This is a genomic window from Streptomyces sp. NPDC005722 (assembly GCF_040630935.1).
Classification (GTDB): Bacteria; Actinomycetota; Actinomycetes; order Streptomycetales; family Streptomycetaceae; genus Actinacidiphila.
Genome location: NZ_JBEXYN010000060.1, coordinates 1 through 42,092, shown reverse-complemented (window position 1 = coordinate 42,092; position 42,092 = coordinate 1). Strand labels below are relative to the sequence as shown.

37 protein-coding genes are annotated in these 42,092 nt (G+C 74.8%); 15 read left to right on the top strand and 22 right to left on the bottom strand.

What is annotated here, in order from left to right; all coding sequences use genetic code 11:
* Positions 1–24: 24 nt before the first annotated feature.
* From ABZ479_RS37815 to ABZ479_RS37780, 8 genes are all read right to left on the bottom strand, one after another.
* Positions 25–954, bottom strand: coding sequence for a DMT family protein (locus ABZ479_RS37815; RefSeq protein ID WP_500465798.1), 930 nt, complete (start codon positions 952–954; stop codon positions 25–27).
* A 293-nt stretch (positions 955–1,247) separates the two neighbouring features.
* The gene (locus ABZ479_RS37810; RefSeq protein ID WP_500465797.1) at positions 1,248–3,125 is read right to left on the bottom strand and encodes a complex I subunit 5 family protein; all 1,878 of its coding nucleotides are present in this window, start codon (positions 3,123–3,125) and stop codon (positions 1,248–1,250) included.
* Between the two features lie 11 nt (positions 3,126–3,136).
* The gene (locus ABZ479_RS37805) at positions 3,137–3,481 is read right to left on the bottom strand and encodes a sodium:proton antiporter (RefSeq protein ID WP_499600845.1); all 345 of its coding nucleotides are present in this window, start codon (positions 3,479–3,481) and stop codon (positions 3,137–3,139) included.
* Positions 3,478–4,206 (bottom strand): MnhB domain-containing protein, encoded by a 729-nt coding sequence (locus tag ABZ479_RS37800; RefSeq protein WP_500465796.1) that lies wholly within the window; start codon positions 4,204–4,206, stop codon positions 3,478–3,480. Before ABZ479_RS37800 ends, ABZ479_RS37805 begins: the two co-directional genes overlap by 4 nt.
* Positions 4,203–4,493, bottom strand: coding sequence for a Na(+)/H(+) antiporter subunit B (locus tag ABZ479_RS37795; RefSeq protein ID WP_500465795.1), 291 nt, complete (start codon positions 4,491–4,493; stop codon positions 4,203–4,205). The genes ABZ479_RS37800 and ABZ479_RS37795 overlap by 4 nt, the downstream gene beginning before the upstream one ends.
* Positions 4,490–4,792: a monovalent cation/H(+) antiporter subunit G gene (locus ABZ479_RS37790; RefSeq protein WP_500465794.1), complete on the bottom strand. Its 303-nt coding sequence runs from the start codon at positions 4,790–4,792 to the stop codon at positions 4,490–4,492. The genes ABZ479_RS37795 and ABZ479_RS37790 overlap by 4 nt, the downstream gene beginning before the upstream one ends.
* Entirely contained in the window at positions 4,789–5,067 is a 279-nt protein-coding gene (locus ABZ479_RS37785; RefSeq protein WP_499600841.1) for an MrpF/PhaF family protein, read from the bottom strand. The genes ABZ479_RS37790 and ABZ479_RS37785 overlap by 4 nt, the downstream gene beginning before the upstream one ends.
* The gene (locus ABZ479_RS37780; protein ID WP_500465793.1) at positions 5,064–5,528 is read right to left on the bottom strand and encodes a Na+/H+ antiporter subunit E; all 465 of its coding nucleotides are present in this window, start codon (positions 5,526–5,528) and stop codon (positions 5,064–5,066) included. The genes ABZ479_RS37785 and ABZ479_RS37780 overlap by 4 nt, the downstream gene beginning before the upstream one ends.
* Before the next feature lie 235 nt (positions 5,529–5,763).
* Here ABZ479_RS37780 and ABZ479_RS37775 point away from each other — a divergent pair, with 235 nt between their 5' ends.
* Positions 5,764–6,519, top strand: a complete 756-nt coding sequence (locus ABZ479_RS37775; protein ID WP_500465792.1) for a DUF4097 family beta strand repeat-containing protein — start codon at positions 5,764–5,766, stop codon at positions 6,517–6,519.
* Between the two features lie 51 nt (positions 6,520–6,570).
* Here the strand turns inward: ABZ479_RS37775 and ABZ479_RS37770 are convergent, their stop codons facing one another.
* From ABZ479_RS37770 to ABZ479_RS37755, 4 genes are all read right to left on the bottom strand, one after another.
* Positions 6,571–7,410 (bottom strand): carbohydrate ABC transporter permease, encoded by an 840-nt coding sequence (locus ABZ479_RS37770; RefSeq protein ID WP_500465791.1) that lies wholly within the window; start codon positions 7,408–7,410, stop codon positions 6,571–6,573.
* A complete protein-coding gene (locus tag ABZ479_RS37765; RefSeq protein ID WP_499600938.1) occupies positions 7,407–8,291 on the bottom strand; it encodes a carbohydrate ABC transporter permease in 885 nt (294 codons plus the stop codon). The genes ABZ479_RS37770 and ABZ479_RS37765 overlap by 4 nt, the downstream gene beginning before the upstream one ends.
* A gap of 142 nt (positions 8,292–8,433) precedes the next feature.
* Positions 8,434–9,708: an ABC transporter substrate-binding protein gene (locus ABZ479_RS37760; protein WP_500465790.1), complete on the bottom strand. Its 1,275-nt coding sequence runs from the start codon at positions 9,706–9,708 to the stop codon at positions 8,434–8,436.
* Positions 9,709–9,717: 9 nt separating this feature from the next.
* On the bottom strand, positions 9,718–10,770 hold the full coding sequence (locus ABZ479_RS37755; protein WP_500465789.1) for a carbohydrate kinase family protein: 1,053 nt from the start codon (positions 10,768–10,770) through the stop codon (positions 9,718–9,720).
* A gap of 197 nt (positions 10,771–10,967) precedes the next feature.
* Here ABZ479_RS37755 and ABZ479_RS37750 point away from each other — a divergent pair, with 197 nt between their 5' ends.
* From ABZ479_RS37750 to ABZ479_RS37730, 5 genes are all read left to right on the top strand, one after another.
* Positions 10,968–11,720: a DeoR/GlpR family DNA-binding transcription regulator gene (locus ABZ479_RS37750; RefSeq protein WP_499600835.1), complete on the top strand. Its 753-nt coding sequence runs from the start codon at positions 10,968–10,970 to the stop codon at positions 11,718–11,720.
* A complete protein-coding gene (locus tag ABZ479_RS37745) occupies positions 11,717–13,060 on the top strand; it encodes a 6-phospho-beta-glucosidase (RefSeq protein ID WP_500465788.1) in 1,344 nt (447 codons plus the stop codon). The genes ABZ479_RS37750 and ABZ479_RS37745 overlap by 4 nt, the downstream gene beginning before the upstream one ends.
* Before the next feature lie 14 nt (positions 13,061–13,074).
* Positions 13,075–16,194 (top strand): alpha-mannosidase, encoded by a 3,120-nt coding sequence (locus ABZ479_RS37740; protein ID WP_500465787.1) that lies wholly within the window; start codon positions 13,075–13,077, stop codon positions 16,192–16,194.
* Between the two features lie 281 nt (positions 16,195–16,475).
* Positions 16,476–19,472: a glycoside hydrolase family 2 TIM barrel-domain containing protein gene (locus ABZ479_RS37735; protein ID WP_500465786.1), complete on the top strand. Its 2,997-nt coding sequence runs from the start codon at positions 16,476–16,478 to the stop codon at positions 19,470–19,472.
* 133 nt (positions 19,473–19,605) lie between these two features.
* Entirely contained in the window at positions 19,606–20,892 is a 1,287-nt protein-coding gene (locus tag ABZ479_RS37730) for a glycoside hydrolase family 18 protein (RefSeq protein WP_500465785.1), read from the top strand.
* Between the two features lie 70 nt (positions 20,893–20,962).
* Here ABZ479_RS37730 and ABZ479_RS37725 read toward each other — a convergent pair whose 3' ends face one another.
* A complete protein-coding gene (locus ABZ479_RS37725; RefSeq protein WP_500465784.1) occupies positions 20,963–21,718 on the bottom strand; it encodes a CAP domain-containing protein in 756 nt (251 codons plus the stop codon).
* Between the two features lie 448 nt (positions 21,719–22,166).
* Here ABZ479_RS37725 and cobF point away from each other — a divergent pair, with 448 nt between their 5' ends.
* The 3 genes from cobF to ABZ479_RS37710 all read left to right on the top strand — a co-directional run bounded on the left by cobF (position 22,167) and on the right by ABZ479_RS37710 (position 24,920).
* On the top strand, positions 22,167–22,934 hold the full coding sequence (gene cobF, locus ABZ479_RS37720; RefSeq protein ID WP_500465783.1) for a precorrin-6A synthase (deacetylating): 768 nt from the start codon (positions 22,167–22,169) through the stop codon (positions 22,932–22,934).
* Positions 22,935–23,034: 100 nt separating this feature from the next.
* Positions 23,035–24,459, top strand: coding sequence for an MFS transporter (locus ABZ479_RS37715; protein WP_500465782.1), 1,425 nt, complete (start codon positions 23,035–23,037; stop codon positions 24,457–24,459).
* Positions 24,450–24,920, top strand: coding sequence for a hypothetical protein (locus ABZ479_RS37710; protein ID WP_500465781.1), 471 nt, complete (start codon positions 24,450–24,452; stop codon positions 24,918–24,920). The genes ABZ479_RS37715 and ABZ479_RS37710 overlap by 10 nt, the downstream gene beginning before the upstream one ends.
* Positions 24,921–25,093: 173 nt before the next feature.
* Here ABZ479_RS37710 and ABZ479_RS37705 read toward each other — a convergent pair whose 3' ends face one another.
* The gene (locus ABZ479_RS37705) at positions 25,094–26,095 is read right to left on the bottom strand and encodes a hypothetical protein (RefSeq protein ID WP_500465780.1); all 1,002 of its coding nucleotides are present in this window, start codon (positions 26,093–26,095) and stop codon (positions 25,094–25,096) included.
* A gap of 240 nt (positions 26,096–26,335) precedes the next feature.
* Here ABZ479_RS37705 and ABZ479_RS37700 point away from each other — a divergent pair, with 240 nt between their 5' ends.
* Both ABZ479_RS37700 and ABZ479_RS37695 read left to right on the top strand, forming a co-directional pair.
* Positions 26,336–28,069 (top strand): RNA ligase family protein, encoded by a 1,734-nt coding sequence (locus ABZ479_RS37700; protein WP_500465779.1) that lies wholly within the window; start codon positions 26,336–26,338, stop codon positions 28,067–28,069.
* Position 28,070: 1 nt separating this feature from the next.
* Positions 28,071–30,905 (top strand): poly(A) polymerase, encoded by a 2,835-nt coding sequence (locus ABZ479_RS37695; RefSeq protein WP_500465778.1) that lies wholly within the window; start codon positions 28,071–28,073, stop codon positions 30,903–30,905.
* A gap of 268 nt (positions 30,906–31,173) precedes the next feature.
* On the opposite strand, the gene ABZ479_RS37690 is transcribed toward ABZ479_RS37695, so the two are convergent.
* Positions 31,174–32,178 carry a methyltransferase gene (locus ABZ479_RS37690; RefSeq protein WP_500465777.1) on the bottom strand — a complete coding sequence of 335 codons (1,005 nt, stop codon included), beginning with the start codon at positions 32,176–32,178 and terminating at the stop codon, positions 31,174–31,176.
* Between the two features lie 173 nt (positions 32,179–32,351).
* Between ABZ479_RS37690 and ABZ479_RS37685 the strand changes: the two genes are divergently transcribed.
* A complete protein-coding gene (locus ABZ479_RS37685; RefSeq protein WP_500465776.1) occupies positions 32,352–33,671 on the top strand; it encodes an acyltransferase family protein in 1,320 nt (439 codons plus the stop codon).
* A gap of 32 nt (positions 33,672–33,703) precedes the next feature.
* Here the strand turns inward: ABZ479_RS37685 and ABZ479_RS37680 are convergent, their stop codons facing one another.
* Genes ABZ479_RS37680 through ABZ479_RS37660 form a run of 5 tightly spaced genes read right to left on the bottom strand, consistent with a single transcriptional unit; the run spans position 33,704 to position 37,460 of the window.
* The gene (locus tag ABZ479_RS37680; protein WP_500465775.1) at positions 33,704–34,090 is read right to left on the bottom strand and encodes a DUF4259 domain-containing protein; all 387 of its coding nucleotides are present in this window, start codon (positions 34,088–34,090) and stop codon (positions 33,704–33,706) included.
* On the bottom strand, positions 34,087–34,746 hold the full coding sequence (locus ABZ479_RS37675) for a response regulator (protein WP_500465774.1): 660 nt from the start codon (positions 34,744–34,746) through the stop codon (positions 34,087–34,089). The genes ABZ479_RS37680 and ABZ479_RS37675 overlap by 4 nt, the downstream gene beginning before the upstream one ends.
* A gap of 2 nt (positions 34,747–34,748) precedes the next feature.
* Complete coding sequence (locus ABZ479_RS37670) at positions 34,749–35,699, bottom strand: sensor histidine kinase (RefSeq protein WP_500465773.1); 951 nt, start codon at positions 35,697–35,699, stop codon at positions 34,749–34,751.
* A 53-nt stretch (positions 35,700–35,752) separates the two neighbouring features.
* A complete protein-coding gene (locus ABZ479_RS37665; RefSeq protein WP_500465772.1) occupies positions 35,753–36,970 on the bottom strand; it encodes a cation:proton antiporter in 1,218 nt (405 codons plus the stop codon).
* 4 nt (positions 36,971–36,974) lie between these two features.
* Complete coding sequence (locus tag ABZ479_RS37660) at positions 36,975–37,460, bottom strand: cation:proton antiporter regulatory subunit (RefSeq protein WP_499600814.1); 486 nt, start codon at positions 37,458–37,460, stop codon at positions 36,975–36,977.
* Positions 37,461–37,779: 319 nt separating this feature from the next.
* On the opposite strand from ABZ479_RS37660, the gene ABZ479_RS37655 reads away from it, so the two are divergent.
* A complete protein-coding gene (locus ABZ479_RS37655; RefSeq protein ID WP_500465771.1) occupies positions 37,780–38,541 on the top strand; it encodes a CAP domain-containing protein in 762 nt (253 codons plus the stop codon).
* Positions 38,542–38,580: 39 nt separating this feature from the next.
* On the opposite strand, the gene ABZ479_RS37650 is transcribed toward ABZ479_RS37655, so the two are convergent.
* Entirely contained in the window at positions 38,581–39,942 is a 1,362-nt protein-coding gene (locus ABZ479_RS37650; protein WP_500465770.1) for a sensor histidine kinase, read from the bottom strand.
* Entirely contained in the window at positions 39,939–40,649 is a 711-nt protein-coding gene (locus tag ABZ479_RS37645) for a response regulator transcription factor (protein WP_500465769.1), read from the bottom strand. Before ABZ479_RS37645 ends, ABZ479_RS37650 begins: the two co-directional genes overlap by 4 nt.
* A gap of 36 nt (positions 40,650–40,685) precedes the next feature.
* On the opposite strand from ABZ479_RS37645, the gene ABZ479_RS37640 reads away from it, so the two are divergent.
* Positions 40,686–41,267 (top strand): hypothetical protein, encoded by a 582-nt coding sequence (locus ABZ479_RS37640; RefSeq protein WP_500465768.1) that lies wholly within the window; start codon positions 40,686–40,688, stop codon positions 41,265–41,267.
* Between the two features lie 34 nt (positions 41,268–41,301).
* The gene (locus tag ABZ479_RS37635) at positions 41,302–41,916 is read left to right on the top strand and encodes a flavin reductase family protein (protein WP_499600795.1); all 615 of its coding nucleotides are present in this window, start codon (positions 41,302–41,304) and stop codon (positions 41,914–41,916) included.
* Positions 41,917–42,092 lie beyond the last annotated feature (176 nt).

Below are 42,092 nucleotides of genomic sequence, written 5' to 3'. Positions count from 1 at the left end.
TTTTTACTCCCCCCCCCACCCCCTTCATAAACCCCCACCCCCACACACTCTCACCCAACCCCCCTCTCTTCCGTTCTGCTCCGCCGGCGGGCCGCCCGCGGCCGACGCGGGCGGCACGTCCTGCTCCGCCTCCCCGAACCGGGCCAGGGCCAGCGCGCCCGCGATCGACAGCGCGAAGCCGAGCACGGCGAGCGGGGCCCGGTCGTGCCGCGTGGAGTCCCCCAGCCACACCACGCCGAAGAGCGCGGGCCACAGCGACTCGGTGATGACCATCGCCGCCGTCGCGGCGGTGACCGAGCCCGCGGCGAGGGCGTCGACGAGGAAGACGAAGCCGGTGACGCCCGAGATGACGACGGCGTACGTCGCCGGGTCCGCGAGCAGCTCGCCCGGCGCGAACCCGATCAGCATCCGCACCGCCACCGCCACGACGCCGAACGCCAGCCCCGCCACGGCGCCGAGCACCGCCGCCCGGCTCCGCTTCGCACGGCGCTCCACGACCCGCCCGGCGACCGCCAGGACCACGGCCGTGACGAGGATCGCCAACCGCAGCGGCGGGTCGCCCTCGCTCCCGCCGTCCCGGCCCGCGGAGACGGCCAGCACCGCGAGCCCGAGGCACACCGCCCCGACCGCCGTCCACTCCGCCGCGCGCAGCCGCACCTTCAGCAGCACCGCCGCCACGACCGCGGTGACCGCGAGGGAGGACGCCAGCGCCGCCTCGACCACGAACAGCGCGACGGACCGCAGCGCCACCAGCTCCGCCGCGAAACCCAGCGCGTCCATCCCGACACCCGCGACGAACGGCCAGCAGCGCAGCGCCCGCACCAGCGTCCGCGCCCCCGCGCACGGCGCCCCCGGCGCGGCCGCGGCGGCCCGGCGCGCGCCCATGGCCTGGAGCACCGTCGCGGTCCCCATCAGCACGGCGGCACACAGCGCGAACGCGATACCCGGTCCCATGCACGGACCGTAACCGCCCAGGACGGCCGCCCGGTACGACCGCCACGCGTCACATCCCCCGCACCGTGCCCGGCGGGCCGCTCCGCGGTGGCGTCGGCCCGTGCGGCCCCGGTGCCCCGCACGAGCGCCCGGCCCCGACGCAGAACGGCCCGTGGATCCCGGACGCCTCGACCCGCCTCTCCGTTGCACGCTCTGCCGGACCGCCGCCTTCGGTGGGCCTCGCGGCGGGTTCCTGGTGCCCCTCGGGTGCGCGGACGGGACGCTGGGGAGCGCGGTGGTGCGCGCGTGGCGTCTCAGCCGCCACCCGCCTGGGCGCCGAAGGCCACCAGCAGTACGGCGACGCCGACCGTCAGCCAGGCGACGGAGTCGCCGGGCAGTCCCGAGTGCAGCCGGCGCAGCGGCACCACGGCCGTACGGGTCACCGCGGAGGCGGCGGTGCGGGCGCGTCGCACCAGGGCGCCGGAGGCAGCCGGGCCCCACACGGCGGCCGCCGCCAAAGCGGCGGCGGCGGCCGTGGACAGCAGACCCAGCAGCACGCCCTCCGGTGTCCACCCGGCCTCGGGCGGGACCCCGGTGGACGCGGCCACCCGGGACGAACCGAGCGTCGCGGCCGCGTAGCCGGCGTGATCGGTGAACCCCGTCGCGGAACGGGCCAGGGAGGCGCCCACCGCGGGCACGAGGCCGACCGCGAGGCTGCCGAACAGCAGCAGCGCCGGGACGGCGACCATCATCACCGGCACGACCCGGCGCGGCCCGCGGATCTCCGGCTCCTCGCCCTCGCCGCTGGTCTCCGGCCCGCCGGGGTGGGCCGGGGGACGCGGCCCGGCACCGCGGAAGACGCGCAGCGCGGCACGCAGCACGGCGCCGCCGGTCACCGCAGAGGCCACGAGGTACACCGCGGTCAGCCACCCCAGCCAGTGCGCCGCCGCGTCCTCCGCCAGCGCCTTCCCCAGCCCCGTCCCGAACGGCGGCAGCCCCGCGAGCACCAGCCCGGCCAGCAGGAACAGCGCGCCGGGCAGCACCAGTTCGCGGGCCCTGCCGTGCAGCCCGCGCTCGTCGACCGAGCCGTACCGGTCCAGCAGCACCCCGCTCAGGCCGAACAGGGCGGCCTTGGCCCCGGCGTGCCCGGCGACGTACACGGCGGTTCCCGCCGTTCCCAGCGGGGTGAGCGTGGCGACGCCCACCAGGAACAGGCCCACGTGCGAGACGGTGGAGAAGGCCAGCAGCCGCTTGAGGTGCCGCTGCTGCCAGCACATCACCGCCCCCACCAGCGCCGTCAGCACCCCGAAGGCCGTCAGGGTGTCGCGCAGCGCGTGCGGCGGGATGCCGCCGGGTCCGGAGAACACCGCCCAGTAGACGCGGGTGACCCCGTAGACGCCCAGTTCGACCATCACGCCCGACAGCAGCATGCACACCGGGGTCGGCGCGACGGCGTGCGCGTCGGGCAGCCACAGGTGGAAGGGCACCATCGCGGCCTTCACCAGCAGTCCCGTCACGACCAGCACGAAACCGCACACCACCAGGGCGTCCGGCCCGTCGTGCCGGGCCAGTTCGCGGCCGATCGCGGCGAAGCCCAGCTCGCCCGTGCGCGCGTACAGCAGGCCGATGCCCATCAGGGAGGCGTACGCGCCGAGCGAGTTGACCAGGCCGAAGGTCAGCGCGCCCTGCAGCGGCCGGGGGTCCTCGATGCGGTAGCCGGTCAGGGCGTACGCGACCACGCCCATCAGCTCGAAGAAGACGAAGGCGTCGAAGAGGTCCCCGGTGAGGGCGAAGCCGCACATGCCCGCCTCGAAGAGCAGCAGCAGTGCGGGGAAGTTGCCCGCGTGGTCGCCGCCCGGCTCGGCGTAGTAGCGCCACGAGTAGACGACCACCGCCAGCACCAGGACCGCGGCGAGCAGCGCGATCCCGCCGCCCACCCGGTCCGCGGCGAGGACGACGCCGACGCCGTGGCCGCCCGGGGCCTGCGGCCGCCAGCCGCCGAGCCACGCCACGGACAGCCCGTCGCCCGCCCGCGCCCACAGCGCCGCCACGACCACCACCTCCGCCGCGGCGCAGGCCGTCGCCAGCAGGTCGCAGCCCAGCCGCGGCAGCCATCGGCCGCACACGGCCAGCAGGACCGCGCCGAGCAGCGGGACGGCGACGGCCAGCGGCAGCAGGGCGTCCGGCCCCACGGTCGGCGCCCTCAGCCCTTCAGCCCGGTGAGCGACTCCGGGTCCAGGGTGCCGTGCCGCTTGCGCAACTGGATGACCAGGCTGAGCAGCAGCGCGGTCACCACCGCGCCGACCACGACGTCGGTCAGGGTCAGCGCCTGCACGACCGGGTCGACGACCGGGGTGTGCACGGAGGCGTCGGAGAAGACGGGGGCGGTGCCGCCGCGCCGGTAGCCGACGGCCAGCAGCAGCACGTACGTCCCGGCCTGGGCGACGCTGAGGCAGCCCACGGCCTGGATGAGGTCACGGCTGGTCACCAGCCCGTACATGCCGGCCAGGAAGATCCAGCCGGCCACGAGGTAGGGCAGCACGCTCACTTGTCGGTCACCTCCACGGCCTGATCGAGGAAGGAGGCGAGCAGGACGACGACGCCCGAGCCCACCTCCACCCCGACGGCGGCGTTGATCAGCGGCACGAGCCCACCCGAGGCCAGGTCGCGGAAGGTCCCCAGCGGCAGCGTGTTGGCCAGGTACGCGCCGGCCACCGCCAGCCCCACCAGCCCCAGCGCGGTGAACGCCGCCGCCGCGAGGGCGTCCGTCACCTCCAGGGCGGCCAGCGGGCGCACCCGGCCCAGCACCCGGTAGTCGGCGGCCACGTACGCCAAGTGCAGGCCCGCGGCCAGCACCACCCCGCCCTGGAAGCCGCCGCCGGGGCTCAACTGGCCGTGCGCGACGACGTACCAGCCGGTCAGCAGCGCCACCGGCAGCAGCAGCGCGCCGAACAGCCGCGTGGCCGGCAGCACCGACCGCGGCGCCGGGCCGACCTTGCGCTCGTCGCGGGCCGGCCGCAGCAGCACGGTGGCCCCCAGGACCGCCGCGAACAGCACCGACTCCTCGCCGAGGGTGTCGAAGGCCCGCTGGTCGAAGTTGACCGAGGAGACCACGTTCGCCGTGTGCCGGGACAGGGCCGCGGAGACCGCCCGCTCGCCGTAGGGGTGGACGTCACCGCCGAACGGGGGCAGTTCGGCACAGGCCAGTGCCCAGCCCGCGAACAGCACCGCGGCGGCGACGGCGAACAGCCGGATCCGCGTGGCGCGCCTCACCGGCCGTCCCCGTGCGTCCGCCCGTTCTGTTCGCTCCGTGCCGCGGGCCCGCGGCGGACCCGGCGCACGGTGAGCAGGATGAGCAGCGGCGTCAGAACCGAGCCGACGGCCAGTTGCGACAGCGCCACGTCGGGGGCCTGGAACACGGTGAACAGCAGCGCGAGCGCCAGGCCCAGGAAGGCCAGGACGACGGACTGCCGCACCGGGTCGCGGGTCAGTACGGCCGCCGTGGCGGTGACCGCCACCAGCAGGAGCGCGATCACGGCCGGCGCATCGGTGCCCGTCACGTGGAGGGTTCCCTTCGCTCGTCCATGCGCACGGTCAGCCGCCCGAGCGCCATCGTGGTCACGGTGCCGCCGGCGGCCAGCAGCAGCCCGACGAACAGCAGCTTCAGGGCGGCCCGGCCCGGTCCCGTCTCCACCGCGAGGGCCAGCGCCACCAGTGGGGCGCCGAGCGCGCCGGCGGGGGAGAGGGCGTGCAGACGGCGGTAGGGGCCGGGCAGCAGGACCAGCGCCGCGGCGGACAGCAGGAGCACCGCGCAGCCCACGACCAGCAGGGCCAGCGCGATGACGTGACGTGCCGTCATGTCGCCGCACCGCCGCCCTCGTGCGGCTCCCCGGCCAGGAAGCGGGTGAAGACCAGGGTGCCCACCGGCCCCAGTACGGCGAGCACCAGCGCGAGATCGGTGTACGAGGAGCGCCCGAATCCCTGGGCCAGCAGCAGGAAGACGACCGCCACCAATGTCGTCGCCAGGCTCGTGCCGGCCAGCCGGACGTGCGCCGGCCCGCGCAGCGCCAGCCAGGCGCACGGGCCGAGCCCGGCGGCCATGAGCACGGTGGCCGCGATCAGCCAGGCGTTCATCCCCGTACCTCCTCGGCCCCCAGCGCGCGCTCCATCGCCGACGTCCCGGCGCCGAGCCGGTGCACCGTGACGACGCGTTCGCCGCTGTCGTCGACGTCCACCACGACCGTGCCCGGCGTCGCGGACAGCGCCGCCGTCGCCCATCCCGCGCCCACGCCCTCGGGCAGCCGCAGCGTGTGCAGTCGGCCGCGGTGGGCCCGCCCGCCGAAGGCGGCGACGGCCAGTTGCCAGGTCTCCGCGAGCACCGCGCCCGGCCAGGCGCGTACCGCACGCGCCGCGTGCCGCGCACCGCCCGGCGTCGCACCGGAGGCCGTCCGCACCGTGCGCGCGGCGATGCCGGCCAGCAGCGCGCCGACCGCGCCGACCGCGACCTCCAGCACCGTGACCGGCCCGATCAACACCACGTACAGGGCGAGCAGCACGAGCAGCCACCCCGTCACCTCGGCCGCCCTGCGCCGCATCCTGCCCTCCCGTTCCCGTCCGCCGCCCCGCCCGCCAGGTCTACCGGCCGCGGCGCCGGGGGCCCGCCCCGCGCGCCGCCCGCGTGGCCGCTGCCACCCGTTCGCCGCACCACGGTCGAAGCGCGTGTACCCGCGCATCGGCGGGCCAGTCACCCCGTCGGGGGATCGGGAATGCCCCCTTTGCGGCTATATGCTCCGCATGGGGTGATGGTTGACGACGTGCAAGGAGAAGACAGTGGTGAAGAGTTGGCGCGCGGTGGCGGTCGTCCTGGCACTCGCGGCGACGGGGTTCCTGGCGTCCTGCGACGCGGGCGGCGACGGGGCACCCGGTGCCGACGTCACCGGCTCCGCCGTCCCCTCGGGGAAGGGGTCGCCCGGCGCCGCGACCGACGGGTCCTCCCCGCGCTCCTACGAGATCTCCGGCGCGAAGGCGCTCGACGTGCGCAACGAGAACGGTTCCGTGCGGATCACCGTGGGCAGCGGGCCGATGTCGGTGACCGAGACCCTGGAGTACGGCGCCGTGAAGCCGGCCACCCGCCATCGGGTCGAGGGCGGCACCTTGAGGCTGACCGGCTCCGGGTGCGGGAACAGCCGGCCGTGCAAGGTCGACTACGTCGTCAGGGTGCCCGCCTCGACGCCCGTCAGCGTCAGGGTGCGCAACGGGCAGGTCGAGGCGGACGGCGTCACCGGCGCGGTCGACCTCGGCACCGGCAACGGCGGCGTCACCGGCACCGCCCTCGGCGCCCGCCGGGCCTCGCTGACGAGCGAGAACGGCACGGTGGAGGCGACCTTCGAGGCCGCGCCGGAGGAGGTCACCACCACGACCGGGAACGGCATGGTCACCGTCACCGTGCCCCCCGGAACCGCCTACGACGTGCGCGCCCGGACCGGCGTCGGGATGAGCGAGGTGAGCGTGCCGACCGATGCGTCGTCGGCGCGCAGGATCACCGCCACCACCGGGAACGGCATGGTCACGGTGCGGACGGGCTGACCGCCCGCCCGGGGCACCGCGGCGAACGGCGGTGCCCCGGGAGCCGTGCGGTCAACCGCGGACGGCCCCCTCGGTCGCGCCCGCGATGAAGCCCCGCGCGAAGAGCGCGAAGACCAGCACCAGGGGCGCCGAGGCGAGCAGCACGGCGGCCATCACGACGCTGTAGTCGGTGGAGCGGCCGACGTTCAGCTGGGCCAGGGCGACCTGGAGCGTGATGTGCTCGGGGTTGACCAGGGCGATCAGCGGCCAGACGTAGTCGTTCCAGGCGTTGACGAAGGCGTAGATGCCGAGGAACGCCAGAGCCGGGCGGATCATGGGCAGCACCACGTGCCAGTACTGGCGCAGGAAGCCGCAGCCGTCCATGCGGGCGGCGTCGAGGAGTTCGTCGGGAACGCCGCCGCTGATGTACTGCCGCAGCCAGAAGATGCCGAAGGCGTTGGCGAGCGCGGGCGGGATGAGCGCCTTGAGCGTGCCGAGCCAGCCCAGGTGCATCATGATCAGGTACTGCGGGATGATCGCCAGCTGCAGCGGCAGCATCATGAAGACGAGGAGCACCCCGAAGAGCCACCTGCGTCCGGGGAAGTCGAACTTGGCGAAGGCGAAGGCCGCGATCGAGTCGACGAAGAGCACGAGCAGGGTCGAGGCGCAGGCGACGGCCAGCGTGTTGAGCATCGAACCGAAGAAGTCGACGCTGTCGAGCACCGTGCGGACGTTGTCCAGCAGGTGAGGGCCGAAGGAGACCTTGGGCGGCGTCCGGTAGATGTCGCGCGTGGTGTTGGTCGCCATGACGATCGTCCAGTAGAACGGGAAGATCGAGACGAGGACCGCGGCGATCAGCACGAGGTGGGCGTAGAGCCCCTTGGGCCGCAGCGACCGTGCGGTACGCGTCATGACTTCCTCCCGCGCTGTACGAGGCGCCAGTTGACGGCGACGAGCACCAGGATGAGCACGAAGAACGCCCAGACGATGGCGGCGCCGTAGCCGAAGTCGTTGTTGGAGAACGCGGATTGGTAGAAGTAGAGCAGCGTGGTCAGGCCGGCCTGGCCGGGGCCGCCGAGATTGGCGTTGGCCGCGTTGCTGCCGAACAGCACCTGCGGTTCGGTGAAGCTCTGCAGACCGTTGACCGTCGAGATGACCACGGTGAAGAGGATGACCGGACGCAGGATCGGCACCGTGATGCGGAAGAAGGTCCGCACCGGCCCCGCCCCGTCGATCCTCGCCGCCTCGTAGACCTCGCCGGGGATGGCCTGCATCCCCGCCAGATAGATGATCATGTTGTAGCCGGTCCACTGCCAGGTCATCAGCAGCGCGATGACCAGCTTGATGGTCCACGGATTGCTCATCCACTGGACCTCGGGCAGGCCGGCCATGTGCAGGATCGCGTTGACCAGGCCGAAGTTGTTGCTGAAGACCGCGCCGAAGAAGATCGCGATGGCGACGATCGAGGTGACGTTCGGCAGGAAGAGCGCGATCCGGTAGAAGGACTTGAAGCGCCGCACGGAGTTGAGCAGCGTGGCCAGCACCAGCGCCCCGAAGAGCGTCGGCACCGTCGACAGCACCCAGATGGCCAGGGTGTTGCGGATCGACAGCCAGAAGACCGGGTCGTCCATCAGGAAGCGGAACTGCTGCAACCCGACGAACTGCATCTCGCCGATGCCGTCCCAGCGCTGGAAGGCCAGGTAGAGCGAGTAGAACACCGGCCAGAGCATGAACACGCCGAAGACCAGGTAGAACGGCGAGATCGCCAGGTACTGCGGCCAGAAGGAGAGCACCCCGCGCCGGGCGGCGCGCGGCGCCGGCGGCAGATGGTGCGCGGGCGCGGAACGGCGCGGACGGAAGCGCGGCCGCCCCGCCCCGCCGTCGGTGGTGCCCACCGCGACGGAGCCGGGGCCGGTGGTCGGAGGCGCCGCCATGTCAGCGCACGCCCTGCCGCTGCGCGATCTGCTTGGCCTGGTCCACCGCGTCCTTCCACGCGTCGTCCGGCTTCTTGCCCTTGGTCTCGATGTTGGTCAGCTCGGTCTTGAACGTGGCCATGACGGCCGCGTCCGCCGGGGCCTCGTACGCCGCCGGGATCGCCTTGGCGGCCGGCCCGAAGACGTCGATGGTCTTCTGCCCGCCGAAGTACGGGTCGCCGGAGGTCATCTGCGGCATGGCGTACGCGGCAGGGGCGGCCGGGAAGATCGCGGCGTCGGCGAAGCCGCGGGCGTCGTTGGCGGGGCTCAGCAGCCAGCTCACGACCTTGAAGGCCTGCTCGGGGTTGCGGCACTGGCGGGGCAGCGCCAGGAACGAGCCGCCGAGGTTGGAGGGGCCGCCCGGCATCGGGGCCACCCGCCACTTGCCCTTGGAGTCGGGGGCGGCGGAGGAGATGTCCAGGGCGTGCCAGGCGGCGCCGAGTTCGGTCGCCAGGGTGCCCTTGGCGATGGCCGCGTTCCAGCTGTTGTCGTTGATCTTGGCGTCGAGCCCCAGCTGGTACGGCCGGACGGCCAGGTCCCAGGCGGCACGGATGTGGTCCTGGTCGCCGACGAAGTGGTTGTCGGCGTCGATGAAGCGCTGCGTGCCCTGCCCGACGGCGATGTCGAAGACCGCGCTCGCGCTGTTGATCAGCGACGCCGACGGCACCGCCTTGTGCAGTTCCCGGCCCGCGTCGAACCAGTCGTCCCAGGTCTTGATCTGCGCCGCGACCTCGCCCGGCTCGGAGGGCAGCCCGGCCTGCTCGAAGAAGTCCGCGCGGTAGAACATCGCGGTGGGGCCGATGTCGATCGGGAAGCCGATCTGCCGGCCGTCCTCGCTCCGCGCCAGCTTGGTCTTCCACTCCAGGTACTGAGGAGCGATGTCCTTGAAGCCCAGCTCGTTCAGGTCCAGGAAGCGGTTGGCGTTGGGCAGGAAGGAGGCCATGTCCTCGCCCTTGATGCCGGTGATGTCGGGCACCGACTGGCCGCCGGTCAGCGTCGTGAGCAGCTTCTGCTTGAAGTCGCCGCCTATCTGCGCGGACTTCAGGGTCACCGCGGTGAAGTGCGCCTCGGCGTCCTTGACAACCTTGTCACTCAGCCCGCCGCCCCAGTACCAGAGCGTGAGGTTCTTGCCGTTCCTGGTGCCGCCCGCGCCGCCTCCGCCGCACGCGGCGGTGAGGCCGGCGGCCGCGGCGGTGAGCACGGTCGCCTGCAGGAATCGTCTGCGGGAAAGGTCCACGGGGTTCTCCTACTGCTCGGGCTGATCGGCGTGGTGCGGGCCCGCGGCGGTCGTCGCGGCGGCCGGCACGGCGTGGTCGAGGAAGGCGTACGCGGAGCGCAGTCCGTCGTCGCCGGGGGAGTCGCGCACGGCCCGCCACCAGCGGCCGACGGCGGCCAGGTCCGGTGCGGCGGCGGCGCCCCCGATCCGCCCGACGGACAGCGCGGCGACGAGGTTGGCGAAGCGCAGCCGGTCGGCGAGCGGCCGGCCGGCCAGGGTGGCGGCGACCAGCCCGGCACCGAAGACGTCGCCCGCGCCGGTGGTGTCGACGGCGTCCACCGCGAGGCCCGGCACCGACGCGGTCTCGCCCGTCGAGGAGTCCACCGCCAGGGCGCCCCCGGCGCCGTCGGTGACCACGGCGAGCGGCACCAGGTCGGCCAGCCGGGACAACGCCGCCCGCGGGGTGGTGGTGCGGGTGTAGGCCATCGCCTCGTCGGCGTTGGGCATGAAGGCGTGGCACAGGGCGAGCTGCTCCAGTACCGCCGGGCTCCAGCGCTCCGAGGGGTCCCAGCCGACGTCGGCGAAGACCAGGGTGCCCGCGGCGTGCGCGCGCCCCACCCACTCCAGCGGCTCGGCGCCGATGTGGGCGATCGCGGCCCGGCTGGGCGGCGGTTCGCCGATCATCGCGTCCGGGCCGAGCGGCGGCTCCTGGCCGTGGGTGACCAGCGCCCGGTCGCCGTCGTAGGCGAGGGAGACGGTCACCGGCGTCGGCCATCCGGCGAACCGGCGCGAGCGCGAGAGGTCGACGCCCTCGGCGACGGACAGCTCGTGCCACAGGTGCGTGCCGAGCAGGTCCTCGCCGAAGGCCGCGGACAGCGACGTACGCAGCCCCAGCCGGCTCAGCGCGACCGCGAAGTTGGCGATCCCGCCGGGGGAGGTGCCCATGTCCTTGGTCCACACCTCGGCGCCCGGGGTGGGTGCCGAGGGGAGCCCGGTGAAACCCAGGTCGAAGAAGAGCAGCCCTGACAGGAAGACATCGGCTGCCTCCTCCCGGGTGCTGCCGGCGTGTGTCGACCGCGGCATTGCGACCTACCTCTCCAGGGGCACCGGGGCGGAGAGCGCCCGGTGCTTCGTGTCCCCCCGGTCCAGGCCCGGACGGGGGGACGTCCTGGCCTGAAGTAGGCAAGAGCTTGCATGCTGTGCAGTGGTTTGACAAGGGTCAATCACAAATCTGCTCGACTTTGATTGACTTTGCAGAGAGCCCGGGTAGGGTTCGGGGCATGCTCCCCGACCGACGACATGAGCTGATCCTCCGCGCACTGCGGTCGGACGGCCCCACCTCGGTGACCGCGCTGGCCGAACGGATCGGCGCCAGCCAGGCCACGATCCGCCGCGACCTCATCCAGCTCGAGGACGAGGGCCTGCTGAAGCGCGTCTACGGCGGCGCGGTCCCGCTGACCGGCGAGGACGACCCGTTCCCCGACGTCGCCGCGGTCCGCGTCGAGGCCAAGGACGCCATCGCCGTACGCTGCGCCGAGACCATCCAGGACGGCGAGACCGTCCTGCTCGACATCGGGACGACCGCACTGCGGGTCGCCCGGCACCTGCGCGGCCGCTCGCTCACGGTGATCACCAGCAACCTCGCGGTCTACGAGGAGCTGCAGGACGAGAAGGACGTGCAGCTGGTGCTGCTCGGCGGGGTGGTGCGCCGCGAGTACCGCTCCCTGGTCGGCTTCCTCACCGAGGACAACCTGCGCCAGGTCCGGGCCGACCGGCTGGTGATGGGCACCAGCGGCATCCGTCCGGACGGGCAGATACTGGACACGACCGCCGTGGAGGTGCCCGTCAAACGGGCCATGATCGCGGCGAGCGACCAGGTGCTGCTCGTGGCGGACGCCGGGAAGTTCCCCGGCACCGGCATGGCCCGGGTGTGCGGGCCGGAGGACATCGACGTCGTGGTGACCAACGCCCCGGCGGACGCGACGACCCGGACCTCGCTGCGCGAGGCGGGGGTGGAGGTAGTCGAGGTATGAAGCTCACGATTCTCGGCGGTGGCGGCTTCCGCGTCCCGCTGGTCCACCGCGCCCTGCTGGAGGACCGCGCGGAGGGCCGGGTCACCCACGTCACCCTGCACGACCTCGACCCCGCACGGCTGGACGCCATCGTCCGGGTGCTGCGGCAGCAGGCGCAGGGATACCCCGACGCGCCCGAGGTCACCGTCACGACCGACCTCGACGACGCGGTCACCGGCGCCGACTTCGTGTTCTCCGCGATCCGCGTCGGCGGCCTCGCGGGGCGCGTCGTCGACGAGCGCGTCGCCCTCGACGAGGGCGTCCTCGGCCAGGAGACGGTCGGCGCCGGCGGCATCGCCTACGGACTGCGCACCGTCCCCGTCGCCGTCGACATCGCCCGCCGCATCGCGCGGCTCGCCCCCGACGCCTGGGTCATCAACTTCACCAACCCCGCCGGCCTGGTCACCGAAGCCATGTCCCACCACCTCGGCGACCGCGTCATCGGCATCTGCGACTCGCCGGTCGGCCTGGGCAGGCGAGTGGCGCGCGCCCTCGGCATCGACCCAGGCCGGGCCTGGTTCGACTACGCGGGGCTGAACCACCTCGGCTGGCTGCGGGCGGTCCGCGTGGACGGCGTCGACCTGCTCCCGCGGCTGCTGGCCGACGAGGCGGCGCTCACCTCCTTCGAGGAGGGCAAGCTCTTCGGTGCCGACTGGCTGCGCACCCTCGGCTCGGTGCCCAACGAGTACCTGAACTACTACTACTCCAACCGCGAGGCCGTCGCCGCAGCGCGCGACGCCGAGCACACCCGCGGCGCCTTCCTCCTGGAGCAGCAGCAGCGCTTCTACGAGAAGATGCGCGCCCCGGGCACGGAACCCTTCGCCGCCTGGGACGCCACCCGCCTGGAGCGCGAGACGACCTACGGCGCCGACGTCCGCGAGGCCGCGGGGGCCGGCGAACGCGACTCGTGCGACCTGGAGTCCGGCGGCTACGAGAAGGTCGCCCTCGCCCTGATGCGGGCCATCGCCCTCGACGAGCGCACCACGTTGATCCTCAACGTCCGCAATCGCCGCGCCCTCGAGCCGCTCGACTCCGAGGCCGTCGTCGAGGTGCCCTGCCACGTGGACGCCAACGGGGCCCGCCCGATCGTCGGCGACCCGCTGCCCGGCCACGCCGTCGGCCTGGTCACCGCCGTCAAGGCCGTCGAGCGCGACGTCATCACCGCCGCCACCACCGGCGACGGCGCCGCCGCACTGCGGGCCTTCGCGCTGCACCCGCTCGTCGACTCCGTCGCCGTCGCCCGGCGTCTGCTCGACGGATACCGCAAGCACGTACCCGACCTCGCCTACCTCCGGGACTGAGGGGACCAGCACCCATGCACGACGACCGCAAGCAGGTCGAGGCGCGCCTCGACCGCGTCCTGGAACAGCGCATCCGCCCCGCGGTGTACGGCGCGTCGGTACCGCTGACGCTCACCGCGTGGCACGTGGAGGGCGAACCGGTGCCGGTGGGCGAGGCACTCGCCGCCGAGTACGTGCCCTTCGCGACCGGCGACCGCTGGGGCAACCCCTGGTCGACCAGCTGGATACGCGCCCGGGGCACCGTCCCCGCCGAGTGGGCCGGCCGCCGCGTGGAGGCCGTCTTCGACCTCGGTTTCATCGGCGACTGGCCCGGCGGCCAGGCCGAGGCCCTGGTCCACGACGCCGCCGGCACCCCGGTCAAGGGCATCGAGCCGCGCAACCAGTACGTGCCCGTGGCGAACCCCGCGGCCGGCGGTGAACCGGTGGAACTGCTGCTGGAGGCCGCCGCCAACCCCGACGTCCTGGCCAAGGGCTTCCTGCCGACCCCGCTCGGCGACCGGCTCACCGCCCCCGCCGAGCCGCTGTACACGATGACCCGCGCCGACCTCGCCGTCCTCGACGAGGACGTGTGGCACCTCGTCCTCGACATCGAGGTCGCCGGCGAGCTGATGCGCGAACTGTCCACGGCCGAGCCGCGCCGCCACGAACTGCTGCGCGCCCTGGAGCGGATGCTCGACGCCCTCGACATCGCCGACGTCGCCGGCACCGCCGCCGCGGCCCGCGCCGAACTCGCCGGGGTGCTGTCCCGGCCCGCCCACGCCAGCGCCCACACGCTGTCCGCGGTCGGCCACGCCCACATCGACAGCGCGTGGCTGTGGCCGCTGCGCGAGACCAGGCGCAAGACCGCCCGTACCTTCTCCAACGTCACCGCGCTCGCGGCCGACTACCCGGAGCTGGTGTTCGCCTGCTCCCAGGCCCAGCAGTACGCCTGGGTCAAGGAGCGCAACCCCGAGGTGTACCGGCGCATGCAGGAGGCGGCGAAGGCCGGCAACTGGGTGCCGGTCGGCGGCATGTGGGTGGAGGCCGACGGCAACCTGCCGGGCGGCGAGGCGATGGCCCGCCAGCTGATCCACGGCAAGCGCTTCTTCGCCGAGGAGTTCGGCGTCGAGTGCCGGGGGGTGTGGCTGCCCGACTCCTTCGGCTACACCGGCGCCTACCCGCAGATCGCCCGGCTGGCCGGGATGGAGTGGTTCCTCACGCAGAAGATCTCGTGGAACCAGACGAACAAGATGCCGCACCACACCTTCTGGTGGGAGGGCATCGACGGCACCCGCATCTTCACGCACTTCCCGCCCGTCGACACCTACAACGCGGTGTTCTCCGGCGAGGAGATGGCCCACGCCGTCCGCAACTACGCCGACAAGGGCGGCGGTTCGCGCTCCCTGGTCCCCTTCGGCCACGGCGACGGCGGGGGCGGTCCCACCCGCGAGATGCTGGAGAAGGCCCGGCGGCTGCGCGACCTGGAGGGCTCGGCCAAGGTCGTCGTCCAGGACCCGGACACCTTCTTCCGCGAGGCCCGCGCGGAGTACGAGGACGCCCCGGTGTGGTCCGGCGAGCTCTACCTGGAGCTGCACCGCGCCACCTACACCAGCCAGGCCCGCACCAAGTCCGGCAACCGGCGCGGCGAGCACCTGCTGCGCGAGGCCGAGCTGTGGGCCGCCACGGCCGCGCTGCGCGACCCCTCGTACGCGTACCCGTACGAGGACCTCGACCGGCTGTGGAAGACGGTCCTGCTCCACCAGTTCCACGACATCCTGCCCGGCTCCTCCATCGCCTGGGTGCACCGCGAGGCAGAGGCGACCTACGCCCGCCTGAAGGAGGAGCTGGAGGCGATCACCGCGGGCGCCGCCGCGGTGGTGGCCGGCGACCCCGGCACCGGGCCGTCGGCGCCGTGGGTGCTCAACACCTCGCCGCGGCCCCGGGCGGAGGTCGTCGCCGTGCCGGCGGCGCCGGACGGAGCCGAGGGCCAGCCGCTCTCCGACGGCCGGGTGGCGGTCTTCGCCGAGCTGCCCGCCTCCGGGGCGGGGCCGGTCGTGGCGGCCGAGCCGGACGGGAGGGTGACCGTCACCGAACGCGTCCTGGACAACGGGCTGGTCCGCGTCGAACTCGACGACGACGGGCTGCTCACCTCGGTGTTCGACCTGAGAGCGGACCGCGAGGTGCTGGCCCCCGGCGAGCGCGGCAACCTGCTGCGGCTCCACACCGACCTGCCCAACCAGTGGGACGCCTGGGACATCGACCGCCACTACCGGCGGCAGTACACCGACCTGACGGCCGTGGACGCGATCACCGTCGTCGAGGAGGGCCCGCTCGTCGGCGCGATCCGCGTCGAGCGGTCCTTCGGCGGCTCCCGCCTCGCGCAGACCGTACGGCTGCGCGCGGGCAGCCCGCGGATCGACTTCGACACGGAGATCGACTGGCACGAGAGCGAGAAGATCCTCAAGGCGGCCTTCCCGCTGGACGTGCACGCCGACCGCAGCGCCGCCGAGATCCAGTTCGGGCACGTCTTCCGGCCCACCCACACCAACACCAGCTGGGACGCGGCCCGTTTCGAGGTCTTCTGCCACCGCTGGGCGCACGTCGCGGAGCCCGGGTACGGCGTGGCCGTGCTCAACGACTCGACCTACGGCCACGACGTGGGCCGCACCTCACGTGAGGACGGCGGCACCACCACGACGCTGCGGCTCAGCCTCGTCCGCGCGCCCCGCGTCCCCGACCCGCACGCCGACCAGGGCCCGCACCGCATGACGTACGCGCTGCTGCCCGGCGCGGCCGTCGAGGACGCCGTGGCGGGCGGCTACGAGCTCAACCTGCCGCTGCGGGTCACCGCCGGGGCCGCGGACGCCGGGCCGGCCGAGCCCCTGGTGACGCTCGACGGCACGCGGGCCGCGATCGAGGCGGTCAAGCTCGCCGACGACCGCTCCGGCGACGTCGTCGTCCGGCTGTACGAGTCCCTCGGCGGGCGCGCCGCGACGACCCTGCGGGCCTCGTTCCCCGTGGCGCGGGTGCAGGTCACGGACCTGCTGGAACGCCCGCTGGAGGGGGAGGAGGCGGAGCTCGGGCCCGACGGTGGGGTCCGGCTGGCCCTGCGGCCGTTCCAGATCCTCACCCTGCGTCTCACGCCGAGCGCGTAGCCGCCCCACCGCCCGGAGCGGTCCGGCCACCGGCTGCCCCACCGTTCCGGGCCGTCGGGGGCGGGCGCACCACGCCCGCCCCCCGACGACGCGCCGCCCGGCCGCCACCCCGTGCCGTCGCAGCGGACCCTTGTCCTCCCCGGCGCCGATCGCGCCGCACCGCGGGCCCCGACCCGCGGCCGCCGGGTCATCCCCGGCGACGCCGCCCCGGTCCTCGTCCCCACGGGCCCGCCGTCACCGCGCCCCCACCGCGAACCGACCGCTCCCGGGAGGGAACCCCCATGCAGGACCGCCGTCCCGCCGCAGCAGAGCCCGCCGTTCCGATCGACCCCTGGGACGCCCCCGAGCTGACCGGGTGGCGCCGGCTGCCCATGCACGCGGTCGTCCGCCCGGACGCCCCGCGCGTACCGCTGGACGGACGCTGGCGCTTCCAGTTGCTGCCCACCCCGCGCACCGCGCCGGCCGGCCGCTGGGCCGAGACGGACGTGCCCGGCTGCTGGACCGTCCAGGACTTCGAGGACATCCACGGTGTGCGGGACCTGCCGCACTACACCAACGTGACGATGCCGTTCCCCGACCTGCCGCCCTCACCGCCGGCCGGGCGCAACCCGACCGGGGTGTACGAGCGGGAGGCCGAGGTGCCCGCCGACTGGGCGGGGCGGCGCGTCGTGCTCCACGTCGGGGCTGCCGAGAGCGTGCTGATCGCGCACGTCAACGGCACCGCCGTCGGGGTGGGCAAGGACTCCCGCCTCGCCTCGGAGTTCGACGTCACGCACGCGCTCCGCCCGGGGGAGCGCAACACCGTGCGCCTGACCGTCGTCAAATGGTCCGACGCGACCTTCCTGGAGGACCAGGACCAGTGGTGGCACGGCGGCATCACCCGCTCCGTCCACCTCTACGCCACCGACCCCCTCCACCTGGCGGACGTGGGGATCACCGCCGTGCCCGGCGGCACCCTCGACGTCGCGGTCAAGGTCCGCAGCGGGGCGGGCGCGCTCCCGGCGGGATGGAGCGTCTCCGGACTGCTGTGCACCCCGGAGGGCATCCTGCGGCTCCCCGCCGACGAGGCCTTCGCGCGGGCCAACGTCGCGAGCGAGCGGGTCTCGGACTTCCTCGGCGAGGCCCGCATCCGGGCCACCGTGCCCGGTGTGCGCCCCTGGACCGCCGAGACCCCGCACCTGTACGACCTGACCGTGCGGCTGCACCGGGCGGACGGCGGCGTGGCCGACGAGTCGCGCCACCGCATCGGCTTCCGCAGCGTGGCGATCTCCGGGGCCGACCTGCTGGTCAACGGCGTCCGGGTCTACTTCCGCGGGGTCAACCGGCACGACTTCCACCCGCTGACCGGGCGTGTGGCCGACGCCGAGGAGATGCGGGCCGACCTGTGCCTGCTCAAGCGGTACGGCTTCAACGCGGTGCGCACCGCGCACTACCCGCCCGACCCCGCCCTGCTCCGCCTCGCCGACGAACTCGGCCTGTACGTCGTGGACGAGGCCGACATCGAGACCCACGACCACGCCCACGAACTGGCGGACGACCCCCGCTACCTGGGGGCGTTCACCGACCGGGTGGCCCGGATGGTGCTGCGGGACCGCAACCACCCCAGCGTGGTCGTCTGGTCGCTGGGCAACGAGAGCGACCACGGCGCCAACCACGACGCCGCCGCCGGCTGGCTGCGGCGCACCGACCCGACCCGGCCCGTGCAGTACGAGGGCGCGATCAAGGACGACTGGGAGCGGGAGCAGTCCGCGAGCGACATCATCTGCCCGATGTACGCCTCCATCGAGGAGATCACGGCCGGCCCGCACTCCAAGCCGCTCATCCTGTGCGAGTACTCGCACGCCATGGGCAACAGCAACGGTTCCCTGGCCGACTACTGGCGGGCCATCGAGTCCACCCCGGGCCTGCAGGGCGGCTTCGTCTGGGAGTTCCGGGACCACGGCATCCTCCAGCGGCTCACCGGGGAGCGGGCCGGTCTCCCGGCCGGGCCCGAGGCGCCCGCCGGCGCGTACGCGGACGGCATCGTCGCGCCTGGCTACCGCTGGGCGTACGGCGGCGACTTCGGGGACACGCCGAACGACGGCGCCTTCTGCGCCGACGGCCTCGTCCTGCCCGACCGGACGCCCAAGCCCGCGATGGCCGAGCACCGGGAGATCGCCGCCCCGCTGCGGCTGGAGCTCACCCCCGACCACCGCGGGGCGCGGATCACCAACCGGCAGCACTTCACGGGCCTCGCGTGGCTGAGCGCGCGGTGGCACATCGGTGACTCCGGCACCGCCCCCGTCCGGCTGCCGGACCTCGCGCCGGGGGAGAGCGCGGTGGTGCCGCTGCCCACCAGCCTGCTGCCGCACGGCGACTCGCACCTGACCCTGCGGGTCACGACGGCCGAGGACCTGCCCTGGGCGCCGCGCGGCACGCTGGTGTGCGCCCCGCAGGTGGTGCTCGACGAGGACCACCGGGACCTGCTCCCCCGGGCGGGCGCCGTGCTCGCCCCGGGCGGGGTGGTGGAACTCGACGAAGCCGGGCTGCTCCGGCACCCGTTGCTCACCGCGCCGCCCGTGCTGACGTTGTGGCGGGCGCCCACCGACAACGACGAGTGGGGTGGCATCGCCGCCCGCTGGCGCGCCTGGGGCCTGCACGCACCGCGACGCACCCTGGTGTCGGTGGGCAGGGAGGGCGCGAGCGTGGTGGTGCGCTCGGAGTACGCGTACGCCACGGACGGCGCGGGCGCCGTCGTTCACGAGCAGGTCCTGACGCCGCTGCTGAACGGCGGGCTGCTCGTCGACGAGACCGCCGTGCTGCCGGAGGCGCTGACCGACGTGCCGCGGGTCGGCACCGTCTTCGAGACCGTGGCGGGTCTGGACACCCTGGAATGGTTCGGCCGGGGGCCGGGCGAGACCTACCCCGACCGGTGCGCGGGCGCGACCAACGGGCTCCACCGGGCGGACGTGGACGCCCTGTTCACGCCGTACCTGCGACCGCAGGAGAGCGGTGGGCGGCACGGCGTGCGGCGCTTCGGCCTCACCGGGGCGGCGGCCGCGGCGGGGATCGCCGTCCACCTGGACGCCCCGCGCCAGGTGAGCGTCACCCGCTACCGCGCCGCGGAGCTCACGGCGGCCGCGCACCACGACGAACTCGTCCCGCGCGCCACGTGCGTGGTCCACGTGGACGCCGCCCACCGCGGGGTCGGCACCGCCTCCTGCGGGCCCGACACCCTGCCGGCGTACCGGGTCGGTCCGGGCACCCACCGCTGGTCCTGGACGCTGATGCCGATCTGACGGGCGCTCACCGGAACCTGAGGAGCGGGTACTTCCGCATTGGTGCAGACCATTGACCTCATTGGTCTAGTCCTTCTAGGGTGTCCCCGCACCCACGCGCGCTCACGACCGCTTCCTCACCAGAGGTGACTCCATGCCCGGACAGCACGGATCACGGTTCCGCAGAGCTCTGACCGGCCTCGTCGCCGCCGGCACGGCGCTGCTCACCGCGAGCCTCGTCACCGGCCCCGCCGCGGCCCAGCCGTTGCCCACGGCGGCGTCCCACGGCCATCAGGCCCCGCACTCCCCGCACGGCCAGGGGGCGACGTCGAAGGTCGTCGGCTACTTCATCGACTGGGGCGTCTACGACCGCAACTACCACGTCAAGAACATCGTCACCTCGGGCGCCGCCTCCCGGCTCACCCACATCAACTACGCCTTCGGCAACGTCACGGACGGCAAGTGCGCCGTCGGCGACGAGTGGGCGGACTACCAGAAGCCCTACGACGCGGCCGGCAGCGTCGACGGCGTCGCCGACAGCACCGCGGACGGCGCGCTGCACGGCAACTTCAACCAGCTGCGCAAGCTGAAGAAGAAGTACCCGCACATCAAGGTCCTCTGGAGCTTCGGGGGCTGGACCTGGTCGCCCGGCTTCACCCAGGCCGCCGCCGCCCCGGAGGCCTTCGCGGACTCCTGCTACGACCTCGTCGAGGACCCGCGCTGGGCCGACGTCTTCGACGGCATCGACATCGACTGGGAGTACCCCAACGCCTGCGGCATGTCCTGCGACACCAGCGGCCCGGGCGCGTACAAGGACCTGATGTCCGCGGTACGCCACCGCTTCGGCAAGAAGAACCTCGTCACCGCCGCCATCACCGCCGACGCCTCGGACGGGGGCAGGATCGACGCCGCCGACTACGCGGGCGCCGCGAAGTACGTCGACTGGTACAACCCCATGACCTACGACTACTTCGGCACCTGGGCCGCCACCGGCCCGACCGCCCCCCACTCGCCGCTCACCTCCTACCGCGGCATCCCGGCGAAGGACGCCAACGCGGCGGCGACCCTCCACAAGCTGCGCGGCCTCGGCATCCCGGCCCGCAAGCTCCTGCTCGGCCTCGGCTTCTACGGCCGCGGCTGGACCGGGGTGACGCGGACGGCGCCCGGCGGTGACGCCACCGGACCCGCCCCCGGCACCTGGGAGGCGGGCAGCGAGGACTACAAGGTGCTCAAGACCCGCTGCCCGGCCACGCACGTGGTCGCCGGCACGGCCTACGCCCGCTGCGGCGACGAGTGGTGGAGCTACGACACCCCGCTCACACTGCGCGGCAAGGCGGCCTGGGCGAAGTCCCAGGGCCTCGGCGGCGCCTTCTTCTGGGAGCTGAGCGGGGACACCGCCGACGGCGAGCTGATCAACGCGCTCGGCCGCGGCCTGCGCTGACCGCGCCGGCCGCACGTACGCCGGGAGGCCCGGCCGCCACGGGGGCGGCCGGGCCTCCCGGCGTACCGCTTCAGCGCGCGGCGCCGAAGTCCTGCGTCCAGTAGTTGCCGGGCTGCGCCAGCGCGATCCCCATCTCCTTGAAGGAACAGTCCAGTATGTTCCGCTTGTGGCCCGGGCTGGCCATCCAGGCGCTCATCACGCTGGAGGCGGAGGAGTAGCCGTAGGCCACGTTCTCGCCGTAGCGGCTCCAGTCGTAGCCCGTCGAGGAGATGCGGTCGGCGGGTGACGAGCCGTCGGAGCCGGTGTGGGACATGTTCCGGTGCGAGGCCATGTCCTTGCTGTGGTCCTGCGCGGCCTCGTTCAGCTTGGCGTTCACCTTCAGGGCCGTGCAGCCGGCTTTGGCGCGCTCCTGGTTCACCAGGTCGAACACGGTGGCCGAGGCTCCCGTCAGCGCGGCGCCCGAACCCGCGGCCGGAGCGCCCGGTGCGGAGGAGGGCGCCGAGGAGGGCGCCGACGACGGCGCGGAGGAGGGGGCAGAAGAGGGCGCCGACGGGGCGGCGGGAGCCGAGGACGGCATCCCGCTCCACGGACCGCCCTTGGTCCAGGTCCCGCCCACGGTCTGGCCGGCGGAGCCGTCGGCGGCCCCGTTCCAGGACCCGCCCCACGAGCCGTGGTTCCAGCGGCCCTGGGCCTGGGGCCCGTCCTGTCGCGGCCCCTGCTGGCCGCCGACGCAGGCCATGGCCACCGAGGGCACACCCACGGCGGCGACGGCGAGGGCGGCGACGGTGATCTTCCGGAAAGGCATCGTCCGGCGGTGCTTCGTCATTGCGTGACCTCACTCGAGGGTTCGGCGTGCGTGTTCACAACCCGCCTGAGCTGCCGTGACGGCTGGCGGGCCCGGCCATTGTGTGGACCGTCCCGAACATCGGGCAATGGAAGATCGGTACTACGCGGACTCGTAGCCACGACGGTTCTTGCGCAGGGCGCGTGGGCGTGCCGCGCCGCCGGACCCGTCGTCCGGATGAGACCTGATGGGCCCTCAGTTCGTATTCCCCGCCCCGGGAGCAGCCCATGACGCCGTACGGATCGGATACCGTCGCCCCCCTGTGCGAATAATGTCCCATTCCGTTCCGGATAGAGCTTATATGCCGAGAGAACGCCGGCTACTAAGTCGCACCGTAATCACCCCATCCGGCGTGAGGGACATCACAGGACCTCCCGGGAACAGTTGCCGCGGTGGCCGTCACCGGCGTACCGCAGGGCACAATCACCGCATGCGACACATCCTCGTCATCGGCATCGGCGCGGGCGATCCCGAACACCTCACCCTTCAGGCGGTCAAGGCGATCGGCCGTACGGACGTCTTCCTCGTCCTCGGGAAACCGGAGGAGCGCCAGGACCTGATCCGCCTGCGCCGGCGGATGCTCGACGAGCACGCCCGCCCCGGCCACCGCCTCGTCGAGGTGCCCGACGCCGAGCGCGACCGCACCGCACCCGGCTACGCCGAAGCCGTCGAGGACTGGCGCCGCCGCCGCGCCGACCTGGTGGCGGGCCTCCTCGACGCCCACCTCGGCCCCGGTGAGACGGGTGCCTTCCTGGTCTGGGGCGACCCCTCCCTCTACGACAGCGTGATCGCCGTCGTCGACGAGGTCCTCGCCCGCCGGCCCGGCACCTTCACCCACGAGGTCGTCCCCGGCATCAGCAGCGTCGCCGCCCTCGCGGCCCGCCACCGCCTCACCCTCACCCGGGTCGGCCGCCCCCTGCAGATCACCACCGGCCGCCGCCTCGCCGAGGGGTTCCCCGGGGACGCCGACGACGTGGTGGTCATGCTCGACGGCCGCGCGGCCTTCGCCGGGATCGATCCCGAGGGCCTGGACATCCACTACGGCGCCTACCTCGGCACCGAGGACGAGATCCTCATCTCCGGCCCGCTCGCCGAGACCGCGCAGCGCATCCTCAGCGCCCGCGCCGAGGCCCGGGAGCGCAAGGGCTGGATCATGGACACCTACCTGCTGCGCCGCCGTCCCGACGGGTCCGGCTGAGGCACGCGCGGTCCGCCCGGCCGGTCCCGTGAAGCGGATCTTCCACCCCTTACTGTGACATCCGGTACGGAACCCCTGCGTACGGGATGAGGTCGAGGACGTGCCCTTCGCGGAGGCCGCCGGTGGCGACGGGCCCGCGCCCGCCGCCGTGCCGGCCCCAGGCGCCCGGCCCTGGTCACGGGCGCCGCTGCTCGCGGTGTGCGCCGGCTACTTCATGGTCATCCTGGACGTCACCGTCATCAACGTCGCCGTGCCCGTGGTGGGCCGCGAACTGCACGCCTCCCTCACCGGGATCCAGTGGATCACCGACGGCTACACCATGGTGTTCGCCGGACTGCTGCTCACCGGCGGCGCGCTCGGCGACCGGCTCGGCAACCGCCGGGTCTTCTGCGCCGGTGTGACCGTGTTCACCGCTTCCTCCGCCGCGTGCGCGCTCGCGCCGGACGCCCCCGCCCTGGTCGTCGCGCGGCTGGCCGAGGGGCTCGGCGCGGCGCTGATCGTGCCCGGCTCCCTGGCGCTGCTCCAGCAGGCCTACCCCGCTCCCGCCGCGCGGTCGCGGGCCGTCGGGCTGTGGGGCGCGATGGCCGGCATCGCGGCGTCCGCGGGCCCGCTCCTCGGCGGGCTGCTCGTGTCCACGGTGGGCTGGCGGTGGGTCTTCCTCGTCAACCTGCCCGTCGGCGCCGTGTGCATGGCGCTGACCCTGCGGCACGTGGCGCCCTCGCCCCGCCGCGCCGACCGGGCCCTGGACTGGCCGGCGCAAGTCGCGGTCGTCGCCGCGGTCGCCCTGCTGACCGCCGTGCTCAACGAGGCCGGACGGCGCGGCTGGTCCGATCCGGCGGTCCTCGCCGGCGCCGGTCTGGCCCTCCTCGCCGTCGTGGCGTTCGCCCTGCGCGAGCGGCTGGCCCGCGCACCCGCGATCCCGCCGCGGATGCTGCGCTCCACGGCGGTCGGCGGCGGATCGCTGATCGGGCTCCTGTTCAACTTCGCCTTCTACGGCATGGTGTTCACCGCCAGCCTCGCTTTCCAGCACCAGCGCGGCTACAGCGCCCTCGGCACCGGCCTCGCCCTCTTCCCGGCCGTGGCGACGACCATGTTCGCCTCCGTCCTGTCCGGACGGCTGGCCCGCAGGACCGGGGACCGCCCGCTGGTCGTCACCGGGATGCTGCTGGGTGCCCTCGGACTGGCCGGCTGGGCCGCCGCGGGCACCGACCCCGCCTACCCGCTGCTGATCGCCCCCATGATGGCCGCGGGCTTCGGCACCTCCTTCGCGCTCACCGGCACGACCACCACCGTGATGGCGGCGGCACCCCCCGGGTACTCGGGCACCGCCTCCGCCCTCTTCAACACCGCCCGGCAGATCGGCAGCGCCGCGGGCGTGGCGCTCGGCGGCACCCTCCTGGCCACCGCCGCCGACTACGCCACGGGCCTGCGCCTCGCCATGGCCGCCGGCGCCCTCGCCTACCTGACCGCCGCCGCCCTCGCCCTGCGCTGCGTCCCACGGCCTAGGCTCTCCCGGTGCACCTGATCGACGGCGGCGCGACCGCCCCCGACGCGCCCGTCCTGCGCACCGGCGGAGTCCCGCTGGTGCCGGAGGGCTTCCCGTGGCCGCTGTGCCGGACCTGTGGCGGGGCGCTGCAGTTCCTCGCGCACCTGCCCTCCGGGGACGGTGCCGTCGCGGTCTTCCTCTGCCAGAACGACCCGGGCATGTGCGAGGACTGGGACCCCGCGGCCGTCACCGCGCTGCGCCCCGTCCCGGCCGGCGGTGGTGCTCCGGAGCGGGCGCTCGGGCGGCTGGGCGGCGAGCCGGGCTGGATCCAGGGTGACGAGACCCCGCACTGTCCCTCCTGCACCGCGACCATGACGTTCACGGCACAACTCGAGGAGGGGACCGACCACACGACCTCGGCGAACTTCGGTGGCGGGGGCCGCGGTTACGTCTTCACCTGCCGGCCCTGCGGAGAGGCCGCCTTCCTCTGGCAGTGCTGACGGCGGCTCCCCGCGGGGCGCGCCCGCGAGGGGGCCGGAACCCCGCCACGAACCGTGTGCGCCGACGACCGCTTCCGGAACGTCGTCGGCTCCGACGCGGCCGGAAAGCCCTCCGGGGGAGGGCGACACCGCAGGCCCGGGCGGGGTCGTGCCCGCACACCCTGCGGTGAGGCTCAGCCGTGCCGGCCGGGACGGCGCCGGCCCGGCAGCGCCGCGGGCGGCTGGGGCCCCAGCCGCGACCAGCTCCGGTCGTCGCCCCACACCGAGAGCGGATCCACGTAGGGACGCAGCAGTCCGGTGAGCACCGGGTCCCCGCGGCCCGCGAGTTCGTCCGAGGCCAGTTTCCGCGCGACCCCCGCGAGGAAGTCGGCGAGCTGGATCCTCGGGTCATGGCGCGACTCGGCCAACCGCAGCCCCGCCAGACGGCGGCCGGGGGGCAGCGACGCCCCGAGCCGCGCGATCCGTTCCTCGGTGAGCGTGTTCTGCCGGTCGTGGACGACCTGCACCGGCGCTCCGCCCTCGCCCCAACGCGCCACCGTGTGCTCCAGCGCGGGAAACAGCGGATCCAACGGTTCGGCCGCCCCCGGCTCCGCCGACAGCCGGGCCCGGAACGCCTCCGCCCGGGGCCTCGCCCGCCGCAGCACCGCGAGGACCCCGGACGGACCGCCGTCCCCGCCGGGTGCCGGACGCAACGCCTCCAGCGCCCGGTAGAAGGCGTCGACGGGCGCCTCCCCCTCCTCGTGGTTCCTCCTGCGCACCAGGTCGTTGCCGGCGCGGAGGAACGCCTGCCACGTCAACGGGTCCACGGTGCCCCGCCCTTCGCGGTACAGCACCGGCGCCGAGGCCGCCGCGGCCGGTCCCCCGGCCAGCACGTCGAGGACCGCCACGAGCACGAAGTACGCCTTGTCGACGAGATGCACGGACGCGTGACCGTGCAGAGGGCCCGCGGGTCCGAGCAGCCACTCCAGTACCGCGCGGTGCTTCTCCCGCAGCAGGTGGTTGGCCTTGTACTCCTCGGCGGGCGACCTGATCCGCTCCCGTATCTCCCGCAGCGCCCCGGCGGCGGCGTCGCCCGCGACGCACACACCCGCGTGGGCGAAGACATCCGTGTTCCCGCCGATCAGGTTCTCGCCGTCGGAGCCCGACTCGTCGCAGGCGACCTCCAGGAACGTCACGCGCCCATCATCGCCCCCGTCCCCCGCCGCCACCACGCATTTTGCGGCGCTCCCGACGCCCGCCGCGACGGCGGCCGTCCGCCGCCGCGCCCCGGGCCGCGGAGCCGGCACGCCCACACCGACCCTCCGTCCCACGGGACTTCCCGCACCCCGGTGGCGCGCCCGGTTAAGCGGTGGCCCGCGGATTCCCGCGCTCCTACAGTGAGCCCGCACCAGTACGTCACGGGGGAAACCGGCACCATGCGCACGCACTATCCACGCACACCGCACCTGCCCTGGTCGCCCGGGGCCTCGGCGGACGACCTGCGCGCCGGGGACCCCGGAGCGCTGCGGGGCCGCGAGGTCGTCGTCACCGAGAAGCTCGACGGCGAGAACACCACGCTCTACCGGGACGGCACCCACGCCAGGTCGCTCGACTCGGGCCACCATCCCTCCCGCGCCTGGGTCAAGGCGCTCCAGGGACGGATCGGCCCCTTCCTCCCGGCCGGACTCCGGGTGTGCGGGGAGAACCTGCACGCCCGCCACTCCGTCGCCTACGAGGACCTGGACAGCTGGTTCTACGGCTTCTCCGTCTGGGACGGCGACCGGTGCCTGGACTGGGACCGCACGGTGCGCTTCCTGCGGCGGCTGGGCATCCCGGTGCCGCCCGTGCTGTGGCGCGGCACCTACGACGAGGCCGCGCTGCGCGCGCTGCGGCTGGACACCGCACGCCGCGAGGGCTACGTCGTCCGCACCGTCGACGGCTTCCGGTACGGGGAGTTCGGCCGTCACGTCGCCAAGTGGGTGCGCGCCGGCCACGTGACGACCGGCACCCACTGGATGCACGCCGCCGTCGTCGAGAACGGGCTCGGCCCCGCCGCCCCGCTGTGGGCGGTGCGCTCCGGGGCGGCCCCCGACGCGGACGCGCTCTCCGCGGCCGTGGGCGTCGCCGTCACCGGCTCCGGGGCCGCCGACCGCGCCGCGGACGTCTGCGGCCGCCTCGACGCCCTCGGCCGCACCGGCGACGCCCGGCTGAGCGGGGTGCTGGCCGCCCTGCTGCACGCCACCCCGCGGGTCCGCCTCGCGGCCCGCCTGGCAGGGCCGCTCGGCATGCCGCAGGCCCGGCGCGTGGCCGACCTGGCCGGACTCCGCCCCGCCCTGCACCGCCCGTACCCCGACGAGGACCGCGCGGCCGGCCTCGCCCGCCTGGCGCTCGCCGCCGACCTGGGTGTGCTGCACGCCGTGGCGGCGGCCACGGCACCCGACGCCGAGGCCCGCGAGCAGGCCGAATGGTCGGCGCTGCACGCCGAGGAGGCCGGCCTGCTCGGCCCCGACCCGCTGCGCCCGCTGCGCCACGGGCTGCGCGAGGCCCTCGCCGGGCTGGACACCGAGGCCGCCGACCGCTGCTGGGCCGAGGCGCGCGCCGCGTACGCCGCCGGGCGGATCGCCGGCCCGGAGGAGGCCGTTGCCGCCACCTGGCGGTGGCGCTCCGCGGAGTTCCCCCGGCTGATCCACCTGACGGGACCCGCGGGCAGCGGCAAGAGCACCTTCGCCGGCACGCTGCCCGGCGGCACCGTCCGCATCGCCCTCGACGACCTGCGGCTCGCCCGCGGCTCCCGAGCCGACCAGCGCGCCAACGCCGACGTCCTGCGCGAAGGCCTGCGCCGGCTCGACACCGCCCTGGCCGGGCGTGCGACGGTGGTGTGGGACGCGACGTCCCTCAACCCGCACCAGCGCTCCCTGGTGCACGCGGTGGCCCGCCGCCGCGACGCCCTGGTCACGCACGTGGTGACCCCCGTCGACGAGGAGGAACTGGCCCGCCGCAACGCCGGCCGCGCCCACCCGGTGCCGCCGGTCGTACTGACCGCGCAGGCCCGCCGGTTCACCCCGCCCTACCCCGGCGAGGCCCACCGCACCTGGTACGTCGGCGCGGGCGGCACCGTCGAGGACATCGACGGCTCGCTCGGCGGCGCCGCGACCGGACAGGAGGCGTGACATGCGCACCAGCGAGGAGATCTACCACCGCGTGCGCTGGGACGCCCGGTTCGACCCGGCCCGGTTCGTGATCGGCGTGCACCAGCGCGGCGCCCCGCCCGCGCGCATCCCGCTGCCCGCGTTCGTGCCGGGCGGCGACATCCCCTGGCACCGCGTGCTGTTCGTCGAGGCGGACGGCGAACGCGTCTGGGACCGGGCCACCGGCACCGACCGCATCGACGCCACCGACGCCGGACGCGTCGGCGACCCGCGCCTGCTGCGCCCGCCGTTCTTCACGGCCCGCGTCCCGCACGCCTGGGACGACGGCGGCCGGACCTGGCGCCCCGCCGGGCGGCCGGCCCCCGGGCGGGCCGGGACGGCGGACGGCGGCCGGCTGCGCGTCCTGACCTGGAACACCCTGTGGGACCGGTACGACAGCCACCGCATCGACACCGTCCGCCGGCGTCCCCTGCTGCTGCGCGCGCTCGAGGAGGCGGACGCCGACGTCATCGCCCTCCAGGAGGTCGAGTCCGCGCTGCTGGACATGCTGCTGCGGACCGACTGGGTGCGCTCCCGCTACACCCTCGGCACCGACCCGGCCGGACGTGACACCGATGACGCCGGGGTGCTGCTGCTCAGCCGGCTGCCCGTACGGGAGGCTGCCCGGCACACCCTCGGCCCGCACAAGGCCGTCGCCGCGATCACCGTCGACACCTCCGCCGGACCGCTGGTGGTCGCGGCCACGCACCTCAGCAGCGACCACTCCGACGACGGCCCGGCCCGCAGGCAGGCCGAACTCGCGCGGCTCGCCGAGGGACTGGCCGGCGTCGAAGGCGCCCTGCTGCTGCTCGGCGACTTCAACGACGGAGGCGACGGGCCGGCGTTCGCCCTCGGCCTGCGCGACGCCTGGACCGAGGCGCACGGGCCGCACGACCGCACCCCCACCTTCGACCCGGCCGCCAATCCGCTTGCCGCGGTCTCCTCGCTCAGCGGCCGTGCCTCCCGGCTCGACCGGGTCCTGCTGCGTGCGGGGGGACCCCGCGTCACCGGCGCGGCCCTGCACGGCGACACCCCCACGGAGGACGGCCTGTTCGTCTCCGACCACTACGGCGTGCAGGTCACCCTCTCCCTCACCGCCGGGACCGAGGACGACACCGAGGACGTCCTGGACGTGCCGCCCACCGCCCGCACCGCCGTCTCCTGGCTGCCGCCGGACGAGCTGTGGCCCGCCCTCCAGGCCGTCCGCCGCGACCACGACCCGCAGATCCACCGCTGGCCGCCGCACGTCAACCTGCTCTTCGGCTACGTGCCCGAGGCCGCGTTCGAGCGCGCGGCACCCCTGCTGTCCCTGGCCGCGGCCGGCGTACCGCCCTTCACCGCACGCCTCGACGGGGTGCACACCTTCGGGCACCGCGAGGACGCCACCGTCTGGCTGGACCCGGCGGCCGGCGACGGCGCCTCCTGGACGGCGCTCCGGCACGCCCTCGCCCGCCGCTTCCCCCGCTGCCGGGGCCGCGCCGAGGGCTTCACCCCGCACCTGTCGCTCGGCCGCACCCGGGACCCGCTGCGGGTCGCGGCCGACTGCGCGGCCCGGCTGGGCGGGGCGACGGCACAGGTCGGCGAACTCGTCCTGCTCTCGCGGCGCGGCGACGAACCGATGCGGGTCCGTGCCTCCGTCGCCCTCGGCACGGGGGAACTGCGCTGGGTGCCCGACGCCGCCGAGGCGGATCCCGTCACACGCGAGGACGACCTCCCGCACGCCCGGGAGACCGCGCGGCGCGTGGCCGCCGCCCTGGACGACGGCGTGGTCCACCTCGCCGGCTCCCGTCGCATGGGCTGCGCGCTCCCCGGCGCCGACCTCGACCTCGTCGCGGCGCTGCCGGGCAGCGCCGACCTGGGCGCGGTCCGGGCCAGGGTCACGGCCGCGCTGCCGGAGGCCACCCGCGTGCGGAAGGTGACCGGAGCCCGCGTGCCGGGACTGCGCTTCCGCGTCGGCGCCCTCGACGTCGACCTGGTCGTCGTCGCCACCGGCGGCCTCGACCCCGCCGAGGCCGTGGACCGCCGCGCCGAACTGGGGGAGGCCGCCGCCGTCGCGCTGAGCGCCGTCAGCGACGCCGACGCCGTCCTCGAACTCGCCGGGGACCAGGGCCGCTTCGCGGGTCTCGCCCGAGAGGTGAAGGCCTGGGCCCGGGCACGCGGCCTGGACTCCGCGCCCTTCGGCGGCCTGCCCGGCCTGGCCTGGGCGCTGCTCGCCGCCCGCACCGTCCACGACGCCCCCAGCGCGGCAGGCACCGACCTGCTCCGGCACTTCTTCGCGACCTGGGCCGCCTGGGACTGGCGTCAACCGGTGGGCGCCGCCGTGGCACCGGGCCCGGCGGTCTCCATCGCCACCCCCACCGAGCCCGTCCGGCTGTGCAGCGCACAGGTCGGCCCGGACGGCCGCGACCTGCTCGTCCAGGAGCTCTACCGCGCCTGGGAGTCGCTGGAGTCCGCGGCCGGTACGGGAGCCGGCCCGCTGTCCGTTCCGGCCGGCCCGCCGCCGCACCGCCGCCACGCGGCCTGGGCGGTGCTGGCGGTGCACGGGGCGACGGAGGAGGAGTTCGAGGACACCCTCGGCAGGGTCCGGGGGCGTGTCAGGGCGCTGCTCACCGCGCTGGAGGACGCCGGCACCGGCGGCGTCCACGCCTGGCCCCGCCCGTTCCGCACCACGCCCCGTTCCGCCCACTACGCCGTCGGCCTCGGCCCCGTTCCGCCCGACGCGGCCGGCCTCGCCCGGATCGCCGCGGCGTGGACCCGCGGCCTCCCCGGCGTCGAGGTCACCCGTGCGGAGGGCGGCGCGGTGCCGACGCTGCGGTGAGGGACCGCGGGTCGGCGGCGTCGCGGCTGCCGGTGCCGATCTGACCATGACGCGTCGGGTCGCGGCGTGCGGGGCGCTGTTCGGCGCCGCACCGGCCGTGCGGTGCCGCCGGCACCGATGCCGGTCGGCGGCGCGCGACGGGCTCGGGCACCGCCCCGCGCCCTTGAGCCGGTCGTGCGGGCCCGGGGTGGCCGGGTGCGTGGCCAGGGCCTCGCGTTCCCTCCGCGACCCACTGGGCGCGCGGAACCGGCGGACGCCGTCGCGGGGTTCAGGCGGCCGTGAACTCGACGATGCCGATGTCCCCCGCCGTGCGGACCGACGAGACCCGCAGGCCCGCGTCCGCGCCGAGCGCGGTCAGCGCGGCCACCCCGCGTTCCCGGCCGCCGAAGTACACCAGCATGCGCAGGTCCATCGCGGTCACGGTCGACTCCCGGTCGGCGCCCACCTTCTCCACGACGAGGACCCGGCCGTGCTCCCCGGCGGCCTCGGCGCAGCGGCGCAGGACGGCCCGTGCCGCGTCGTCGTCCCAGTCGTGCAGGATCGCGCAGAGCAGGTAACCGCCGGCCCCCCTGGGCAGGGTCTCGAAGAAGCTGCCCGCGACCACGTCGCCGCGGTCGCCGAGCCCGGCCGCCGCCAGCGTCGCGCGGGCCGCGTCGGCCGTGGCGGGCTGGTCCAGCACGGTGCCGCGCAGCTCGGGGAAGGCGGTCAGCAGCGCCGCGAGCAGCGTCCCGTTGCCTCCGCCCACGTCGACGACGTGCCCGAGCGCGCCCCAGTCGTACGCCGGGACCAGCGCGGTCGCCCACGCCGCGACGTCCACCCCCATCTGCCGGTCGTAGGAGCGGGTCCGTTCCCCGTCCGCCGCCAGGTCCTCCCAGAACCCGCGGCCGTACTGCCGCGGGAAGGCGGCCGTGCCCGTGCGCACGCTGTGCGGCAGCTGGACGAAGGCCAGTTCGGCCCGGCCGAGGCCTCCTTCGGTGTCCAGCCACTCCCGCAGCCCGCCCGGATGGTCGGACCGCAGCTCCTCGCCGCGCGCCGTCAGCGCGTACCGCCCACCGCCGTCCCGGGTGACCACCCCGGCACCGGCCAGGTGCCGCAGCAGCCGGTCCAGCGCGCCCGAGTCGGCGCCGGTGTCCTGCGCCAGCTCGGTTGCCGTACGGGGACCGTCCGCCAGACGGTCCGCCACCTTGAGCGTCGCCGCCGTGCGCAGCGCCATCGGCGTCACCAGGTCCGCCAACCGCCACAGCGGAACGTCCCGTTGCTCCTCGCCCGTCACCAGCGACTCCCTCTCCTCGCGACCGGCCGAACGGCGGCCGACCGGTCAGCCTCGCCCCGACACACAGGCCCCGCAAGCGATTTACCCCGGTCAGGTTGCGCTGCGGCCACGAAACGGTTGCGGCCGACGCCAACCGCGGCGCCGTGCGCGGGGGTCGGGCACCATGGCCGGACATGGAGCGAGACCGGTACGTCGACTTCCTGCGGGCCCTGGCGATCTGCATGGTCGTGCTCGGCCACTGGCTGATCACCGCTCTCGTCCGCGAGCCGGGCGGGGGCGTCGTGGCGCCCGAGCTCCTGGCGGAGGTCCCCTGGACGCAGTGGCTCACCCTGGGCTTCCAGATCATGCCGCTGTTCTTCCTCGCCGGGGGCCACGCCGCGGGCGGTTCCTGGGCGCGTACCCGGGCGGCGGGCGGCACGGCTGCCCCCTGGGTGGCCCGCCGGGCCCTGCGCCTGCTGCTGCCCGCGGCCGCCTACTGCGGGCTGGTGCTGCTCGCCGTCGCGATCTGCTCGGCGGCCGGTGTGGACCGGCCCACGCTCGCTCTCGCGGGATGGGCGATGGCCATGCAGTTCTGGTTCCTGCCGGTCTATCTGCTGCTCAGCGCCCTGACCCCGGTGCTGCACGCGGCGCACCGGCGCTGGGGGCTGTGGGTGCCCGCGGTGATGGGCGCGGTCGCCGTCGTGGTGGGTTCGCTCGTGACGGCGGGCGCGCCGGCGTCCGCCGGGCTGGTCGACTACGTACTCGTCTGGGGCGTGGCGTACCAGCTCGGGTTCTGCTGGCGCGACGGACGGTTGACGCGCGGGCACGCCGCCGGGATGGCGGCCGGCGGCGCGCTGGCCTTCGCGGCGCTGACCACCCTCGGGCCGTACCCGGTGAGCCTGATCCGGGTCACCGGACAGACCGTCGGCAACGCCGACCCCCCGTCGCCCGCCATGCTGGCCTGGGTGGTGGCCCAGGCGGGCGCGTGCCTGCTGGCCGCGCCGGCCGTCCGGCGGGCCCTGCGCGGCGTACGCGTCGGCCGGGCCGTCGCCTTCCTGGGCCGCGCGAGCATGACGCTGTACCTGTGGCACATGCTGCCCGTGCTGCTCGTGGCGGTGTTCTACCTGGCCGGCGTCGCCCCCGACGCACCCTTGGGCGGCGCCGCCTGGTGGGCGCTCCGCGTGCCGTGGCTGCTGGTCCTCGCGGTGTTCATGGCGGGCGTGCTGGCCGTACTGCGCCCGCTGGAACGCGCGCTGGCCCGGCTGTCCGCCGCCGTGGCACCGCCACCCGGCGCGCGCCAGGACCGCCCCGCCCTCCTCTGGGCGGGCCTCGCGTGCAGCACGGCCGCCCTCGCCCACTGGTCGGTGCACGGCCTCGCCCCCGACGGCCGGTTCCCCACCCTGGCCGCGCCGGCCTTCGCCCTGGGCACGGCGCTGGTGACGCTGCCCCACCGCCCCGCGCCGCGCGGTCCCCGGGACGGCGAACCGGCGGCGCCCGCGCGCGAGGCGGCCTGACGCCGTCCCCGCCTCCCGGGGCCCGGTGACGACTACGCCCCGTGCGCGGCGAGTTCCGCCAGCGCGTCGAAGGTGCGGACGAGGACCGCGCGCCGCTCGGCGCGGTACTCCGGCGAGGGTTCCAGGTCGTCGATCGCCGCGTCCCAGGCGGCGAGGTGCGCCGCCTTCCACCGGTGGACCGTCGCGGCCGCGGGCAGCACCGCGCCCGCCCAGCCCCGGCCGGCGATCAGGTGGAGCAGTTCCACGTTGCAGGGCACGGCCACGCCCCAGTACTCGTCGGGCTCCAACGTCCCCGGCGCGCCGGCCACGGCGTCCTCGACCTCGCGGACCAGCCGCGCGGTGAGCAGCGACAGATGGTCCGCCGCCGTGTCCCCGTCGAAGTTGCCGCTGCCCCAGCTGCCCATCGTTCCTCCGCTCACGGTTCGATCAGCCCGGCCCGGATCGCGTACCGGGTGAGTTCCAGCCGGTCGCGCAGGCCCAGCTTCTGCAGGATGTTGGCACGGTGGCGTTCGACCGTCTTGGCGCTGATGAAGAGGATGTCGGCGATCTCCTTGGAGGTGTGGCCCTCGGCGACCAGCTTCAGGATCTCCTCCTCCCGGTCGGTGACGGCCCGGGCGGGCAGCGGCTCGCCCTGCCGGGCGCGTTCCAGCAGGTTGCGCACGAGCGCGGTGACGGCGCCCGGGTAGATGAACGGCTCGTCACGCACCGCCGCCCGGCAGGCCTCCACGAGGTCGCGGTCGGCGACGGACTTCGGGACGTAGCCGCTGGCCCCGGCGCGCAGCGCCTCGAAGAAGAACTGCTCGTTGTCGTGCATCGTCAGCATGAGGATGCGCAGCCCGGGACGCAGCCGGGACAGTTCGCGGGCCGCCTGGAGTCCGGTGAGGCGGGGCATCGCGATGTCCAGGACCGCCAGGTCGAGTTCGTGGGCGCGGGCCTGCTCGATGGCCTCGGCGCCGTCCCCGGCCTCCGCGACGACGGTCAGGTCCGGTTCGTCGTCGAGGATCATCCGCACCCCACGGCGCACCAGCGCGTGGTCGTCGGCGAGCAGGATGCGGGTCTTCGCCGCCTCGGGCACGGTCAGTGGTCCTCCTCGGGCGCGGGTACGTCCAGCCGTACCTCGGTACCGCGACCGCCCGGTCCGGGGCCGAGCGTGAGCCGTGCCCCGACCAGCAGGGCGCGTTCGCGCATCCCCCGGATCCCGGCGCCCTCCGGCGCGGCGCCGAGACCCTTGCCGTCGTCGCGGACGGTCAGGCGCGTGCCGCCCGCGGTGCGTTCCAGCCGCAGTTCCACCCGGGCCGCGCCCGCATGGCGCGCGGTGTTGGTGAGGCCCTCCTGGGCGACCCGGTACAGGACCAGCTCGGTCTGCTCGTCCAGGGCGGGCGGTTCGGGGTCGAGGCGCAGCGCCACCGCCAGCGCCGGCGAGGTGAACTCGGCGGTCAGCGCGCGCAGCGCGCTCGGCAGGCCGAGTTCCTCCAGGACCCCGGGCCGCAGCCGGCGCGCGATGCGGCGGATCTCCTCCAGGCTCCCGCGGGTGGTCTCGCGGACCTGGTGCAGTTCCTCGCGCAGCGGGCCGGGGGCCAGTTCGGTGACGTGCTTGAGCTGCAGGAGCACGGCGGTGAGCGTCTGCCCGACCTCGTCGTGGAGTTCCTGCGCGATGCGCTGCCGCTCCGCCTCCTGGCCGGACAGCACGCGGGCGCTGCCGGCGGCCTGTTCGCTCTCCAGCCGGTCGAGCATGGTGTTGAACGTCGTGATGAGCTCGGCGACCTCCCCGTGCCCGGCGGCGGCCGGCCGGCTGCCGGGCCGCAGCAGGTCCGCCGCCGCCATGGCGCGGGTCAGCCGGCGCAGCGGCGCCAGCCCGACGCGCAGCAGCACGGCGTTGGCGACCAGCATCGCGGCCAGGCCCGCCACGACCACCGCCGCCTCGGCCGGCAGGACGGGGGAGGAGACCGTGACCGGCCCCAGCAGCAGCGTCGTCGCCACCGCCAGTACGACGGCGTTGAGCAGGAAGATCCGCCAGAACAGCGACACGGCCCAGGGCCTCCTCTCGGGGTGACGTGCGGGGACCGGGCCCCGCCGCGGGGTCAGTCCCCGGCGACGGGGGTCGGGGTACGCTCCGGCTCGGCGCCGCTCTTGCGCACCGGGGCGCGGCGGCCCGTCAGCGCGCGGGCCAGCGGCTCGGTGAAGCGGGCCGTCAGCGGGCCGAAGACCACCAGCAGCAGGACGTACGCGGTGGCCAGCGGGCCCAGCGCCGGTTCGATGCCCGCCGTGACGCCGAGCCCCGCGATGACGATGGAGAACTCGCCCCGCGCCACGAGCGCGCCGCCCGCCCGCCACCTGCCGCGCACCGCGACCCCGGCGCGGCGTGCCGCCCAGTACCCGGTGGCGATCTTGGTGAGCGCGGTGACGACCGCCAGCGCCAGCGCGGGCAGCAGGACGGGCGGGATGCTCGCCGGGTCGGTGTGCAGACCGAAGAACACGAAGAACACGGCCGCGAACAGGTCCCGCAGCGGGCTCAGCAGCGAGTGGGCGCCCTCGGCGACCTCCCCGGACAGGGCGATGCCCACCAGGAACGCGCCCACCGCCGCCGACACCTGCAACTGCTGGGCGATGCCCGCCACCAGCAGCGTCAGGCCCAGCACCACGAGCAGCAGCTTCTCCGGGTCGTCGCTGGAGACGAAGCGGGAGATGACCCGCCCGAAGCGGACCGCGACCAGCAGCACCAGGCCGGCGGCGCCCAGCGCCACGGCCAGCGTCACACTGCCCGCCGCCCAGCCGACCCCGGCCAGCAGGGCGGTGAGGATCGGCAGGTAGACCGCCATCGCCAGGTCCTCCAGGACCAGGATGCTCAGGATGACCGGCGTCTCGCGGTTGCCGAGCCGCCCGAGGTCGCCCAGCACCTTGGCGATGACCCCGGAGGAGGAGATCCAGGTGACGCCCGCCAGCACCACCGCGGCGACCGGGCCCCAGCCGAGCAGCAGCGCCGCCACCGCGCCCGGCAGCGCGTTGAACGCGATGTCGACCAGTCCCGACGGGTACTGCGTCCGCAGGTTCCCGATCAGGTCGCTCGCGGTGTACTCCAGGCCGAGCATCAACAGCAGCAGGATGACGCCGATCTCGGCGCCGATCGCCACGAACTCCTCACTGGTGCCCAGCGGCAGGATCCCGCCCTCGCCGAAGGCGAGACCGGCCAGCAGGTAGAGGGGGATGGGGGAGAAGCGCAACCGTCCGGCGACCCGGCCGAGCAGGCCGAGACCGAGGATGATGGCGCCGAACTCGATGAGGAAGACCGCGGAGTGCAAGGGCTCACTCCCGCCCGAGTATCGCGGCGGCGGCCTCGACGCCCTCGCGGGTGCCGATGACGATCAGCGTGTCGCCGCCGGACAGGCGGAAGTCCGGTGCGGGGGAGGGGATCGCGTCCGCCCTGCGCAGCACGGCGACGATGGAGGCGCCGGTGTCCGTGCGCATCCGGGTCTCGCCGAGCAGGCGGCCGTTCCAGTGCGAGGTGACGGGCAGTTCGATGCGCTCCGCGACCAGGCCGAGGTCGGTGGTGTGCAGCAGGTTGGGGCTGTGGTGCGTCGGCATCAGCGCGTCGATCAGCGACATGGCCTCGGCCCCGGTCAGCCGCAGCGACTGCGCGCACGCGTCCGGGTCGTCGGCGCGGTACACGTTCACCGTCCGCGACCCGTCGCGGTGGGCGACCACCGACAGATGGCGCCGGTCCCGCGTGGTGAGGTCGTACCGGACACCGATGCCCGGCAATGGTGTCGTGCTCATCCGCGGAGCTGGCACAGCTCGAATCCCTTCACGGACGGCACACCGCCGCCCGGTTCCTCGTCCGTTTCGTCCCCCGTGGAGCCTCATCCTTTCATCCGGGCGAAGCGGGCCGATATGGGTGCTGACACCCATCGCGGGCCCGTGTGACGGTTCCCACACCGCGGACGGGAAGGGCCCGGGGAACCGGTGTCCTACCTGAGCGCAGCCTTATGTGTTCTTGAAGATCCGCTCCCGACCGGCGAGTTCTCCGCCCGGGGCGCCTAGGGTCACAGTGCCCGGCACATCGCGTTCGGACGTGCCCGGTGAAGTCCCGTCGTCCGGAGGTACCCCGAGCATGAGTTCCCACAGGAAACGACGCCGCGCCGGTTCGGCGCGGTCCTGGCCGCTGGCCGCCGCCGTGGCGACGGTGGCCGCGGGCGCCCTGGCCGGGACCAGTGCGCAGTTCGGGAACCACGTCGGCGGCAAGGACAAGGCCCCGCTCGCGGCCGGCGACCGGGAGGGTGACGACCCCGTCGCCTCCGACGCGCTCCCGGAGACAGCGAGCCCCGGTCCGACGACCGCGAGCCCCAGCCCGTCCGCCCCCCCGGAGCGGCGCAAGCCGGCCTCGCGGCACACCCGCGCACCGCGGCCCTCCGCCACGCCGACCCGCACGGTGACCCCGTCACCGGCCAGGACGACCGTCACGGCGCAGCCCCCGAAGTCCGGCGCCGAGGACTCCGTCGTCGCGGAGATCGTCCGGCTGGTCAACGTCGAGCGGGCGTCCGCCGGATGCCGCCCGGTGACGCTGGAGTCGCGGCTCACCGACGCCGCCCAGGACTACACGGACGTGATGGCCCGCTCCGGCGTCCTCTCCCACACCGGCCCCGACGGTTCCACCATGGCCGGGCGCGTCGACGCCGCCGGGTACCCGTGGTCGAGGCTCGGCGAGAACATAGCCGTCGGCCAGCAGACCGCCGCCGCCGTGATGGACGCCTGGATGCACAGCGAGGGGCACCGGGCGAACATCCTCAACTGCGACTTCGAGCAGATCGGGGTCGGCGTGAACACGTCGTCCAACGGTCCCTGGTGGACCCAGGACTTCGGCACGCCCCGCTGAACCGCCGACCGGCCGGTCAGCTGGGGCGGCCGGTCGGCCTCAGGCCGGGTGCGGGTGACGCCTCGTGCGTCGGGCCGCTTTCCATCCCCCCACAGGCGGCCCGCCGGCGAGCCCGAGCGTCACCCGCACCCTCGCGCCGCCCAGCGGGCCCCTGCTGATCTCCATGCCGCCGCCGGCGGCGGCCGCCGTCCGCTGCACGATGTCCAGCCCGAGGCCCGTGGACCCGCCGACGCTCACCCCGCGGGCCCGGGCGGTGTCCGGGTCGCTGATCCCCGGCCCCGCGTCGTCCACCGTGAGCAGCACCGCCCGGCCGGCCCTGGCCACCGTGACCGCGAGCGCCGTGCCCTGCGGGGTGTGCCGGAACACGTTGCCGATCAACGCGTCGACGACCGCCGCGAGGTCGTCCTCGCCGAGCGGCACCGCGGTCTCCTCCGCCGTCGCCTCCAGGCGGCACTCGCGTCCCTGCTGCGCCGCCAGGACGGACCAGAACTCGACCCTCCCGCGCACCACGGCCGACACCTCGCACTCCGGTGCGCGGCCCGGGCGCTCGGGCGGCGCCGACAGCGGTGTGCGGGCCGTGTCGATGATCGAGTCCAGCTCGCTCTCCAGGTGCGCGATCGCGGCCTCCAGGTCCTCGCCCCGGTAGCCGGGGACCTGCGCCGCGATCCGCTCGGCCTCCAGCTGCAACCGGGTCAGCGGGGTCCGCAGCCGGTGCGAGAGGTCCGCGACCAGCTCCCGCTCCATGGCGAGCAGTTCCACGACCCGGTCGGCCATGGTGTTGAAGGCCACCCCGGCCTCCTGCAGTTCGGGCGGCCCGGCCGGCTCGACCCGGATGCCGAGTTCCCCCGCGCCGAGCGAGCGCGAGGCACGGGACAGGCCCTGGGAGGCCCGCACCACGCGCGCCCCCAGCCGGTCCGCGACGAGCACCGACCCCGCCACCAGGCCCAGCGCCAGCAGCGCCATCATCGCCCAGGAGGCCTTCACCCCGCGGTCCAGATCGGCGCGGGGGACGAAGGCCTCCACCACCGCCACCCGGTCCCGGGCCAGGATCACCGGCTGGAGGTAGACCCAGCCCGCGGAGGTGTCCGAGGCCATCGTCCGGCGCCCGTCGGCCGCCCGGTCGAGGGCCTCCTGCGAGGCGTGCACCGTGCCGACCACCTGCCCGCCGGGCAGCCGCACGCTCAGGTGGTCGCCCGAGTCCAGCCCCGCCACCGCCTGCTGGACGTCCGCCGGCCGCGTGGTCAGGGCCAGCACCGGCGCCAGCGCAGCGGCCCGCTGCTCGGCGACGGTGGTCGCCCGCGTACGGGCCTCGGACTGCACCAGCAGGGCCAGCGGGATCAGGAACGACAGCGCCACCATCGACGTCACCGCCAGCGCCACCCCCGCCAGGGCGCGTCTCATCGCGGCGTCACCAGCTTGATGCCGACCCCCCGGACGGTGTGCAGGTAGCGCGGCTGCGAGGCCCGCTCGCCCAGCTTGCGGCGCAGCGCCGACAGATGGACGTCGATCGTCTGGTCCTCCACGTAGGACTGCTGCCACACGTCCGCCAGGATGCGGCCGCGCGGCACCACCCGGCCGGCGTGCTCGGCCAGATAGGCGAGCAGGTCGAACTCCCGTCTGGTCAGGCGCAGTTCCAGCCCGTCGTGGTACGCCACCCGGGCCGGTACGTCGATCAGCAGACCGCCCACCCGCAGCCCGCCGGCCGGGCCCTCCGGGGCCGGGCCCTGCGGCTGCGGCGCCGGCGCCATCGCCGAGCGGCGCAGCACCGCCGTCAGCCGGGCCACCAACTGGCCCCCGGAGAACGGCTTCACGAGGTAGTCGTCGGCGCCCGCGTTCAGCACCCGGATCACCTCGCTGTCCTCGTCGCGGGCGGTCGTGACGAGCACCGGGACCCGCGAGATGCCGCGCAGCATCCGCAGCACGTCCACCCCGTCCAGGTCCGGCAGCCCGAGGTCGAGCACCACCGCGTCCGGCGGGCGCTGCGCCGCCTGCCGCAGCGCCTCGAAACCGTAGGCCGAGCTGTGGACCACGTGGCCGTGTGCGGTCAGCACCTCGACCAGCCGCGCGCGTATCGCGGGGTCGTCCTCGACCAGGAGTACGGATGCCATGTGGAGGGACAGTAGCCGGTCGGGAAAGATGGCGGCGTGCCCCGGTACCTGCGCTACGTCGTCATATGGCTCTCGTGCACCGCGGTCAGCGTGACCGCGGTCATGCTCACCGTGGGCTTCGTGGTGGGCTCGACGCGCCCGACGCCGCCCGTCGCGCGGGACGTCCCCGAGAGCGCGCTCGCCGCCGGCAGCCCCTCCGCGGCGCAACCTCCCTCCCCCTCCCCCTCTCCCTCGCACTCCGCACCGGCGTCCCCGGCCGCGAAGCGCACCCCCGACCGCACCACCGTGCGCCGGCCCACCCGGACCCCGGTCCGGCCGGTCACCACCCCGCCCGCCACCCGCACCGCCCGCCCCCCGTCCGCCACGCCCGTCGACTGCGGCACCGGCGGCGCGGGCGTCCACACCCTGCAGTCCCAGGGCGGCCAGGCCTCGGTGCGCTTCGGCGAGGACGCCGTGTGCCTCGTCTCGGCCGTGCCCGCCAGCGGGTTCACCGTCTCCACCCGGCGCGCCGGGGCGCAGCAGTTGACGGTCACGTTCTCCGGCGACCGGCACCGCTCCGAGATCGTCGCCACCACCACCCCGCAGAGCAAGGCGACCATCCGCGAGGTGTCCTGGTGACCCGGCGCGGACGGCGACCGGGATACTGGGCGCCATGCGTATCGACTTCGATCCCGAGGCCATGGGCCGGACCCCGTTCTACAAGCTCCTGACCTCGGTGGTCGTCCCGCGCCCCATCGCCTGGGTCTCGACGCTCAGCGAGGCGGGGACGGCCAACCTCGCACCGCACTCCTTCTTCACCGTCGCGTGCGTCAGCCCGCCGGTGGTGCAGTTCACCTCCGTCGGACGGAAGGACTCGCTGCGCAACATCGAGGAGACCCGGCAGTTCGTGGTCAACCTCGCGCCCGAGCACCTCTTCGAGCAGATCAACGCCACCGCCACCGACTTCCCGCGCGGCGTCAGCGAGTTCGACGCGGTCGGCATCGCCCGCGAGCCCAGCCGTGCCGTCAAGCCGCCGCGCGTGGCCGCCTCGCCCGTCGCCCTGGAGTGCGAACTGCACAGCACGGTCACCCTCGGCGACTCCACCGTGGTCTTCGGCCGTGTCGTGCACGCCGCGGTCTCCGAAGCGGCGATGGCCGAGGGCCACCCCGATGTCCGCAAGCTCCGCCCGCTGGCCCGCCTCGGCAAGGACGAGTGGGGCACGACCGGCGAGGTCCTGGAGATCTCCCGCATCCGCTACGCCGACTGGCCGGGCGTCGTCCAGGGCTAGGCCGTGTCGTCAAATGCCCTCCCCCAACCTTCGGCCGGGGGTGCCCCCACCCCACGGCTCCCCCAGCTGCGCTGGGAGGTACCCCCAGGCACGGCACTCCCCCAGCTCCGCTGGGAGGTGCCCCCACGCTGCGTTGTCGAATCGTCCGAGTAGCCCACTACGAGGACGACTCTCCG

Bases quoted from the DNA above. Each gene is read 5' to 3' on its own strand.
- ABZ479_RS37695 (WP_500465778.1), top strand. From the start codon at position 28,071: ATGCGCACCAGCGAGGAGATCTACCACCGCGTGCGCTGGGACGCCCGG.
- ABZ479_RS37740 (WP_500465787.1), top strand. From the start codon at position 13,075: ATGCACGACGACCGCAAGCAGGTCGAGGCGCGCCTCGACCGCGTCCTG.
- ABZ479_RS37790 (WP_500465794.1), bottom strand. From the start codon at position 4,792: ATGACGGCACGTCACGTCATCGCGCTGGCCCTGCTGGTCGTGGGCTGC.
- ABZ479_RS37685 (WP_500465776.1), top strand. From the start codon at position 32,352: ATGGAGCGAGACCGGTACGTCGACTTCCTGCGGGCCCTGGCGATCTGC.
- ABZ479_RS37700 (WP_500465779.1), top strand. From the start codon at position 26,336: ATGCGCACGCACTATCCACGCACACCGCACCTGCCCTGGTCGCCCGGG.
- ABZ479_RS37645 (WP_500465769.1), bottom strand. From the start codon at position 40,649: ATGGCATCCGTACTCCTGGTCGAGGACGACCCCGCGATACGCGCGCGG.
- ABZ479_RS37735 (WP_500465786.1), top strand. From the start codon at position 16,476: ATGCAGGACCGCCGTCCCGCCGCAGCAGAGCCCGCCGTTCCGATCGAC.
- cobF (WP_500465783.1), top strand. From the start codon at position 22,167: ATGCGACACATCCTCGTCATCGGCATCGGCGCGGGCGATCCCGAACAC.
- ABZ479_RS37730 (WP_500465785.1), top strand. From the start codon at position 19,606: ATGCCCGGACAGCACGGATCACGGTTCCGCAGAGCTCTGACCGGCCTC.
- ABZ479_RS37785 (WP_499600841.1), bottom strand. From the start codon at position 5,067: ATGAACGCCTGGCTGATCGCGGCCACCGTGCTCATGGCCGCCGGGCTC.
- ABZ479_RS37750 (WP_499600835.1), top strand. From the start codon at position 10,968: ATGCTCCCCGACCGACGACATGAGCTGATCCTCCGCGCACTGCGGTCG.
- ABZ479_RS37745 (WP_500465788.1), top strand. From the start codon at position 11,717: ATGAAGCTCACGATTCTCGGCGGTGGCGGCTTCCGCGTCCCGCTGGTC.
- ABZ479_RS37650 (WP_500465770.1), bottom strand. From the start codon at position 39,942: ATGAGACGCGCCCTGGCGGGGGTGGCGCTGGCGGTGACGTCGATGGTG.
- ABZ479_RS37635 (WP_499600795.1), top strand. From the start codon at position 41,302: ATGCGTATCGACTTCGATCCCGAGGCCATGGGCCGGACCCCGTTCTAC.
- ABZ479_RS37770 (WP_500465791.1), bottom strand. From the start codon at position 7,410: ATGACGCGTACCGCACGGTCGCTGCGGCCCAAGGGGCTCTACGCCCAC.
- ABZ479_RS37655 (WP_500465771.1), top strand. From the start codon at position 37,780: ATGAGTTCCCACAGGAAACGACGCCGCGCCGGTTCGGCGCGGTCCTGG.
- ABZ479_RS37815 (WP_500465798.1), bottom strand. From the start codon at position 954: ATGGGACCGGGTATCGCGTTCGCGCTGTGTGCCGCCGTGCTGATGGGG.
- ABZ479_RS37725 (WP_500465784.1), bottom strand. From the start codon at position 21,718: ATGACGAAGCACCGCCGGACGATGCCTTTCCGGAAGATCACCGTCGCC.
- ABZ479_RS37780 (WP_500465793.1), bottom strand. From the start codon at position 5,528: ATGCGGCGCAGGGCGGCCGAGGTGACGGGGTGGCTGCTCGTGCTGCTC.
- ABZ479_RS37755 (WP_500465789.1), bottom strand. From the start codon at position 10,770: ATGCCGCGGTCGACACACGCCGGCAGCACCCGGGAGGAGGCAGCCGAT.